Source organism: Silvanigrella paludirubra (assembly GCF_009208775.1).
Classification (GTDB): domain Bacteria; phylum Bdellovibrionota_B; class Oligoflexia; order Silvanigrellales; family Silvanigrellaceae; genus Silvanigrella; species Silvanigrella paludirubra.
The window spans coordinates 519,043-576,713 of record NZ_WFLM01000002.1 but is presented as its reverse complement, the minus strand read 5'-3'; the positions used below and the strand labels follow the sequence as shown (position 1 = coordinate 576,713).

The window sequence follows — 57,671 nt, the reverse complement described above, 5'->3', positions numbered from 1 at the left end:
TTATAAAAAGAGGGAACAAATTCGTTTAAATAAAATAGATATTTTAACAAAGTTATTGGAAAAAATAGATTTAAAAATACATCAAAAAAAAATTCTTAATTAAAAATAGGTTTATTAAATGAAAATAGTTCTTTTTGTTAACGGTCCTAATCTTGGTATATTAGGAAAGAGACAAACTCAAATATATGGTTCTGAGACTTTAGAAGAGATAACAAAAAAAGTTAAAAAAATTGCCGAAAAAGATGGAATATCATTACAGGATTATCAAAGCAATATTGAAGGTGAACTCATAAATTTTTTAAATGAAAAATATATTAAAAATGTATATAATAATGGTGTTAAAAATAAAAATAACAATTCAAAAATAGTTGGAGTTATCATAAATCCAGCAGGCTATTCGCATACAAGTATTGCTCTTCGTGATGCTCTTGAAGTATTTAAACAAGAGAAAATTCCAATAATAGAAGTTCATATTAGCAATATTTTTTCTAGAGAAGAATTCCGACATATGTCATATGTCAGTCCTATTGCAACTGGAGTCATTTCGGGGCTAGGATCGTACGGGTATGAGGTTGCATTAAATAAAATTATAGAAATGGAAAAAAATGCTTGAGCATTTGCTGAAAATGATTTCTTTGGAAAGTTTATTATTTTCTTTTAAAGAACGTGATTTATTTCAAGAATTTAATATACATCAAGAGGCCTTAGCTTTAAGGCAAGCAAAAATCTCAAAAATTTCGGATTCAGATATTTTAAAAAGTATTCTTCCAAAAGATTTATCAAGTAAAATGTTTGGTTCTGGGAACTTAAATTTATTAGCATTTATTTTTGCTTTAAGACATAAAATATTATTGCTGAATTGTTTATTTCATTTATCCGCTTTAAAACAAAAAAATAGTTACCTTTTTCAAGAGACAAAAAATGATTTTTCTTTGCTATTTGGAGATCATTTTTTTGAGTATTATACATTATTTTTTAAAATGCTAATTCCTCAATTTTGGGGTAAATCTAAACAATTGCCTATTTTAGGTTTTTCAGCAGTTGGTTGTCACTTTGGCATGAGAGAGGTTACTTATTGCAGAGCGTTTGATGCTTACAACCTTCCCTATTGCCATAATATTACTCAAGATGTCTTTTGTGAAGAACATTCCATTGAAAATTTTTGGAAACAAAAGATAATTGAAGAGTCTTCTGTACAAGCAAAACTTTCACAGTTTTATTCAAATCCAATTAATTTTTCTGAATTTGATGAAGAGTCATTAAGAAAACTAGTGGAAAACTTTTTTCGCTATTTTGAACGTTCTCAAAATAATTTATTTATTCTACCCATTGATGAAGAGAAATTAAAATTTTTATTAGGATTTTATAGCTTTTCTTCAATTGAAGATTTAAAAAAGGAAGGAGGAATGGAGTTGCGAAGACGTTTTATAGAAATGGCTAAACATTTCCATCCTGATGCTGGTGGTTCTCACGAACTTTTTCGTGAAGCAAGAGAAAATTATGAGTTTTTACGAGAGATTTTAATAAAATGAAAAAAGCTTTTTATAAGATGTCACCTTTTAACTTCGTCCCTTTTAAAAAAACCCCTTGGGGAGGGAAAAAAATTTCTCAACTCAAAAAAAAATATTTTAATGAATCCATTTCAGAAATTCCTAATCAAATTGGAGAAAGCTGGGAAGTTTCAACAGATTTAAATTTCCCATCTTATGTTACGTTAAATTCAAATCAAAAAATTACATTGAATGAACTTTTAAAAGATAAAGCACAGTCTATTTTAGGGACAAAAATTGCCGAAAAATATGGGAATCATAGTCCTCTTTTATTAAAATGGTTGAACGCAGATGATCTTTTATCGGTTCAACTTCATCCCAAAAATGATAATAAACTATTAAAAGAAGATGAATGTGGTAAGCCTGAAAGCTGGCTTGTATTAGATGTAGAAATGAATGGCTTTGTTTATTTAGGCTTTAAAGAAGAGTTAACAAAAGATGAAATCATTCAATGTTTATTAAATGATGAAGCCGAAAAATGTTTGTATAAATATGAACCCAAAAAATTAGATTATATCTCTGTTCCTCCAGGATGTGTCCATGCGGTAGGATTGGGAGTTTTTATAGCTGAGCCTCAATATGTTTTACCAAAAAAATCAGGAAAAACTTGGAGGCTTTCTGATTGGTGCCGCTTATATGATGAAAATGGGATTAAATCTGAAAAAGGAAAACCAAGAGAACTTCATGTGAAAGAATCTCTTGATGCAATTGATTGGAGTTTACCAAGAGGTAAAAAACTTGAAAATTTGCTTATTCGCAATATGAAAAATTCAAAACCATTTTTAGGCGACATTCATAATCCTTTTGCTCTTCAAGTTTTCACAAATAACAATGACGTTAATTACGAACCTTTACAAAAAAATCAGTTTTCTATTGTTACTGTATGGGGGGGTGAATTAATATTAGAGTCAGAAAATGAGAGATTGATAATGTGTGCAGGAGAAAGTGCAATTATTGCTTCTGATACTAAAAAAGTTTCTCTGAAGTTGCAGAATAAAAACGGAGATGAAGCTAATGCTGCTATTTTTGCGCTCAATGACGAGGTTCTTTAATGGCATTTATAAATGAAGCCACTGGCGATATTCATTTTAAAATTTTATATATTGGCAGTCAAAACTCAGGTAAAACTACAAATTTACAATCTATATTCTGTGAGAGTTTTGAAAATGAAAAAAAACGTAACAACACAGAAGTTCTTATAGATTTACCAAGGAATACCTTTTTTGATTTTTTACCTGTAAGTTATGGAGCAGTAGCAGATCGTAATGCGCGAATGCATTTATATACTCTCCCTTCTCACCAAATATGGCCTAGCGTAAATATAAGTCTAATGCTTGGTGTTGACGGAATTGTTAATGTAATTGATAGTCGTGTTCGTTATTTGGATAAATATGATTTACAACTATTACAAGTTAAAAAACTAATGGAATCTTTGCAAATTGATTATAATAGTATTCCATTTGTGTATCAATTTAACCATACAGACTCATATGACGCTCTGCCATTTTCTACTTTGAAAAAAAATTATCAATTTAAAGATGAAGATTGCTTTGAAGCCATTGCCTCTCAAGGAGTAGGAGTTATGCCTACTTTTCTAAAAATAGCAGAAAAAATTATTCAAAAAATTATATAGGTGTAAATAAATATTATTATTTATAATCAGAATAAATTTTTCTATAATAATCATAAATAGAATAAAATGCAAACTTATTAAAAAATTGATTGTCATTGTATTTTTTTACTTTGGATAAATGTTGAGCTTTATAATAATTATCCGCATATACTTTTGCTGCCTTGTTTAAATTAAAGTTTTGATAATAATTTTTGTTAATTTTAAAATTTTTATTTGAAACGTATGCATGATAATTTATCATATCTAATGAAGTAACTAGTTTATTATTATTTGTATCAATTATCTCATAGAGATTATTTTCTTTATTTTTATTAAAGTACCATTTAAAATGATCGTTTATATTTTTTATATTAGAGCAATAATCATTGCCAATTTTGTTTATATTTAATGTATAACTACCATAATTTCCAATGTATGAATAATAACATACTAAAGGAGAAATTGTTCTCATTCCAAAATTTGAAAATAATAAATTCAAATTTGCATTATAATAATTAATATATTCTTTTAAATTAACTAATGAATCTGCTTTTACAGATCCATAAACACTAGGATAAATGGTGTAATTTTCCTTTTTACCTAGCCCTTTTATTGTAGCTTCTATTGAAAACTGAATAATAGGTTTAGAAATTTTTTCTTCAATTTCATGGTAGTTTGAAATAATAACTATAGGATATTGGTCATTATTTTTTTTCTCAAAGAGATATGGGGTTCCAAGATAATAATATAATCCTACTCCTGTTCCTTTATATGTGTATAAGGCAAAGCTTGAATCAGAAAACTTTTTAATTTTCCATATTTGCTCAATTTTGTTTAAATCGCATATTTCCATTTTTAAATAGTCATTTTCATATTCACTTTTACTTAGGCAGAAATATTGGTTATTTTCATCTCCATTTGATCTTGAAATAATTTGCCCAAATTGTGTGTATATAAATTCATTACTAGTAGAATTATCACATGAATCAGTATAAAGATAATGATCATTATGAACTAAGCATTTTTCATTTTTATTCGATTCTTTTATTTTAATTTTTAACTTATTATTTTCAAATATTTTTTTAGGACTATCTATTATTTCTTCTTCTAAAAAATAAGGTTTTTTGCATTCGTATTTTTTGTTTAAATCTCTTTTATATCTCATTGAAAGATGATTTTGCAGAGGCCGAATTTCAATTTCACAATGCATTTCATCAGAGTTTTGTAATGCATTTGAAATTTCACCAATTGGATAATTATTTAAGTGAACTGCAGGAACAAGATTGGTATCATAATGTGGATTTGGAATTGTTATTCCTTCAATGAAATCCATTATTTCTAAATCAAATTCATAACGAGTAGCAGAAACAATATTGCGTGTGCTAATTCTTCCAATCGCAGCAAATTCATTTGTATTTGTATAAAGTGAATAAAGATTATCTAATTGATGAAATCTTATTGGGTCATCAAATGCAGAATTTAATTCACGTTGATAAGTCTCTGTCACACTAACAAAATCTTCATTAGGAATAATTTCATAGACATAAAAATAATTTCTTCTCCAAGGGCTTTCTTCATTAAAAATATCTAATAAAGCTGACCTTCTTGCATTTTCAATAACATAATCTTTATTTGCTGAAGTGCTTATAAATGCACTAGGATTCTGAAGTTGGCTTGTAGCGGTTTCTGTTACGCTTAATTCTGGTCGATTTAAATTTAAAAGAAGATGATTTGTTAAATCTAAACAACGTTCTCTTGAATTAAATTCTCTGTCGCACATTTGTCTTTCAAATCCTAGTAAAAAAATAAAGTCCGCATCTGTAGGTGTTGCTCTATATACTCTTTTGGGAGCCGCAAGTTTTTTTGAAAGAAACAAATTTGAGTTTTTATTTTCTATTTCAAAAGTTTGTGCATACGATATGCAATTTGAAAATACTATTCCGTAAATAGTTAACGATTTAAAAAGATCAATAGGTTTTTTTAATAAAAAAAGATTCATTATAATATCTCTTATTTTTTTGATTTGATTATAATTATATTCAAAATGTGATTAAGGCCGATCAATTATATAGACAATTGAATTTTTAATTTAATGAATTTTGTAATTTTGTCAAATTAGATAAGTTTTAATATTTGAATTTTTTTTATATAAATGGATAAAAAATCTATTTAATTATTTTTGCCATTATATATTCATCAATATAATCTTTTTCATTTTCTCTTTTAAAATACTTTTCTAATCTCCCTTCGATCTTAAATCCCAATTTTAAATAAAAACTTAATGCTATAAAATTATCTGACTCAACAAATAATTCTATTCTTTTTATTCCTTCTTCTTTTAAAGAAAAGATTAATAACTCTATAAAATAATATGAGTAACCTTTACCTTTAAAATCTGAAGATGTAGCTAAATTGCCTAGAATTGCAATATGACTAGTTCTTCTTTTTTTCTTAGTAATGATGCAGGTAGATATTATTTTAGAATTTATTTCGAGAATATATAATATTCCATTTGATAATATTTCATTAAATAAACTTTTAAAATTTGTTTTACTAGTTATTTCAAAATTTAAATATCTATTATTTTTATCATCCATATATATGTCATATAAGATTTCATAATCTATTAAAGATCCTACTCTCAATAAAAGATTACTTTTATTTTCTATCATGGAAATAAATTCCTATTTATTTAATTATTACAAATTAAAATCACAGTAAATTTAAGTTTATTTGATTTATAAAATTATCAAATTAAACTTAAATTTACTGCATCTTTGTTATGAAAAATCCTTCCTAATTATTGTGAAGGATTTTTCATAAAATGAAAATATTTCCCTTTGAACTCTGTTTGACGGATAATAAATGATTTCAAAACAGAGGAAAGATTATTTTTAATTGTAAAAAAAATAGACATTTCGATTTTAAGTTAAACTTATAATTTTATGCAATAAAATATTTAAAAAAAATGGTAGTCAATAATTCGCAATAAATATTTTATATGCTAAATCAAATAGTCTTAATTTTTTAAGACTATTTTTGCAGTCTAGTCTTTTTTTCTTGTTAAATAAGAATGAATTGCAAAACCTCTTTATATATATTTTAAAAAAAAAATTAAGTATAATAAATAAAAAAGGGGCTTCTTAAATGTTATATAAATGGAAAGAAAAGTACTTTCATATATCAAGGTATAATTTTTACTTTGGTTTATTAACCGGTATTGTTGTTTGTCTTTTTTGCATGTTTCATGTTTATACCAAGCAAACAGAGTTATACTTAGTTATAGCGGCTTTTGCTGCTTTTGTGATTGCCCTGCTTTGTTCCAATGTCTTCCATTTTACCATTCAAAAAAAAATAAAATATTCATTTTGGTTATGCATCTTAGCAAGCATCACAACAGGACTAGGGAGTTACCTTCAATTTAACATATTTTTTGTAACTATCGGAATTGTAGTTTTAATGATTCTCCTAGCTTTATCTACTTTAGGAGGAACAGGTTTTTTTACAGTGTTATTATTGTCTTCAAGTCTTTTTATAATTGGCACTGGCTTTTCAGCAGACAATATCATGAGTGCATTTTATAATGCTCTTTCTTTTTTTCTAGGTTCAGGAATCATCTTTAGTTTACTTATTGGTTCTGCTTTTTTAAAGCGGAAAAAATTACATCTAAAAGAAACATTTAAATTGCCTCATTTTCAGCCTATGACATCATCTGTTATTATTTATGCTTTTCAATTAATCAGTGCTGTTTTGATTACATATTATATATCGCAGTACTTAAATTTTCCTGATGGATATTGGCTTCCTATGACAGCTCTTCTCGTTTTAAAAATAGATCAATTTGATTCTTTCCAAAGAATAAAGCATCGGTTTTTAGGAACGGTACTGGGAAGTTTGGTTTCAATACCTATAAGTTTTATTACAGATAAATATATTTTATCACTTTTTATGATACCTATTTTATTATTTGTTGTATTAGGAGCTTCTAAGCATTATGGCTCCTTCACTTTATTTTTAACTGCGATGATTTCTATTATAATGAATATTGCCTCAAATAAAGGGATTTTTATTTTATTTTACCGTAATTTAGATACCTGTTTTGCAGTCCTCTGTGTTGCTATTATACTTCTGTTAACAAAATTTATTAGATTTCTTATAATGGCAAGAAAATCAAAAAGGGTTAAAAAATTATAACTATCTTAAATTAATTAAATAATTCTTTTGTTTTGTTATTGATAACGAATCTCATCTTTAAAAAGAAGAGATTTGTTACTTTTTAAATAATTTAAATTTTTAATAAAATTCATCAAAAATTTTTAACTAAAGTTAACAACTGCTTCTGAATTTATTGTAGATAAGATTTTAATTTTAAAATTATTACAAGTTTTAATAAAAATTCAATATTTTATATTTATTTAATTTTAAAAAAATATAAAATCAGAGTAAAAAAAAGGTTTGGTATAAAAATTGCTTTAGTAAATTTTGTTATTATTTTAAAATAATAATTTAATTTTATATATATTATTATTTTTAATATAACAGATAAATTTAATTTTTTCTCTAATTAAGTTGATGTTTAACTATTTTTTATTAAGGGTTATGATGATGAAAAATAAAATATTATCCTCCTGTTTATTGGGTATTTCTTCTTTCTTTTCATTTTCTGCTCACGCTGATTGGGACTTTACGAGTTTAGATTGGAGGGGCTCTTATTTATTTTGTGTTAATGAAGACAATACTTATAATTGGAAGTGGGCAAAAGAAAACCCAAAATTTTCTATGTTTCATAAGAAAGGAACATTAGAAAGTAGCAGAGGTATATGGGTAAGAGGAAATTTAGCATTTAATAAACATGCGGCACCCGTATTGGATGTAAATCATATTTTTGAAAATGTTAAAGAAGCAGGGGAATTTTGTACAGCTCTTGTAAATGAATGCAAAAGTTTAGATGATTCTAATAAATTTTCACTTGTTGGAGTTGCTTCTTATTCAATTCCATATAGCAGTTGGGGGTTAGTGAGTGTTAAATATAAGTCTGGTGAAAAAGTTGAAGTATCAGGTAAAGAAGAAGATAAGTTGAAAACATCTTCATGTCAAAACTGGAATTATAAAGAGTTTCCAAATGAAGGTGGCGCTTATTTAACATTGGGTAAAATATATAAATAAGTAACAAAAAAAATTTCCAACATTATTTTAAATAATTTTTAATATTATAATTGATTTTTATCAATTATAATATTAAAATAAGTAATGATTTAGGTTCTTTTTTTTTAAAGATTTTGTCTTTAAATAAGGGTTGCTTATTATGGAACAATTTAAAATTTTTGATTCTCACTTTCATATTATAGATAAAAAATTTCCTCTGGTTGAAAATAATGGATTTATGCCGGAAGAATTTAATGTGGAAAACTATAAAACCACAGTTAAAAATTTAAATGTAGTCGGTGGAGCTGTTGTATCTGGTTCCTTTCAAGAATTTGATCAGTCCTATTTAATTAATGCTTTAAAAATATTAGGCGAAAAGTTTGTTGGTGTTACTCAAATTCCAAGCTCTATATCAGATGAAGAAATTATAAAATTACATAATTGTGGAATTAGAGCAATTCGTTTTAATGTGAAACGAGGTGGTTCTGCATCTATTCATGAAATTGAGAGCTTTGGAAACAGAGTTTATGAACTTGTAAAATGGCATACAGAAATTTATATTGATTCAACAAATTTAAAAGATCTTATTCCAAAAATTTCAAAATTAAAAAAATTTTCAATAGATCACTTAGGACTTTCTAAAGAAGGTTTAGAGTTTTTAAAAAAACTTGTAGAAAAAGGAGGAATCGTTAAAGCAACTGGATTTGGTAGAATTAATTTTGATCCTATTAAGGCAATACATGAATTAATTAAAATTAATCCAAATTCTGTTATTTTTGGAACAGATTTACCTTCTACTCGCGCTCCCATTCCGTTTAGCGAAAATGATGTAAAAAAAATAATTAATAATTTTGAAACTAATGATATTCATAATATTTTATTAAATAATGCAAAATATTTTTATAATATTAATATTTAATTTTAATATTGGTGCTTTAAAATATCCAACCAATTTTTAAAATATTCCAATAAGGTAATGGATATTCTTTAAGTTTTGTTGTTATTGAGTCGCTTAATTGATTTGATAAAGCGGTATATTCTGGTGAAGCAAAAACATAAGATGAAAGTGATTGGGCTGTAGGGTCGGTAAATGTTGTTGAGGTTGTTACTGTAGAATCTAAGGTCAATTGAACTCCAATTTCTGTTCCAATGGCAAACCAACCAAAACTTCCGCTCCATGTTGCAAGTAATCCCATTTGAGGAGTCCAGTATATAGAATTTATAGTAATATTTTCATTAAATGGAGTAGATATTTTTGTAGGATAATTTGGAATGGTTACATTAAGTGTTCCTGTTGAATAAAGATTTATGAGTCTTCTTCCATAAGAAGCTCCTATAAAAAAACTACCCCCAAAGGGAAAAATACTTATTTTTCCTTCAAGCTGAGAATAAGATAAGGTTAAGGTATTAAATTGAAAATCTTGTGACTGAGAATTTAAAATTGATTTAATATTAGAAAATCTGAACATATCAAAATTATTATAAAAACCATAACTCACAGATAAACCAATATATCTAAAAATCTTAGATTCAATGCTAATATTTGGACCCATTAATATTCCAAAACCAATCATGGGACCAATTCTAAAAGGACCTAAAAGACCTTCATCTTTATCTTCTGGAGCCTCTTCTTTTTTATTAGAATTTTCTTCTTTTACTTCTTTTTTCTCTTCTTTTTCTTCTTCATTATCCTCTATGGGCTCATTTTCTTTTTTCATTTGATTTTGATTCGTTGTTGAATTTGATGGAACGTTTTTTTGTTTTTTAACACTAGGCAATTTTTGATCTATAAAAGGGTTATCGTTTATAATTGGGTTTGTTAAGTTATTTTGTAAATTTCTTTGTGGCAGTGGTATTGTTGGATCAACTTGAGCATAAGAATTTGATAAAAAGCAAATAAAAAATATAATTATAAATATTTTCAATAAGCCTCTCATAAAATATTCATCCTCAAGAATCTTAATATATTCTCAAATTGATATAAAAAATATAATTGTATCTTTCAGTATTTTATGGAGAGTAAAAATTTAAATCAAGGAGATAAAATCTGCAACCCAGGAATCACCTCTTATTTTTTCTTCAGGGCTTAAGGATATTGAACGCTCAGAAAAAAGAATTTTTCCTTCATGAATTGCTCTATTTATTTTTGAATTATTTAATAAAATATTTAAAATATCATTGTTACCACTATATAATTTAAGCCAATCTAAAGGAATTCCATTTGGTGTTCTTAAAAGTGTAAATATCATTTCAGATATATAATCTTGTTTACTTCTTGGTGTTTCATAATGGATAGAAAAATTTTTCATCCTTTCATTTTTGTCAGAAAAAATAAGTTTATCATTTCCTGGTGCGTAAGACGCTTCAGATTCCTCGCCAATTTTGTAACGAATTCCATATGGATATTCTTTTGTTGAAGGAAGTAAGCCATGCGAACCCGTTCCAATGCCAATATATGGCATACCATACCAATAAATATTATTGTGTTTTGTATCTAAAGATGAAAAATTACTAGTTTCATGTTGTTGAAAACCAATTGATTTACATTTAGATAATATTTCATAATATTCTTGAACCGCAATGTCATCGTTGGCAAAATCGGTTTTTGCAAATAAAGTTCTTTTTTCAATTGTTAAAGCATAAGCGGATATTCCAGATGAACCTGCTTCATATAAAGATTCAATTTCATCTTTAACCGATATTGTTCTAACTCCATTTTTTAAACCATAAATAAGATCTACTTGAATATTTTTAAAACCGGCATTTTTTGCCCATTTTATATTATTTAATATATTTTCTGGAGTATGTTTTCTGCCTAAAATTTTAAGTGCATTTGAACAAAGAGATTGAGCTCCTAATGTAATTCTATTAAATCCAACATTTAAATAATCCTCAAAACGTCGTTCCAAATTAGTAAGAGGATTTGTTTCTAGAGTGGCTTCTTCAATATAGAAAAAAGAATTTAATATATCAAAAAGTTCTTTATAATAAGATGCTTCAAAAAGACCAGGAGTTCCACCACCAAAATATACTGTAATATGTTTATTGTGATATTCAGGGATATTATCTATGAAAAATTTAAGTTGAATTTTTAGTTCATTAAAATATTCAATAATATCTTTTTTGGTGAATTTTGATGTTTTTATAAAGTCACAATAAGGGCAAATATGTGGGCAAAAAGGAATATGAAAATAAAAACCAATTGTTGCTTTTTGCGATAATATATCAATCATTTTTTTTGTATCCATTTTCTTGAAGAAGCATTTCTCCATATCGTAAAAATTGTTTCTAATGAATTATAAGTTTGAACGGGTTCAAGATTAGCAAAATTAATACGCATAAAATTGCAATTTATTTTGTTAGGGAAAAAATAATATCCAGGTGCAATTGCAATTTTTTTCTCGAATGATCTTTCTTCAATAACTTTTAAATCTTCCCCTTGAGGAAATTCAAACCATAAATGCATTCCTGCTTCTGGGTGATTCCATTTTGATCCTTGAGGAGAAGTCTTTTTTAGCATAGAAATAAGAGTATCTCTTTTTGACCTGTAGCTATCCTTTAACTTATGAATATGTTTTTTTAAAATCCCTCTTATACACATTTCATAAACAATTTGCTGGTCAATTAAAGAAGTAGTAATTTCATGATAGGTTTTCATAAGAATTAATCTTTGAATTTTTTCATTATTTGATGCCAAATATCCAATCCGTACTCCTGGGGCAAATATTTTAGAATAGCTTGAAATATATATTGTATGATTGAATCCATCCATTGCTGAAAGATATGGTGGCACAAAATCATCATAATTGAGCCCTTTATAAATATCCATTTCTATTATAATTGCATTAACTTCTTTTGCTAAATTTATAATTTCATGTCTTTCAACAGAACTTAAAATACCTGATGTTGGATTATGGCAATTTGAATATAATATAAATATTTTTGGTTTTTTATTTTTAATTTCAGACTTAATAGCTTCGCATAAATTAATTTTTTCAGGTGTTCTTTCTAAATATATATGTTTATACTTTTTTAATATGAAAGATGAAAAATAAAATTCATAGTTTGGTGCTTCAATGACAATATAATCATTAGGAGATAAATATGTGTTAAGAACAATATTTAGTGCTTGTATTGCGCCATTGCATATTAAAACTTGTTCGGCATTAAATATAGGCATTCCTTTGTTTTCAAGTTCAAAGGCAATAAACTCTCTTAATGGGAGATATCCTTGTCTATTAGGATATTGATAAATTATTGAATTATTAGAAAAAATAGTTCTTGTTATCCCCCTCAGGTCTTCCATTATTCCTAAGTTTTTAGGAATATCATTTCCACCTAAATTCGTAATGCTTTCATTGGAATAATAAAAAAGAGGTTGATACGAAAAGTCTTGAGCTGATATTTGTGGATCTTGGTTTAAAGCAGTAACGGTTTTATCAGAAATGCGTTCATATTTTTTTTGTGGCTTGTAAATAACATAATAACCACTCCCAGCTTTTGCCTTAATGTAGCCACCATCACAAAGTTTATTATAAGCTGTTATGACACCTATTTTATTAATTTTTAATGTCAATGATAAATCACGTATGCTTGGTAATTTGGCGCCAACTAAAAGTGTACCGGTTTGAATAGCTCTAATATATTGTTCTACTATTTGATCTGAATATGTTTTATCACTTGAACTATCAATATAAATTTTTCTAAAACCAGCCATTGATTTCTACCCTTACAAACACTTAAATAAAAAATATAAATTAAATGTATTTAATTTTTGTAGCATTATTGTGTCATAATTACCAGTACAGTTTCAAAAAAAACATAGGTACAGTTTTTTCTATATAGGCAATTCTGTATCTATGAAAGTTGCAAATATAAATATAATTTAAGTCGATGACTTTCCAAATCGATTTTGATTTGAAAGTAACTATTTTAGAAAAGAGGTGTTATATGAAAGAACATAATCATTATGACTTTCATTCTGTTTATTTAAAGTCTCAATCAAGAGGAAGTGAAAACTGGGAACGTATTGAAGGAGTTCAAGACGCAGAAGCACGTTTGTCTCAAACTTCTTTAAAAAATTCTATAAATAAGAAAAAGTCAAACCATAAACTCTTAAAAAGAGTTACTAAAACAACTTCTATTATACCTGGTGCAGTTCGCCAAATCATTCGTTTTTTTAAATAAACTAAAAAATAATTTGGAAAAATTTCATATCAATATTTTGACAAAAATAAAAAATAAAATTTCATCTTAAATATAATTTACACTCTATATAAATTTCCTAAATTTTAAATATGGAGATATAAATGAGCTTAAATTATTTCAAATATTACTTATTATTATTAAATTTTATTTTTTTAGAAAGTATTGCTTTAGCAAATATATTAAATCCAAAAATAAAAATGACACCATATGATGATATTACAGTTGGAGCTATTTGGAATGATTGGCAGAACTATCCAAACGGAAGGCCGTTAGATCTTGTTCCAATAGCAAATGAAACAAGTACAGATGAATTTGTTTTAGCATTCCTCCAATCTATAGAAGGAAAATGTAAAGCTGGGTGGGCTGGAATTTCAGCCATGTCTGTAGATTCTGGGTGGGGAAAATTTCTTACAGATAAATTAACAGAAAATAATAAAAAATATTCTATTTCATTAGGTGGTGCAAATGGATTAAATTTGGCTTTTACATGCGAAATTAATGAATTATTAGATATATATGAAAATATATATCTGGTTTATCACCCTAATGGATTGGATTTTGATATTGAGGGCAGCTTTCAATCTGATTTTAAGTCAATCGCAAAAATGTTAAAAGTTATAAAAAAATTTCAGATAAATCATTCAGAAACAAAAATAACATTTACCTTAGCTACCATGCCTGAAGGTTTAACAGCAGAAGGTGAGTGGTTAATTAAAGCTGCTAAGTCAGAGGGAATTCATTTTATAGTTAATATTATGGCTATGGATTATGGTTATTCTTATAATCAAAATATGGCAGACTATGCAATACAAGCAGCGAATAATTTATTTTCATTTCTAAAAATTCAATATTCAAATTATTCAGATTACGACATTTGGCAAATGATAGCAATAACGCCAATGATTGGTCTAAATGATGTAACGACAGAAAATTTTTCTCTTCATGATGCAGATAAATTAAAAACGTTTGCAAATCAATTTAATATAGGCGGGCTTCATATGTGGTCTGTTAAAAGAGATAATCCTTGTTCATCATCTTTTGTTTTACCAACATGTTCAAGTAATAATAATCAGAAAAAAAATTATGAATACTTAATGCATTTTAATAATTAAATATTTAATTTGTAAAATAATTATTATTCTTCGGCGTTATATTTTTTTAAAATTAGATTATATTCTGGGGTTTTTTTAAAATTATTTAATTCATTGCTAAATGAAATAGCTCTATTTTGAGCTAATTGCTGTTCCTCTTTACTCTTATTTAGTTTTTTAGAAAAAGCGATATAATTTCTTGATACATAGATACTTGGTTTTAAATGAATAAAATATTTTCTCATTTTTTCTTTTTTCAAAAGAATATCAAATGTATAATATTCTCCAAAATAAACAGGCATGCGTTCTTTTAGCATTTTTTGTAATGTAGTACTTTCATTGTTACTATATTCAAGATTAAATGAGCTTTTTGTGATTATATCTTGATAATAAAATCCTTTAATTAATCCTAATGAGGAAATACTTTGCGCAAATTTATTAATATCACCATCGTAAAATATTTTATCTTTATTTTTTGCTAAAATCCAAAAATAGAAATTACTTTGTGATAATAAAGAATTTTCAAACCATAAGTATTTATTACGTTCTGGATTTGGTGCAATATAACTAATGGCATCAACATCCCCTTTTTCTGCCATAAGTTGGGCTCTTGACCAAGGATAACTTTCATATTTATAAGTCCAATTTAATTTTTTTAAGACCGCTTGAATTAAATCTACATGAACTCCAATAACTTTTGAGTTTTCTGTAAATTCATTGGGTGGATATTCTCCATCACCGCGGACGATATATAAGCTTTCATTTTTTGCAAAAGCGATTAATTTAAAGTTAAAAAAAATAAGTATAAATAAAATTTTTTTTAGGTACATTTTTAATGCCTTAATCTTTAAAATGGTTATCAATAAATATATTAATTTCAAAATGTTTAACTTGTCAAAATTGTTTTTATACTTTTGATAGAATTTGACATGATTCCTTTCTTATGACAAATGTTTATTGTTGATGGTTTTGTAAATTTTATAAAGAATCAAATCAAAATAAAATTGTACAAATTAAAAGGGAATTTAGTGAAAGTCTAAAACTGTCCCGCAGCGGTGTTAAAGAACGAAATTTGCATTATGGCACTGGGAAACTGGGAAGCCGCAGAAAGTAGAAAAACTTATTTTTAAGAAAAGCTTTTAAGTCCGAAGACCTGCCATCATACGTCCTTTGTAGACGTTTATAGATAAAGATCCGTGGGGATCTCCTGTAAAAAAAGAATATATTTATGCGCCCAATTTTTGTGTTTGCTTTTGTTTTATTTTCAGTTAATGCATTTGCACAAAAAAGCATACCAATTATTGTTATTCCAGAAAATGAAACAATAAAGAAACAGTCAAACTCAGAAAATAAATTTAATAAATCTGTTGAAATCCTTCATGATCCTTCGTTAGGAAATATAAATCAAGAAACCATTTCCTCTAAAATGACTCCAGGCAGTTCTCCTGCTCCAAAAAGTTTTTCAGATCTTGCTGATAAAATAACATCAGCCCAGGTGGAGCATTTTGGTGGTGAGGCCGGTGCATTAAGAATTCGTTTAAGAGGAGCGAGAGCTTTTGAACCATCTTATTATTTTAACGGAATTCCACTAACAGGTGCAGGAAGTAGTGAACAAAATGTCTCGTTATTGCCATTGTCCAATATTGGTTTATTAAATGTTTACCCGGATTCTCCTCCATTTTGGCTAAGTTCTATGGGAATTAGTGGAGATATAGACATTCAAAGTTGTAGGCGTATTGATTGCTTTACTTATGATCAAGAAAACAATGTAAATGCATTTAAGGTAACAGAAAAAATTGGCTCATATCATTATAATCAAATATCTGGGGTTTATTCCTTAAAACCTCGTAAAAATTTTGAAATATTTATGACTTCTGAATATACAAGTAGCAAAGAAGATTACCCTATATTTAATTCCAGTAATTCTGTTTTAAATCCGAATCAAGGGTACTTTGAATCTCTTCAAAATAATGATTTTAAAAAATTTGCTGCAAGTTTTGGTCTAAGTACCTTTAATCAAAGTTTAGGGAAAATAAAATTTGACACAGTTTTTGGAAATCAGAACAAAGGAAATCCTGGAGAAATTGGAAGTTTTTCAATTTCAAGAACTAAAAAGAATATTTTAATTTCAACATTAAATACTCAAAAACTTTTTAGTGATAGTGGATTACAATGGGGAAATCAATTAGGTATTCTTTATAATACATCAGATACACAAAATATTCAGAGCGGTTTTGCAGCTCAAGCAAATCATTCAGAAAATTATACTTTACAACTAAAATCATGGTTTTTATTACCCTCATTTATTTTAGCACAAGAACAATCTGGTATTTCAATTGAATTATTACAAGCAAATCAAAAAACAAAAACTCTAGTTCCATCTAATTTAAGTGATGATTATAAGAGTAGCGTTAATGCAAATAGAAATGATTTTAGATTGTCTTTATTTGAATCTATAGTCATTGCTGTTACAAATAAATATTCACTTTCTGCAAATATGAATGCTTGGGTTTCATTCTCTCAAGCAAATTCAAATATGGATTGTAATTACCCAGGTGCTTCAAATACCTGTAATAATAAATTTCAGGAACAAGAAAAATCAATATATGGATATACTTTCTCATTGCAAAATAAATATGATTTTTTAATTCATTTTATGCGTTATACTTTAAGTATGAGAAGACCTTATTTAAATGAGTTTTATGGTGCACCTGAAGGATTATTGCCAAATATTAATTTGTTACCTGAGAGTAGTAAAAAATTTGAAACAGGTTTTCGAACTTTATTTGGAGAAATTGGTTACTTTCATGCTAATGATAATAATTTAATTTTCTTGCAACAGACAAGTTCAAATACATTTCAGTATCAAAATATTGAAAATGGTTATAGAGATGGATTTTATTTAAATTCCGACTATTATATTTTTGATTTTTGGAAAGTATATTTTTCTTATCAATATTTAATTTCAAAAATGATTTTAGAAAATGAAGAATCCTTTGTTCCAAGGAGCGCTAAGCACTATATCAATACGGGGACAAATGTTGAAAACATTTTGCTTGGTCATGTTATAGGCTATCAAGCTCTATTTGGGGCTTATTTTAATATGAATTGGCAAAGCCCTTTTTATTTGGATTATGCAAATATAAATGAAATGGATGTCCCTCCACTATATAATGCTGGTATTTCATACACTCTTTCAAATAAATTAAATTCTCAAAATTATACCATTTCATTTGATATTTATAATATTTTAGATGAAACATATTCTTCTGTATCAAATTCTACAGGTTTTATTCAACAAATGCAGACTAACGGTTATATTGGATATCCACCTCCGGGTCGTAGATTTTATATTTCTTTAATAGGCGAATTTTAGGATGAAAATAAAAAAATTGATTATTAGTTTCCCATTATTATTGACAACATTATTTATAGGTTGTGGAAAAAAAAGTAATAAAAATCCTGAATTTAAAATATCAGATTCAAATTCTTATTTAGTAACAAATAAATGGCGAGAATTTAGTAATTTATATAGTTTTGATTTTTCTACAAACAAAACAACTCTTATTTTATCGCGACCTGCTAGCGGTGATTCTATTGTTTTTCAAAAATATGATAGTTTAAATAAAATTCAAGGTATTTATTTTGCTGAACGTTTTTCTGGTAATAAACTGACTCGTGTTACTTATATTTCTTCAATATATAATAATTCAGGTGTTGAGCATACTGAATTTCCAATGAATTTACATAATATTATTTCCGTAAATAATAATATAGTTGGAATTGGATATGATAGAGGTGAAATCATAAAAACAGATATGTCCTTACAAAATACCATCATAAAAAATAGACAAATATTAAATTTAGATAATCAAGATATTGAAAATCCATCAAAATCTGAAACAAATGTTACATCCCTATTATATGCAAATGGAAAAGTCTATCTTGTTTCTGTAGGTAATTATAAATATAAAAATATAAAGCCCATTATTTATCAACTTTCAGATGACTTGCTAACAGCAGAAAAAATAGAAGTTGTTTCTGATTGTTTTAATGCTTCAAAACAAATTAATGTGATTGATAATAGTAAATTGGTTATTTCTTGTAATCCATACCCAAATTCTCAAGTTGCTAAAATGAATTTATTTTTAATAGACGTATCTTCAATTAAAGATAAAGGAAGTCCTTTAATAAAAGAAATCATTTCAAAAAATAGGGGTGAAAATGGAATTCAGCAATATGAAATTGGTGGAATTTCTGAAGATAAAAGTTCCATTTTTGTAACGGAACGAAAAAAAATGGATGATCAAGATTGGAAAAATAGTGTTATTAGTTCTTCTTATTGGATTGATTTATCTTCTCCTGAAAGTATTACTGTAAATGATTTAACAAGACAGACGCCTGTGAACTCAGTAGCGGGGGCTGTTACTTATAACTTTGCAGCTAAATCCTATTTATTTAGTTGTCTTATAGATGCTAAGAATTCAACTTGTATAAAAGGTAAGGGTGCTGTATCTCAAAGCAGGAATGCTAAAAATAGCATTGAAGTTGATTTTGGTATAAAGGGAGTTGATGAAATTAAATTTCCAACCCCTGTTTTTTAACAGAAAGAATAAAAACAAATGAATTTATCCTTGCTATTCTATTGTCGAGCTGGTTTTGAAAACGATTGTGCATCTGAAATAATGGAATACGCAAGTGCTAAAAACATTGAAGGTTTTGTAAAAGCAAAGACAAATACGGCACATGTGCTTTTTCAAGCTCATAATCCACTAGAAATTGTCACGTTATGGAATGATTTACAGCTAAATGATCTTTTATTTGCAAGACAAGTTTTGTTAACATCTCAATTATATTCAGATCTTCCTGAAAAAAATAGAACCATTCCTATATTTAAAGCATTTGAAGAAAATTTTTCATCCATTTTAAATGGAAAAAAATATTTAGATGATCTCTTTATAGAAGCTCTTGATACGGATGAGCATAAAGAAGTTCTCACTTTTTGTAAAAAATTTACGAGTCCAATGCTTTCTGAACTAAGAAAAAATGGATATGTAATTGGAGATAAGAACCAGCGTGCTTTGCGATTACACCTTTTATTTTTAACAGGTCAGTCATGTTATATTGCACTATGTGCCCCTAAAAAAGCTTCTCAATGGTTTATGGGGATTCCTCGTTTAAAATTTCCAAATGAAGCTCCAAGTCGTTCCACATTAAAGCTTGAAGAGGCCTTTTTTGTTTTTTTTAATGAGAGTGAGCGTGAATTACGTTTAAAGCAAGGGATGACCGCAGTTGATCTTGGTTCTTCACCGGGTGGTTGGACATATCAATTTGTTAGACGAGACATTTACGTTATTGCTGTTGATAACGGAGAGATGAATTCAGCTATTATGAAAACAGGATTGGTTGAGCATTTAAAAGAAGATGGATTTAAATATCGTCCTAAAAAACCAGTTGATTGGATGGTCTGTGACATGGTTGAAAAACCAAAGCGCATTGCAGAATTAATCACAGAATGGGCTGTAAGAAAGCTTGCAAAAGACTTTATTTTTAATTTAAAACTTCCAATGAAAAAAAAGCACTTAGAAGTGAAAGAATGTTTAAATTTCATTTCTCAAGAATTGAATTTAGAAGGAATTTCTTATAAATTAAAATGTAAGCATTTATATCATGATCGTGATGAAGTTACTGTTTGGCTATCTTTAGGATAGTTTGTTGTCATTTTATGATTAATTTGACTCCAATATAAAGTAACATACAAAGGGGTTAAATAATGACTTATTTTAATTGTAAAAATAAGATATATAAGTTTATTTTTATGTTGTTACTTAATTTATCCTGTAATTCTATTTATGCCGAAAATAAAATTGTACTTTATGAAGGTGACAGCCTGCCTCCTTATGCTATACCAGAGTCCGATTCTGGAGCTAGTGTAGAAATCATTCGTGAAGCGTTTAAAACTCAAGGTTATCTTGTTAAATTTATTTATGTTCCTATTACTAAATTAGCAGAAGATCTTGATAAAGATCCTCAGATCGATGGAGCATCAAGAAATATCTATAAAAAAGCTGATCAAAATAAGTTTTCGAATAATTATATTATATTTCATGACTGTGTGAATACTTTAGAAGAAAATAATTCAATTAAAAATATGGATGATTTATCAAAATCTTCTATTATTGCATTTCAGGGAGCTAAATTATATTTGGGAAAAAAATATAATGACGCTGTTTCATTAAATAGCAGTTATCGAGAAATTAATAATCCCTTAACTCAAACGAGTCAGCTTTTATTGGGGAGAATTAATGCAATTGTATCTGATATTTATATTTTAAATTATAAAATTAAAGAATTTATTAAAATGTTCCCAGATATTAAAATTAAAAGCGACAAAATTAAATGCTCTATTTATTTAAATAATAAACCATATAGAGCTTATTTTAAATATAAAAAACATAAAGATTTATTTGATTTAGGTTTAGCAAAAATAATAAAAAATGGTCAGTACTCTTTGATACTCAAAAAATATAATATTGAAGATACTTTAAATAAAAATTAATGAGGTAATTCAATAACAAAACAAGTATTTTTACTGTTTTTATCTAAATAAAACTTACCGTTATGTTCTTCAATTATTCCTTTAGAAGTACTTAATCCCAATCCTGAACTAGCTCCTACTTCCTTTGTAGTAAAAAAGGGTTCCATGATTTTATCTTGAATTTCACTTGGAATTCCAGGCCCCGAATCGAGAATAGATATTTTAACATATTTCGCTTCATTTTTAATTTTAATTTCTATAATTTTTTTATCGGATTTTTCTAAAGATTCATAAGCATTCATGATTAAATTTAAAATAGCTTGGCTAAATAACGTTGGTTTGCAATTTATAAACATATCATTCATTCTATATGAATGATCATATTTTATTTCAATACCTTTCTTTTTAATTTTTTCTTCACAGAGTAACAGAGTGTCCTCTAAAATTTTTAAAAAAGAAACTTTTTCTTTTTTTTCATACTCTGAATTTTTTGAAAAATGGCGAAGGCTTTTTACTACTTTTGCAATGCGATTTGAAGCATTTAAAATGATATTGAGATCATTTATGATCTCGGTTTTATTTATTTCTTCATTTTCTGAAAATGATTCTGATAATAATTGTATTTTTCCATTAATAATCATGAGAGGATTATTAATTTCATGAGCAACTCCTGAAGCCATTTCTCCTAATGAAATCATTTTAGAATTATGAATAAAAGCTTTTTGATTATCTATAATTTTCTGGTTTTGTTTGCGAAGCTCAAATAGTTTTATGACTTGATTTGATAATGCTTTTAAAATGAGTTTTTGTTGTTCATCTAATTTACTAGGTTTTGAATCAATAACACATAAAGTTCCTATTTTATGACCAGAGGGAGTAATTAAAGGAGAGCCTGCATAAAAGGTAACATTCGGTTTATTTATAACTAAGGGGTTGTCTTTAAAGCGATCGTCATTTAGTGCATTTTCAATAATAAAGATATCATCTTGGTATATGGCGTGGCCACAAAAAGAAACTTCTCTTGGTGTTTCTTCTGCGCTTAAACCTTGTTTAGATTTAAACCACTGTCTATTTGTGTCAATTAAACTAATTAATGCAATAGGTGTTTTGCATATATAAGACGCGATTAATGTGATTTCATCGAGATCAATATCGGGAGGAGTATCTAGTACATTATAATCTTTTAGTGCTTTGAGACGTTCTTCTTCGTTTTCTTTTATAGGAGCTTTTAGCATGCAGAAATTCCCTAAGATAAGTGTAATATATTATCTTAGGCTAAAAAGAAACTAAAATCAAAATAGATACTTATCTTTTTATGCTAATAAACTGAAATTATACTCTGCAGATTTGAAATCAGAAATGAGTTTTTGAACTTCAATTAAAGAGGTATTAAATGAGGTAACTAAACGAATTGTACAAGTTTGATCTTTTAAATTTTCAGAGAAAGTATAAAAATGGTAACTTTTAAAAATTTCATTTTTTAAAGCAATAGGCAACTGAATAAAAATTTGATTTGTTTGAACTTGATTTATTATTTTTATATATTTGCAGTCTAAAAAACCCGTTTCAATTTCTTTTGCCATTTTATTCGCATTTTGAGCATTTGATAACCATAAATCATTTTGGAAATAGGCGATAAACTGAGCAGGAATCATGCGCATTTTAGAAAATAACTGCATGGATTGTTTTTGAATATATCCAAAATCTTCTACTAATTTTTTATTAAAAATGACAACAGATTCGGCTAGTAAGGCACCATTTTTTGTGGCTCCAAATGATAAGATATCAACACCCGCATCTACCGTCATTTCTTTAAACGATTTTTTTAAATAAGCAGCCGCATTGGCAATACGTGCTCCGTCCATATGAACATACAGTTTATTTTCATGAGCAAAATCACAAATTTCTTTAATTTCTTCGCAAGTATAAACAGTTCCTAGTTCGGTAGATTGGGTTAAAGAGATAGCTTTTGGCTTATTGTAATGCGAGTCTTGAAACGAATAATAAACTTCTTTAATGGAATCTAAGTTCATTTTTCCATTCGTAGATTTAACGGGAAATATTTTCGCTCCCGTAAAGTTTTCAAAGGCTCCACATTCTGCCCCATTAATATGGGCAATATCAGCACATATTACGCATTCGTAACTTTTTAGAATTGTTTTTAAAGCGATTATATTTGAACTTGTCCCTGTCCCTACAAAAAATGTTTCACAATCGGATTGAAATATTTTTTTGAATTCTAAATTGGCTTTTTTAGAGTAGGTATCATTTCCGTATGGTAGCTCTGTTGTTTGCATAGATTCCATAATAATTTTAGCTATTTCTGGATGCGCACCAACATAATTGTCGCTAGCAAATTGAATAATTTTAGGGTCTTGCATATAAAATCCTATTAAATTTAAAAAATACGGCTTGCCAAAATAACGCTATGTTTGGTAGGCTTGCTCATGGTTCAATGTATTTAAACATAGATACCATCTAAAGCAAACTCTTTTAAAGGGTGTAGAAATGGATTATTCATTGCGTTTTTCGTTAACTAACTGTTTTTCTGAAAAAAAAATTAGCTTAAAAACCCAAAAATCCTCCCTATCTCATCATTCCTTCCATCATCATACTCATCATTAAAATTTCTTTTTTTCTGTTTTATTAAAAAAAAATTGTAATTTTACACTAAAAGTCTTATTAATAAATAACTTAATTATATTTATAAGTTATGACTTAGTGTGTGAAATGAATTTTCTTCAATAATTACTTGCTTATTTACTATGTGGAGAGTCTTATTTATGAAAAAATTATTTTCGTTTACTATCATGATCCTTTTGATAAACCTAAATTTACCAATTTATTCACAAAATAAATCAGGTGATAATAGCTTTGAAAGAGTCCAAAAACTAGGAACTTTAAAAGTTTGTTCTCAAGCGGGTTTTATTCCTTTTGAAATGAAAGATAATAAAGGGAACTGGAAGGGTTTTGACGTCGATATTATGACTGAGTTTGCAAAACAAAATTCCATTAAATTACAATTAATAGATACTACATTAGATGGTTTAATTCCTGCTTTAATGACAGGTAAATGTGATATGATTGCATCGGGGCTTACTATCACCGAAGAAAGAAAAAAAGCAGTACTCTTTTCTAAACCTGTTTTTACCGTAATTGTGACGGCTGCTCTTTTAGATACACCTGAAAATCGTTCTAAATATAAAACATTTTCAGACATTGATTCTAAAGGAACAAAAATTGCCACTCACACAGGAAGTGCTGCAACTCTTTATTTGAAATCAATATTAAAAAATGCAAACCATTTACAATTTGATACAGAAAGTGATGAAGTAAATGCTGTTGTACAAAAAAGAACAAATGTATTTGTTGAAGATAATGTTTTTATAGCGCAAGCATCTAAAGAAATGAAAATAGATTTCTATACCCTTCTTTCCAATGAAAAAGGTGATTTAGCTATGGCGGTTCGTAAAAAAGACATACAGCTCATTGAAAAATTTAATGATTTTCTTGATAAATTGAAAAAAAACGGACAATATGACTCTATAAAAAAGAATTATTTTAATTAATCTTTTTTTTCATAAGGAGTTTTTATGAGATTCGAAAGTCTCTTAAATTATTTAAGCATAGATTCTATTTCACCAGAACATGAATTTAGCAAAAAAACAATTTATCGAATTTTTAAAACAAAAATTCCTCAAGAAGCAGAGAAATTTTTAAGCCAGGCAAAATCGCTCGATTTAAGTTCTTTTCCTGAAGCTAAAAAAATTGTGCTTGATTCTTCTTTTTTTAAATTTATTCCTCAGATTGAAAATTTAAACTTAGATTATCAAATGATTTCTGATGGGAACGATTTGTCTTCATTTAATTCATTAAATAAACTTTCTATGAAAGGTCATCAACTTTCAAATTTTCAAAATATTTTACATTTTATTAAATTAAAAGATCTTAATTTAGATGAAAATCAATTCATCTCATTAGAAGGCTTAGATTGTTTTAAAGAGCTTGTTACATTGTCTTTAAAAAAGAATAAAATACGGAAAATACATGAAATTTCAAAATTGTCTTTATTAGAAGAATTAAATATTTCTGAAAATGACATATCAGATATAAATCCTCTAAAAGAAAATATATTGTTAAAAAAATTAACTGCCAATAAAAATTTATTAGACAGTATTGAACCTCTTGCTAAAGCTAAAATGTTATCTGTTTTATCTTTAGCGGATAATCAAATCTCTGAAATTGAGCCTATTCAGTATTTAAATAATTTAACAAAACTTGACCTAAGAAAGAATAGAATTCGGAATGTTAAAAGTTTAAAAGATTTAAGAAATCTCTTTGAACTAGGATTATCAGGAAATCCATTGTATGATGATGATTATGATATTTTTCCTCGATCTTTAAGAATAGATTAATTTTTTTGATTCAGATAAATTTTTCGATATTTTATTTATTGGAAAACGAATGAATAAAATTTTTTTTAATTCTAATAAATTTATTTTTGCAATTATTTTGTTTATGGTGCCTGTTTCTCAGGCTTCCATAGACATCTATTCTCCTTCTATGCCTCATATCGTAAATGGATTAAATACAACGGAAAGTAAGGTTCAACTTACAATTTCATTGTTTTTATTATCATTAGGTGTCGGTCAATATTTATATGGAGCTATTTCTGATAGCATTGGCAGAAAAAAATCACTTTTAATTGGCATGTTCCTTTTTACGATATCCAGTTTAGCTTGTTATTATTCAACAAATATTGAAATCTTAATTTTAGCAAGATTTTTTCAGGGTCTTGGTGCCGCATCCATTGCTGTGCTTTCAAAAGCAGTTTCTGTTGATTTATATGATGGAATCGCTTTAATGAAAGCAAGTGCTTGGGTAGGTCTTATCTGGGGCGTTGCCCCCATTGTCGCACCTGTTATTGGCGGATATTTGGATGAATTTGGAGGCTGGCGTTTATCTTTTTTAGTTTTAGCTATTTATGGTTTTATTTCTTGTTTATTTATAATTTTATTTATGCCTGAAACAAATAAAAAATTTCAAAAATTTAATTTTAATTATATTCTTAAGACTTCATTTATTATTTTAAAAAATAAAGATTTTATGGGAAGTACTTTAATCATAGCAACAACTAATTTGGGTTTATTTGTTTTCACTCTGATGGCCCCGTTTTTAATTCAGAATATTTTAGGAAAAAGTCAAATATTTTTTGGTTATATGGCTTTAGTTATTGGATCGATTTATATATTAGGCGCTTTTTTAAGTAATTATGCAATAAGAAATTTTGAAAGCGATAAGATAATTAATTTAGTTTCTAAAATGCTTTTGCTTATTGGAATTATAATGGTTTTTGTTTCTTTTCTTTTTCCAAAATCAATTTGGGTATTGATGCTTACATCATCTTTATTTGCATTCTCTTCTGGTTTCTTATATCCTTTTTTGGTTGGAAGAATGTTTGCTCCCTTCCAAAATATTGCTGGTATGGTAAGTGCAAATTATGGAATTGTTTCTTACACTTTTTCAGGAATTATTTCTATAGTAATAAGCTGTTTAAAAATTACTTCGCTAATAGAAATTTCTTATGCTTATTGTTTAGTTGGTATTATAACATATTTATCAATGCGATTCATGTTTAAATTTAGCTTTAAATAGATATTATTAGGATTAGAATGAAAACTAAAAATACATGTAAATTTTGTTTGTTTTTTTTTATTATAACGTATTTTATTCATGGTTGTGTTTCTAATAATTTAAATAAAATAGATAATTTAATAAAATTAAACGAATTTAATGAAAATAATTTGAATATTATTCATGAAAAATTTGTGGACAAAAATGATATTGACATATTTTCAGCTGAGTTTTCGACTTCAAAATATTCTATTGAATTAGTAAAGTCATTTGATAAAATTGACTCAAGCGATAGAGTGTCAAATTTAGCAAAACAAAAAAATGCTATTTTAGCAATAAATGGTGGATTTTTTTCAATTCATGAACATAAAAAAGGGATTAAACTTCCTGGTTATAATTTAAATACTTGTTATCCTAATATATATAACCCTTATAGCGCTTTGCCTTCTCGAATTTTAAAAATTAACGAAAAATGGTATGGTTCTTTTTCGGAGTTTAATAGCTCTGTTGGCTGGGATAAAGATGGAAAAAGTTTTATAGTTGGAAAAATTTCTTCTCTACCAATTTTAAAATATAATGGTAAAAATATTCCTTTTTTAGTTTTAAATAAATACATTGAAAATTATAATTTTGTTGTTTTTACTTCTGTTTGGAGTCGACCTGTCCCTTTAAATAAAAAAGGACTGGTAATTACAGTCCAAAAAAATAAAATATTAAAAATTGAAAAAATATCAAATCCAAGGGGAAATTTAATAAATATTCCTAATAACGGATTTGTAATTTATACAAATGATATTGATAATAAGTATAATTTTGAAAAAGGAAAAGAAATAAACTTAGATATAGTAATTCATTCTGAAAATAATGAAGATATTCGGAAATGGAACAGCGTTGATTATATTTTAAGTGGTGTCCCATATTTAGTTAAAAATGGCATTGCGAATAAAGATTTTTCTGACTCATCTTTTTTTATAAATGCACATGCTAGAACGGCAATATGTAAGTTAAAAAATAAAAATATTCTTTTTTTAATTGCCAATGGATCTGACGAAGTAACTGGAAAAAGTATTGGTTTAAGTATTCCCGATCTTACAAAATTAATGATAGATAAAGGATGTATTGATGCTATAAACTTAGATGGCGGTCATTCCTCTGTGTTTTATTATAAAGGAAAAGTTTTGAATAGATCTTTTCCAGTTAATGAAAACGACTGTTTTAAACTTCATGAAAGAGCCGTATCTGATGTTTTAATTGTAAAATAAAATTTTTTTAAATTAGTAATTGAGCATAATATATTGAAAAATAATATTATCTTTATCAATTTTAGAAATTCCTAAATTGAATTTATTTCTAAAATTTTTTGATTTGTTAGATTTATTAAAGCAAATATACAAATCTCTGTTTTTTATATATTTGGTTTCAAATTTAAATTTATCTTTGAACTCTGGAGTAATTGAGATTAAATATTCAAAAATATTTTTTTCTATAATTGAAATATCTATTCTTCCATGCAAAAGCTTTGTTAAATTCACTAAGTCAGTATTTGATTCTTCTAATAAGATAATGTTTTTTTCGCTTAGTTTTTTAAATTCTTCTGTAAAAAATCTATCTCGTACGTTTCCAATAACTTTTCCTTTTAAATCTGTTAATTTTTTCCAATCCCAGTTTTTTTGTTTTAACACAGCAAAACCCATAGTGCTCTTTCCAATTGAAGAAGATTTTTGGAAGCTATTCCTATCACAATCATATGAAGGAAAATAACCGTCATAAGCTTCTTTTTTTGCTTCTAATGGTGCACGGGCTGAAGGTAAAAAAATAATATTAGTTTCAATTTTTTGTGTTTTAAAAGCTGCTTTTATTAATGCTCCAAGTAAACCATTATCTGGAAGTTCTTCTAGAGTATAGGGAGACCATGTAGATGTAGTAAGATTTACTGTTAAATTTTCTCCAAAACATTTGTTATTTAAAATTAACAAATTTAAAAAATAAAATATAATTACAATTTTTTTTTTATTTTGAAAAAATATCATTTATTTTCCTCGCTCTCGTATAAACCAGAGCCAAGCCACCATGTATTGTCAACGGAAACACTATATCCTATTTTTCTTTCTACCTTTTTGGTAGCAGGATTTGTCCAAGTATAGGAAGCCCAATGATTTTGGTTATTTTTTGCTGCTTTTATCATGATTTGTACAGGATAATTTCCTTCAATATCTTTGATGTCAAGCAGGTTAAATCCAGCTAATTTGGGTTTACCACCATGAGCTAATACAATCCCTTTAAAGTCATATGCATATATATATAGAATGCCATTTTTACCTTTTAAAAATTCACCTTTTGGGTTTATAAATTCTTTTAAAGCAGCATCTTTCCCATTTTTTTTTACATAATCAACAGCTTTTTGAACAAATAGTTCAACATCTTTTTTTGTGAATTTTTCCTGAGAATATATTTTTATATTAATTAAACTAAAAGAAAAAATAATCAATAATACCTTTATTGTTTTAAAACTCATATTTAGCCCCAATTTATTATTTATTTGTTTCTTCGGTTACATATAAACCAGAACCAATCCACCATGTTTCATCTACCTTAAGACAGTAACCCATTTTTTTTTCAATTTTTTTATCTGCAGGATTAATCCAAATATATTTGACCCAATGATCTTTAGAATGAACTGCATTTATTAATTTTTGAATAGGATAATTTCCTTCAGGATCTTTTAAATGAAACAGGTTATAACCAACTAATTTTGGCTTATCGCCATGAGCTAAAACATTTCCATTAAAGTCGTAAGCAAAAATATATAATTCACCATGGCTACCTTTTTTAAAATCGCCATTTGGATTTGTAAATTCTTTTAAAGCAGCTACTTTCCCATTTTTATTAATATACTCTAATGCTTTTTGAACAAATAATTCAACATCATTTTTAGTGAATATTTCTTTTGAAAATGAATTCATATTTATAAATAATGAAAAAAATATTAAAATAAATATTTTAATTTTATAAAAAATCATAACAATTCCCTAATTTTAAATCATCTATAAAAATTTTAACTTTATAAGATGATCATAGCAAAGTTAGGGTATAAAGATTTTGACAATATTTAAGGATTTAAATTAATTAGAAAAACTGAGAACTAAATAAGTTGTCCTTCAAGAGCAGTTAAATTAGCACCTATTATTTTAATAGGTAAAATCATACCAATCAAATTTCTTGGAGAATGAATTTTAACAAGTCTACCTTCATAAGTTCTTCCGTACCAACTATTTTCTTCTTTTCTATTTTTGTACAATACAAGAACTTCTCTAACTTTAGAAATTTCAGCAAAATTTTGCCTTTCTGTCTCTTTTCGTTGGAGTTCTAAGAGCTGTTGTAAACGTTGGTCTTTTATATTTTCAGGCACTTGGTCTTTAAAACGAGTTGCAGGTGTTCCTTTACGAATGGAATACTTAAATGCAAAAATAAAAGCATATTGCATTTCTTTTACAAGACTTAAAGTATCTTCAAAATCTTGATTCGTTTCGCCTGGAAAACCAACAATAATATCTGTGCTAAATGCAATGTCAGGGCGAACATCACGTATCCATTTTACTCGTTCAAAATATTCTGCTCTTGTATATTGACGATTCATTCTATCTAAAATGCGGTCACTACCTGATTGAACCGCTAAATGAAACGAATTTGTTACTTTAGGTAAATCAGCAAAAGCCTTAGCTAAGTTTGGAGTAAAATCATGAGGATTTGATGTTGTAAAACGAATTCGTTCTACTCCTGGAATGTTACTTACAGTATATAATAAATCAGCAAATGGAAGTTTTCCATTTGATGAATGGATATCTTGTGCGCCAATAAGATCAAGTCCATATGAGTTTACATTTTGACCTAATAAAATAATTTCTTTTACACCTTTGTCTACAAGATATTTTACTTCATCAATAATTTCTGATTCTGGACGACTTTTTTCACGTCCTCTTGTATAAGGAACGACGCAAAATGTACAAAAATTATTACATCCTTTGATAATATTAACGTAACGAGTGACTTCATTTTTGTTTTCGTCATAATAAGGAGGAATTACATCTATTGGAATTGAGTAACCTTCTTCTTTATTATCAAATTTTGTTAATATAAAAGGAGCTTCTTTATTAGTAGAATAACTTTCTTTTACTTTTTTATCATTTTCAGATTTTTCAATTACTTTTTCAAGTAATGAAGGTAATTCTTCAATTTGATCTGGACCAAATATCATATCTATATAAGGAACTTCTTTAGCAAGTGCCTGTGATTCGGCTTGAGCAACACAACCAGAAACTGCAATAATTAAATTTGGATTTGAATCTTTTAAAGGACGAATTTCACCAAGGCGACTGACAACTTTATGTCTTGCTTTTTCTCGAATATGGCAAGTATTTAATAAAATAAAATCGGCATCATTTGGATTTTCAGTAGGACGGTAATTCAGCCTTCCTAACAAGCCTAACATACGCTCAGAGTCAGCCACATTCATTTGGCAACCCCAAGTTTGTACATAAACTTTTTTTAGATAGGTTTCATTTTTTTCACCCACATTCGGATATTCAACCTGTGGCTTTGGCATGTATTTTGCAAATAGAGCTTCAGGCCCTGCTGCTGAAGATGAGCTTAAAAAAGTTGATTTTTGAATTCCAAACATGGTTTGATTTCCTATCTAAAGTAACAGAAACGGTTTAGCGTTTTTTTTGTTTTTTTAATTTTTCTTCTTTTTTTCTTTTTTTCATACGATTGATTTCAGCCATATCTGCAGCACTTAATCCGCCGCTGCCACCCATACCTGGCATGTTTGGCATTCCACCACCTCCGCCAAATAAGCTATTTAAGCTTCCCATGGCACCTCCAGGCATACTAGGCATTCCGCCGCCAGCACCGCCCATCATTTTTGCCATTTTCGCCATTTTTGCCATTTGATTTAATTGACCAAGTCCAGGGATTTTAGACATAAGTCCTCCTCCGCCACCTAATCCTAATCCGCTCATCATTTGCATCATTTGACGCATTTGCATGAATTGATCAACGAGATCTTTCACATCTTTTTCAGTGTGGGCAGAACCTTTTGCTATTCTCGCAATACGGCTGCGTGCTGTTTGGGATTTTTGAATGAGAAGGAGATCGGGGTTTTCTCTTTCTTTTTTTGTCATGGATTGAACAATAGAACCTTTGCGAACAATATCTTTATCATTCACTTTATCCATGTCTTTTTCAGAAATTTGTGATGCTAAAGGTGTTTTTGCAAGAACATCTTTAATTGGACCCATTTTCCCAATAGTGCCAATCATTTCTAGAAAATCATTAAAATCAAAATGACCTTCCATCATTCTGTTTGCACTTTTCTCGGCGTGTTCCATATCAATGGCTTTTGTAAAGTCATCCATAAGACCAACAACATCACCCATACCCAAAATTCTACCGGCCATACCTTCAGGACGGAATTCTTCAAGTTTGTCTAATGTTTCACCAGTACCAACAAATAAAATATTTTTTCCTGTTACTTTTTTAACGGAAAGAGCAGCTCCCCCGCGTGTATCGCCATCTAATTTAGTTAGAATGACGCCAGATAAATTGAGTCTCATATCAAAAGCAGAAGCTGTGCGTACGGCGTCTTGACCAATCATAGAGTCAATTACAAGAAGAATATTTTGTGGGTTTACAGCTGATTTTACAGCCTCAAGTTCATTCATTAAATTATTATCAATTGCTAAACGACCAGCTGTATCAATAATAACTAGATCAAGCCATTCTGATCGTGCAAATTCAATTCCTTTTTCGGCAATTTCAACCGCATTGTTTGTGTCTAAAGTAAACACAGGAACATTAATTTTATCGCCTAATATTTTTAATTGATCACGAGCAGCTGGACGATAAACATCGGCAGCAACTAGTAAAGGGCGCATTTTATGGCGTTCAGCTAATAGTTTGGCAAGTTTTGCTGCATGAGTTGTTTTACCCGCACCTTGTAAACCAACCAATAAAATAACTGTAGGGCCTTTTGTATTTTTTATAATTTCGGTTTGATTGCCACCTAAAAATTCGACAAGTTCATCGTGACAAGTTTTTACAAAGTGATCGCTGGCTGTTACCTTTTGTCCTGATCCGGATTTTAAAGTGACAACATCATTTAATGCTTTTTGGCGTACATTTTCTACAAATTGTTTTGTGACTTTAAGATCGACGTCGGCATCAAGTAATGATCTTTTAACAGCATCTAGAGCTGGCGCAATATTTTCATCTGTTAGACGAGCTTGCCCTTTTAATTTAAGGGTAGCGTCTTTAAATCCTTGGGTGACTAAGTCAAACATATTGTAACCTTTCCACAAAAAATCAACCACAAATGAGTCTCTATAACCTTCAAAATAGCTAAAGGTCAATGTAAAAGACGAGAATGAAAGAACGTAGCCTTTGACAAATGATCCTTTTTTTTATGCTGGAGACATTTAAAAGACTCTGGTATTCAAAGCAAGTGCTTATCATGCAATGCACTTAATAAGGAGTATTTATATGGCTGACGTTGTTTTTATGTTTCCAGGTCAAGGCAGTCAATTTGTTGGAATGGGTAAGGATATATTTGAGCAGTTTCATGAAGTTAAAGAGACTTTTCAAGAGGCTTCCGATGTTTTAGGAATAAGCATGGAACGTCTTTGCTTTGAAGATCCTGAATCAAAATTAAATTTAACAGAATTTACCCAACCCGCTATTTTGACCGTAAGCACGGCAATCTATCGGACTCTTGAGAAAAGAGCAAACGTAGAATCTTCTTTTGTTGTAGGGCATAGTCTTGGCGAATATTCAGCTCTTGTTTCTTTAGGTGCATTATCCTTTTCAGATGCCTTAAAATCCGTACATTTTAGAGGACAGGCAATGCAAAGAGCAGTTCCTATTGGTGTGGGAGCTATGGCTGCTTATTTAGGTAATTCAGGCAACTTAATTGAAGAGGTTTGTAATGATATTTCTACCCCAAATTCTGTTGTAGAAATTGTCAACTTTAATTCACCAGGGCAATTGGTTTTGAGTGGTCATAAGAGTGCTGTAGATAAAGCTTGTGAAGTTATTTCTGAAAAAAAACTTGGAAAAGCAAAATCCTTAGCAGTTAGTGCGCCTTTTCATTCTTCTTTAATGCAGCCTGCTGCAAAAGAAATGGAGCATTTTTTAACAAATATTGAATTGCATAAATTTTCTGGTAAAATTATTGCAAATGTTGATGCTAATATTTATACAGGTGAAACGTATACTAAAAATATTCTAGTAAAACAAATTGCAAGTGCTGTATTATGGACTCAATCTTTAATAAAAATAAATCAAGAATTAAATGAATCAATTTTAGTTGAAGTTGGACCTGGAAAAGTTTTACAAGGGTTAGCTAAAAAAACAATTGAAACTTCAAATACAATGGGAACATTTGATTTGAATGCAGTAAATTCAGTTCTGAATATTCTATCTAAATAAAATTGGAGTTAACTTAAAAGTGGCAAAATTAAAGTCTCAAGAAGATGTTTTAAAAATGAGAGAAGCAGGAAGACTCGCTGCTCATACATTACGTCATGCAGGTAATTTTATTAAACCTGGAGTTAGCACAGAAGAAGTAAATGTAGCTGTGCATGAATTTATTGTTAAACATGGTGCTTATCCCAGTCCTTTAAATTATAAAGGATACCCTAAATCAGTTTGCACAAGTATTAATGATGTTATTTGTCATGGTATTCCTAGTGAAAAAGAAATATTAAAAGAAGGTGATATTGTTAATGTAGACGTTACAGTTACCTTAGATGGTTACTTTGGTGATTGCTCAAGAACATTTTTTGTAGGAGAACATATATCTGAAGAGAGCAAAAAAGTAACTCAAGTAGCTGAAGAAAGTCTTGCTCGTGCTATTGCCGTAACTAAACATGGCAATCGTTTGGGTGATATTGGATGGGCAATTCAAGGTTATGCTGAAAAAGAAGGTTGCGGAGTTGTTCGTGATTTTGTTGGCCATGGAATTGGTAAAGTATTTCATGAGCCCGACCTTCAAATTCCTCATTATGGCAAAGCGGGAACGGGATTAAAAATAGTACGAGGCATGATTTTCACAATTGAGCCCATGATCAATGGTGGTGACTGGCGCATGAAAATGATGAAAGATGGTTGGACAGCAAAAACAGTAGATGGAAAACCTTCTGCCCAATTCGAACACACCATTGCTATTGTTGGTGATGGAATAGAAATTTTAACAGCACTTGAAGATGATCCTATAGCAATAAGAGCTAAAGAGCTTGGAGCTCATATTCTTTGGCCAGCTCTTAAGGTATAGCGAATGGAGAAGATAAAGAAACAAAAATTTGAAATTATAAATATCATAGCTGCTTCAGTAGATGGAAAAATTGCAAGTCATAGTATGGAATCTTCTTTAGAGAGAAATCAAATTGGAATGATTTGTAATGAAGATTTTCAAAGAATGAGAGCATCAGTTGCTACTTGCGATGCTGTATTTATTGGAGCAAAAAGTATAGAGAGTGAAAAGGGCGCTTTTCGAGTTTCTGATTTAACAAAAAATAATTCTGAACCTGAGTGGATTATTTTTACTCAATCGGGAAATATTTCATTTCAACACCCATTTTGGAAACAAAAAAATATATCTAAAAGTATTTTTTTTGTTTCTTCTTTTGATCTTGACGAAGAGCCTATGTTACGTTTAGACGAAAAAGAAGAAGAGTTTGGTAAAATAAAATATTATTTAGGGAATATTTTAGGATTATTAAATTATTTAAATTCTATAAATAAAAAAAGATTTGCCTTACTTGGAGGCGGGAAATTAAATACTGCTTTTTGGGAGAAAAATTTAGTTACCGATCTTTTATTAACGGTAAGTCCTCTAATTATAGGAAATATGCACTCACCTAATCTAGTTTCTTCTTCACACCTTCTTTCTAAGAAACTAGAATGCAGAAATGTTACTCAATCGGGGAATTTTGTATTTATTGACTATAAGGTGTTTTAAATACTTATTGAAAGATTGGAAATTATTAAATGGAATATTCTGCTGTTCAAAAAGAAAATGAACAAATTCAAAATAAAGAACCAAATTTTAGCAAAATTCATAGAATATTATTTATTTCTTGTATTATCTTTATTTGTGCTATTGGTTTTGTCGCCTCTGATATTTATTTACCTTCCTTACCAGCTATAGCAGATTATTATCATAAAGAAGCATTTTGGGCTCAAAGTACAATGACAGCATTTTTAATTACAATGGCTGTTTTTCAAATTTTTTCAGGATCTTTGTCCGATAAATTTGGAAGAAAAAACGTTCTTTTTTTGTTTATGATTATTTTTATTTTAGCTTCTGTTGGTTGTTATGCTTCTTCAACTATTTATGAGCTCATTTTTTTTAGAGTACTTCAAGCTATTGGTGCTTGTGCAGGAATGTCTATTGGGCAAGCGATTGTTGCCGATCTTTTTAATTCAAAAGAAATGGGAAGAGTTTTATCTATTACGATTCCCTTGGTTGCATTTTCACCTGCTATTGCACCTGTTCTTGGTGGGCATATTGAAATTCATTTTAATTGGCAGACAAATTTTTTGATATTAGCTTTATATGGCTTAATTATTATTTTTATGCTGCTTTCTCCCATTATACCAAAGTTACAAGAAAATAATTATTCACAAAAAAAATCAGCTTTTGATATAAAAGTTTTTATTCAAGTTTTATTAAATAAAAAGTTTTTTGGATTTGCTTTATTTATGATGGTATCCAATGCTTCGTACTTTTCTTTTGTAGCGGCTTGTCCTTTTTTATTAAAGAAATTTGGCTATTCGCCTACTGCTGTTGGATATGCTTTTTGTGCAGCATCTTTTCCATATATGTTTGCATCATTTATGGGGAGAAGATTATCTCTAACAAAATCAAGTTTACAGATTATTTTTTTAGGATTAATTTTAAATGTAATTGGTGGAACTGTTTTGCTTATTATGTATTTTATAAATTGGCCACATATTTTAGCTTTAATGATTCCTGTTTTTATAATAACAATAGGAAATGGATTATTAATGCCATTTTCATCAGCAAATGCAATATCTCTATTTCCTAAAAATGCTGGTATGGTTACCGGAACACTAGGTTCAATGCAGCTTACTGCTGCTGGTATTGGAACCGCTGTAATGGGAATTATTGAAAATGGTACGTTATATCCTCTTGGTGTTTTTGTTTTAGGAATAGCATTTTTATCTATTATTTATTTTATAAGTGTTTTTAAAATCTCTTCTTTGAAAAACTAAAATAATTATGGTATGTTTTTTCAATGAAAAATGAATTAGATTATAATACTTTTCATATTAAAGAATTTTTAATTTATAAAAAATAATATTTATAACAAAAGAATGCAAATATTTTAAGCATGTATTTATAGATAATTATCATTATTTTATAAAAAAAAAATTGACAATATTTATATTTTAAAACAAATTCAAATTCTATTTTATATATTGTAAATTATTAAAAATATATAAAAATAAAGAATTTAAGGCATTAAGTTTATGAAACATTTATATATATTAAGTTTGTTTTTTACGACATTCCAGCTATTTGCAAATGACCCAAATGTTGAATCTAAAAAAATTATATATTTTTGTGGAAATAATTCTGAATTTCCTTGGGAAGAAAATGCGGAACTTGCGTGTAGAGGAAGTTTTTATCCAGCTGTTTTAGGTTTATTATTTTACATTGATCATAATGCTGAAATAAATACTTTATCTCTAGAATCTTTTAGTTGGGACTACTATAACAATTATTATAAACTTCGCTTGAAAAAGGATCTTTATTTTCATAATAATAGAAAAGTAAATTCAAAAGATCTTGAGTTCAGTATTTTACGTCATTTTTTTTCTAAAAATCCTAATATTGGAGATTCCTTTCAAATTAATTTAAAAGGTACAGAAAAAATTAAAAAGGGACAACCCTACCAATCAGGATTGGTTGATGGTTTAAAAATTTTGGATGACAGAACAATTGCGATAACTCCTTCTAAATCGAATCCTTCTTTTTTGTATACGCTAACCCATTTTAGTTTTTCTTTAGTGCCTATTGAAGAGTTAAATTCAGATTTAATTACATGGAAAAAATGGCCAGTTGGAGTCGGAGCTTATAAGGTAACAGAGCATTTCAAAAAAGAAAAGTCTTTTTTATTAGAGTTAGTAGATCCAGCTTCTTATCCTAATGCTCCAAAAGAAATATTGTATGAACAAATTCGTATAAATGAACCTGATATTACCAATAAAGACTATATAACTTCAAGAAATGAAAAATATATAAAAGAAGAATTACTTGCACCTTTATATAGACGATTAATAGAATTTAATTACAGTTCTGATTTGGCTAAATCTAAAGACTTTAGAAAAGCTATAGCATATGCCATTTCTAGAGAAGATCTTTCTAAAGTAACAAATATATTAACTAATCCATTATATGAATTATTGACTTCTTCAAGTATTGGGAGAATTAATATAAAGGAAAACCAAAATATAAATGAAGCCATAAAAATAATAAAAAGTTTAAAATTAAGCAATGAAATTACTATTCCTTTTTCTGAAGATAGTTCTTATTTAGGTGAAAAATATAGAATCGTTTTAAAAGGACAACTTAATAAAATTGGCCTTAAAATTAAGTTTAAAGAAAATACTAAAAATTTATGGGATCCATTTACAAAAGAGTTTAAAAATTCACCTTTTTATCTTCATTCAACTGAGGCAGATTATTATGATCCTATTTTGAATTTTACAAATTACAGAAATGGATCGCCATCTAAAAATGCATATCCTGATGATAAATTAATTCAAAATTTGTTAGATGAGAGTCAGGAAGCACCAAGTCGTGATATATTAAATGAAAGATTAAAAAATATATCAAGATATTTTTATGAACAAAGAGTTTTAATTCCTCTCTTTGAGATTCCTAATATTGTTTATTATAATCCTGAAAAAATTAGTTGTATTGGAACACAATTTGGAGGTGTTACTTTATATTTACAAAATATAAAAGTAAAAAATTAAATAATTATTTTTTAGAAAGAATTCAATTTGAAACTTAGGCCAATTGCAGATGAAATTTTAAAACGTTCGGCAAGAAATGGTTTTTTATTTGCTTCTTTTTCATTTTGCATTATTTCAATTATATTAATTATTTATTCCTATGATATTTATTTTGGCAGAACCCAAAAATTAGTTAAAGGTTATATTCCTGAAATTTCTTCAGCATTAGTAATTGGTGATGTATTATTTGTAAAAAAAATGCTTTCATCAATTGAAAAAAGTTTATATTTTTCTACTCTATTTATAGAAGATGCATTAGAAAATAAAATCATTATATACAATGGAATAAAAATTCCTATAGAAAAGAAAAAAGAACTAATATATAATTATTCATATGTTATTAATAATGGCGAGCTTTATTTTTTAACAAAATTACATATGCATGGTAAAGATTTTTCTCATAATATGAATTTGAATTTTGTTCAAAAAATCAATTATATTTTTATTTTAATAATAACATTATTAATGTTTTCTTTATGGTTTTTTATGTTTTTATTTGTAAAAAATCAAAGCAAAAAGAACTATGAAAAAATGTTTGTTCCTATAATGAGGCTTTCTGAAAATTTGAAAGAAATATCATCTAGCAAAGAAGAGTATGATAAATTTGTCACTTATTTAGAATTAGATTTAATTTATAAAAATTTTAATAATGTCTATATAGAGTTAAATAAAGCCCAAGAACAATTAAAACAATTGGATATGATGCGTGCAATTTCGACAACAATTCAAATGCTAGCTCATGATTTAAGACATCCATTTGCTCATATTAAAAATGCTTTACATGTAATGTTAAGATTATCAAATTATGATGAAATTAGACAATATATAAAAGATACTGGAAGAGCAATTGAGAAAGATATTTTAAGAGTGGAGAATATGCTTTCTGATCTTTTGCATTTTAGAACAGAAGGAAGTCCAAACTTTGTAGATACAAGTTTTTATAAGCTTATTTATTCTGTAATTAAAAATTGTTTTGAAGTTCAAAACAAAACAAATATTTTGCTTTCCTATGATTTTAATCATAAGTATTTTTTATGTGTAGATATTCAAAAAATGGAAAGAGTTTTATCTAATATTATAACAAATGCTATAGAATCCATGAATGGAAAAGGAACTATTAAATTTTTAACGAGAGAATTTTATGAAAATAATATTCTTCATATTGAAATTTGTATTGCAAATACAAATTCATATATAGATGAGGAATTTAAAGATAAAATATTTGATCTTTTTTTCACAAAAGGAAAAAAAAGAGGAACTGGAATTGGTCTTGGAATTGCAAAAGAAATCATAAATCAACATGGAGGTAGAATTTTTTATACCTCATCAATAAATGAAGGAGTTAAATTTTATATACATTTGCCACAATCTATCTCAATGATTGAAGATAAAATTAGCGGTTTGGTTTTTCCAAACGAGGCAAAGTATTTTGAAAATCATTTTGATACACATTATAATACTTCTTTAGTAGAATATGAAAAAAAATCTGATTTAATTGAAAATAAAATATTGTCTTTTTTTGCAGGTAAAAAAATTCAAAATAAATATCAAATTTTAATTTTGGAAGATGATGATGTATATGTAAAAAATTTCTCATCATTAATTTCATCAGAAGATTTAAATGAATATTTTAATATTGTTTCATATAGTGATTATGATCTTGCTTTAAAAGCCTATTATGAAGTTAAACCTGAATACATTATTTGTGATATTGACTTAGGACTTGAAAAATTAAATGGGTTTGATTTTGTTCAAGATTTAAGAAATAATGGTTGTGTCTCAAAAATTTGTATACATACAAATAGATTTTTTAAATGTGATTTAGAAAGGTCAATAAATGTAAAATCAGATTTTTTTATTGCTAAACCAATGTCAAGATTTCAATTTTTAAGATTTTTATGTTCTTATATTTTACCTGGTTATTCAGAAGAATCTTTTTTATCAATTACTTCTAATAATTTTCAAGAAGATAAAATTATACTATTAATAGATGATGAAGATATATATCATAAATTTTGGGAAGTTTCTGTTACAGATGCAAAAGTGATTAGTTTTTCACATCCTGATTTTGCTTATGAATACATATTAGAAAAACCAGAAAATTTAAAAGCTATAGAATGTGTTATTGTCGACTATTACTTTGATAATAGCGCACAAAATATTTCCCAGATGAATTTCATAGATAAAATAAGAAGTTTAAATTATAAAAAACCAATATTTGTTTCTACCAATGCCATTTTATTAAATAATGAGTTAGAAGATTTTGATGGTGTTATAAAAAAAGAACCTTATTCTTTATCAAAATTAAAAGAAACATATAGCAATAAGTTTTAAAAAAAATTCGGCAAAAAATATCTATCAATAAAGACACAAATGAGAAATTATTACAGTATAATTTTAAATTTAATGGTGTAATATTTATCTTGAACGCTAAAACGAATAGGAAATATTTATGCTAAAAAACGTTTATTCACCTTTATCTGGTGGTGTTTTGCAAGAAAGACTCATGGAAATCATTTCAAATAATCTAGCTAATACAAATACGACGGCTTTTAAAGAAGATGAAATCTCATTTCAAGCTCAAGAAGCAAATCCTTGGCCAAGTTATGCTACTCCACATCCGCCAGCTCCATTTAAAACAAATATGCAGGAATTATGGCCATTAAAAGGGAATGAAATGGCTTATGTTACCTTAAGTGAAATAAGAACAGCACATACTCAAGGTCCTATGATCAAAACAGGAAATCCTTTAGATGTTGCTGTTCAGGGTGATGCCTTTTTTGAGGTCATGACTCCTTTTGGAGAAAGATTAACGAGGGATGGTGGCTTTAGTATAAGTAATGATGGAATTTTAATAAATAAAAATGGCGCTGTTGTTCAAGGCGAAAATGGCGCAATAACAGGATTAAATGGAAAAGAATTTAGTATTTTGCCTACAGGAGAAATTTATGTAGGAAAAAAATTTGTAGATAAACTTAAGGTGATTTCATTTAAAGATAATACATTATTAGAAAGACTAGGTGAAAGTTTATGGATTCATAATGGTCCACCTGAAAATGTAAAAGCACCTGTTGGAGAAATTACACAAGGTTATTTAGAAGGAAGTAATGTAAATCCTATGAGAAATTTAACAAATATGATTATTGCTCATAGAAGTTATGAAGCTCTTCAAAAAACAGTAAAATCTCAAGATGAAACAATGCAAAATGCAAATAAAATATCTGAAGTTCAGTAATTTTTTATAATACTTAATATAAATTAATATACTAAATATTTATTTTTATATTAAGTATTATAAATGTTCGTTCTTGTTTAGAATATAAAATAAATATATGGATTTAAAATGCTAGCATAAATGGTGTTAGTATTTTAAATTTTTTATTTTTATTAATATATTTGTTAATTTACATCTATTTTTTAGAGGTATCAATCATTAAATTTTTATAGCATAAAATGTTAAAAAGTTATTTTTTAGATTAAAGTATCTATTAATATTCATTATTGCTATTATTATCTCTTGGAAAAAACTTAGGAAGGTTCTTTCTTAATTTAATGAAATTTGGTTATTATAAAATAAAAATCAAAAAAAAAATAAACAATAAAAATTTATTTTAAGGAAGGAAATAATGATAAAGCCCAAAAAAAATATTGAAATAGAGGGAGCATCAGTTGAATGTGCTTTGGATGCTATTTGTGGAAAGTGGAAGGGTGTGATTATCTATAATCTATTGAAATTTGAGGTGTTAAGATTTGGTGAGCTCCAAAAAAATTTAAAAAATAAAATTACCCAAAGAATGTTAACAATTCAACTCAGAGATTTAGAAGAACAAGGAATTTTATCTAGAAATATTTATCCAACCATCCCGCCAAAAGTTGAATATTTTTTGACTGAAAAAGGGAAAACTTTAGCAGTTATTATTCAAAACTTGAATGATTGGGGCTCAACATATTATTAGAGCTATGTTTTTCATTACTTCCAATTTTTAAATCGCTAAAATTTTATTTCAATCCTCAATTTTAAAAATTCCATACTTTCTATTTTTTTTAAATGCAAATAACAAATTTGATAAATTTAAAATTGATGACATTAAAATGATAATTTATTTTCGTTGCTTGAAATATATTTAGATTTAAGTTAAAAAGTGATTATTTAATTGATTTTGGAAGGTGCTAATGAAACTACAAACGTTAAAATTGATGACCTACCCTGTTACTTCTTTGCTTAGTTCTTTTCTTTTTATAAATTCATCATACGGGCAGCAGGATATTGCACAAGTGCAAAAGAGTAATACGAATCAGGTCAATTCCCCTACAAATTCGCAACCTATCCTTACGCTTGAAGCAGCGATGAATATGGCTGAAACTTATTCTTTTACAGCAAAAATGTCTTTACAAGACTATTATTCTACGGAAGCAAAAGAAGATGCCGCTTTCCGAGGAATGTTACCTACAATTTCAGCATCCGCAAATTATATGATGAATAGTAGTGATGTAAATCCGCTTGTTGGTACTACAACTGGAAAAACATATGGTTTTCCAGATACAACAACTTCGACGGCAACATTAACATTATCTCAGCCACTGATTGGCCTTTTTTCCATGTACAACTCTGTACAACAATCTTCCGCATTAACAAGAGCCGCTTTGCAAAATCGAGTTCAAAGTAGAATTGATGCTCGATTTTATGGTGCACAAGCATATATAAATTTACAAAAAGCAGATCAATTATTAAAAGCTGCGAAATCTTCTATGGAAGTTTCTGAAAAGCAATTAAATGATGGTAATGCGCAATTTAATGCCGGTAAATTAACAAATGCGGATCTCTTGAAATTTAAATTAGATTTTGAAAACTCAAAAACGAGTGTAATTCAAGCTCAAACAACTTATAAAGTTGCCTTAATTACTCTTTCTGAAGCCATTGGTGTTAAAAATAGTTCTGCTATTTCTGTTGCAAGTAGTGAAAAATCTGTTTGGGAAATGAAGTCTCAAAAACTTCCAAGTCTTGAAAATATTTTAGCTCCAAGTCTATCTCAGCGAAGAGATATATTAGCAGGGAAAGAAAATGTTGATGCTGCTTATTATGGAAAAGTTCAAAAATATAGCAATTATTTACCAACGTTAAATTTTGTTGCCACTTATACTCGAAATTTTAATGCAAGTGATATTAACACAACAGACAAAACATATTATTCATCTGACATTCAAGATCAAATGTCTTATGGGTTACAATTTTCTTGGGTTCTTTTAGATTGGGGAGTTCGTCAAGCTCAAATTAGTGATGCCGTTGCGTCTGAGCAAAAAGCTAAATATAATTTAGAAAATTTAAACTTAAACGCTCGCATTGATATCACAAATAGCTATTTACAACTTCAAAATGCGATTCAAGTATTAGACTCAGCTAAAGTATCTGTTCAATACGCTCAAGATGCTTATTCACAAATGAAAGCTCGGTTTGATAATGGTCAAGTAACAGCAACCGATCTGATTTCATCTGCGAATGATCAAACAACAGCTAGAGCTAATTTAGCAAATGCCAAAGGTTCTCTAGATCTTGCTTGGATAACGTTCCAAAAGAGCACGGGTGTTAAATTAACAACTTTAAATTAATCAATCATCTAGATCATGCGGCATAAAATCTCTTACGGCTCTGAAATTTTTATGAGGCCCATAGTGAATTAAATTTGTTAACTTACTCGTATACAAACAGGCATAAGTTTCAACTTGAGCAGCAAATCGAGAATTTTGTCTACCTGTTTTCATTAATTCACCCCAAATGGGGTGAAGACCTAAGTGATACGTTCTGATTTCTTTTTTTTCTAATTCTTTAATCTTTAATAAATCATACCCCACTTTTTTAATTTTTTTATCGAGAGTTTCATCTTTATCAATGCCTTTTTTAATTTTATTTTCATGTTCTGCAATTTGAAGTCTTTCAAACTCATTTTCCAAATGAACTCTTTTTTTATTTAAAGAGTCGCATAATGTATATTGATCTTTTGAATTTTGAATTGCCGATATTTCTTTTTCAAGCTCTTCAATGACAAGCATTGTTCGCCAGCCTATCTCTTTTTTACTTCTTAAAATATCACCATAAATATGGTCACCAATATAAAGAATTTCAGAACCCACTTTTATTCCAAGAATATCATAAAGAAGTTTAAAATGCCCTCCTTGAAATACTTTTGGTTCATTGTTTTCATTTTTGGATAAATTAATTAAATCTATATTTTTTAAATAACATGTCTTTAAATCAACTGAATATATTTGATTTTTAGAATTAAAAAAAGAAGGTTTTTGAGACCCTGTAATTACTAAATCAAAATAAGAAATCCACTCAAAATTAAGTTCTTTTTTGGAGTTGCCACATATATAGTTCATAACAACATTTGTGTAATCCCAAAGACTATTTGTTACGATAAATATTTTTCTACCAGAGGCTTTTAAATCTTTTAAAATAGAAACTAAATTTTTATCTTTAGTAATATATTTTCCTGGATTTTCAGAAACTTTATATTTAATGCTTCCATCTCTATGACATAAATCAATACATTTTCTTACATCATTATAAATTTCAAGATATGTTTTATTTAATAATTTTTCTGTTTTATCTTTATAGTCAACTAATTGAATGAATAAAAAAGCTTCCGCTAAAGAAAAAAGAGTATCAATTAAGGCAAAGTTTGGTTCTTCATAGATAATTACGTTTTCAACATCATATAATTTACGACGTTCTTCCCGATTTAATTCTTTAAAACCATGGAAAGCAACCTTAACGTAACGGTGGCGATCCATTTTTAGGACGTTACCTCTTATTTTATCAATGACAAGTCCTCGAATCATATATTTATGATCGAACTCCCAATTTAATATTTCTTTTGAATATCCTATGTCTACTAGTTTTTTGAGGGTTTCTTCGTATGCTAATTTTTCGAAGGTTTCAGGTTTATAAAGTGCGAGAGTATAATCCATATCAAAGCCAACTGCTTTAATAGATTTCATATTTAGAGTTCTATTACAGAATATTCTTTCGCAAAATGGAATGTCAACTTTATCATCAGGGAACATAGATGGGGAATCTCCTACAATGGAAATAAAAAACCCTAATGAAAATTATCCATATTAGGAATAATGTTTTCCAAAACGGTTCTTTATAAATTTATCATAAGAAATGTCTTCTTGACGAATAAATCCTGTGTTAGGTAATTGCTTATTCGCATGTAAATCTAACACAGCACAAATTCCCGCAGCTGTTGTTATTTGAATTGCGCCCCAATGTTCTTCTGCTATTTCAGAATGGTAGATTTTTTTTGCATAACTTTTTTGTGTTAATTTATTATCTTTTTGACCATCTACCGTAACAAAAATGATAACAACATCTTGAGAAGTGTGAGGCAAAGAACGTTCAAAAACTTTTTTTAGACCTTCTCTGTCATCAATAAATTTTAAATCATGTAGAAGCGTTAAAAGAATATCTCTGTGTCCAGGATAACGTATAGATTTATAATCCATATGTCTTACTTTGTTTGTTAATGACTCTGCTAAGGTGCCTAATCCTCCAGAAGTATTAAATGCTTCGTATTCTTCACCGTCTAAACAAAGTCTCTCTTCTCCTTCGAGAGCAGGAACTAATTCTAGTTTTCCGTCGTGAATAACTTCACATGGATTGCAATATTCATTTATTAATCCTTCTGTACTCCAGGTAAGATTATATTTTAAGCGGTTGTGTGGAAACAAAGGCAATGCACCTACACGCATTTTTACTGAGTGTATGGAGTCAAATTGTTTTGCAAGATCATTTGCTACGATTGTAATAAATCCAGGAGCTAAGCCACATTGAGGAATAAAAGCGCATCCCGCATTTTTAGCAAGTTCTTTTATAGCTGCTGTTGTTTTTACATCTTCCGTTAAATCGAGATAGTTTACTTTTAAATTTCGGGCAACTTCAGCAATTCCTTTGTTACAATAAAAAGGAGCACAACTTAAAACATAGTCTTTTCCTTGAAGAACTCTTTCTATGTCCTTTTGAGACATAAAATCGGCTTGATCGTAATCCACATTTTTTAGAATCTGACCTGTTGAAGAATAAGAAGCGGCTGTTTTTGCAGCATCTTTTCTGGAATCTAGAACTGTAATATGGTAGTCATCCGATTGTGAAAGCATATTTACAACAAGCTTACCAATTTTTCCTGCACCAAAAACCGCGACACTTTTTTTTAAAGACATGGCTATACTCCTCTAAATTATTGATTGTCACTTGATCAGACCCATGTGACCTATGCTAACGGTAAGAGTGTATTTTTGTCATTACGAATGGAATTGGTCAAGGAGTTTAAAGATGAAAGAAGAACAGAATGAATTTAGAGGAAGCAATTTTCGTTTTTGGGATTCTTTGTCTGAGAATGAAAAAGCAGAACAAATTATGAAATCAAAAAGTAAAATTGGAGTACATTCTGAAATTGGTAAATTAAGGAAAGTATTTTTGCATTCTCCAGGTCAAGAAGTAGAATTGATGACCCCAAGAAATGCTTCGGAGTTACTTTATAATGATATCATTTATTATAAAAATATTGTTGCAGGCCATGCTCAACTTAAATCTGTTTTATCATTAGTAAGCACAGTTTTAGAAGTTTCTGAGTGTCTTGAGGAAGTTTTAGAAATTAGTCAAGCTCGTGAACAATTGTTAGATCAAATTTTAGCCTTTCAAGGATGTCCTGAATTAAAAACAGAATTACAGTCATTTTCATCAAGTGATCTCGTTCAAACCTTGTTAACCGGTGTTACCTTAAAAAGAAATTCTTTAGAATCTTGGTTATCTTCAAAGACTTTTTCACTTGTTCCTCTTCCTAATATGTATTTCATGCGAGATACCAGTATGGTTGTTGGAAATAGGGTTATCGCTTCAAGAATGGCAAGCTCTGTTCGATATGCTGAATCCTTAATCATGCGCACAATTTATGAGTATCACCCTGAGTTAAAAGGGCATGGTCTTCTATTAGATGCGGCCTATGGTGAAGTTGATCCAAAATTTACAATTGAAGGCGGTGATATTTTGGTAATAAGTGAAGACTTATTACTTGTTGGAATTAGTGAAAGAACAACCCCAAAAGCAGTTGATGCCTTGGTAAACGCTTTAATTCGGGCAAGAGCGGAAGATGGAAATCAAGAACCATTTAATGTTTTATGTGTTATATTACCAAGGGAAAGAAGCACAATTCATCTTGATATGATTTTTACTGTCGCAAATAAAGAACAGGCTGTTGTTTACTCACCTTATGTTTTGGGTAGAGAAAGAGCAAGGGTGGTTCGTATTCGCGTAAAACCTGATGGTGATAAAAAATTTAAAGAAGTAGAAGATCTTATCTTAGGACTTAGAAGTGTTGGTGTTCGAATGGATCCAATACCTTGTGGAGGCGATGAACCTCTTCATCAACAAAGGGAACAATGGAACAGTGGAGCAAACCTATTTTCCTTTGCGCCAGGTAAAGTCATAAGTTACATTCATGAACATACTTTAAGAGCATGTGAATCAGCTGGATTTAAAATAATGTCAGCAAAAGATGTGATCAAACATCCTACATTATTGCAAAGTAACTATCCTTTGATTGTTACGGTAGAAGGGAGTGAATTATCGAGAGGAGGAGGAGGTCCTCGTTGTATGACTTGCCCTGTTTTGAGAGATTCTGTTTAATCTACATGTTCCCTTTGCAATGAACTCTATCTCAAGTCATAATTATTCGTGACGATATGATATTTGGATCAGAAAGGGTATAAAATAAATGCATGTTATGATTAAAAAAAAGAATATCCTAATATTTGGTATTTTAATATTAGTTCCTGTTACCCTTCTCCAAGTTTCTTGCTCTAGTAATACAATTTTAACAGAAAATCTTGAATTAACATTGCCTGAGCAAAAACAGATGCTTTCTAGTATTAAACGGAAAAATGATAACTTTTATGTTTCTAATTTAAAAAATTATTCACCCCCCAAAGAAAATCAATTAATAGATGAAGCTCAATTTCGTAATCTTAAATTATATAATGAAAGTGCAAGAGTTTTATCTGATTGGGTTTTAAGAAATCTTTCTCAAAAAGAAAGAATTCAAATGTCCCGAAATTGCGATGCTTTAGTAGGAAGTTTTAAAAACCAATTTCCTTTAAATGAACAAACTTTAGCCTGTGCTGCTTGGTGGTTAGAAAAAAAGAATAATGATGAATCTGCTGCAGCAAGTCGAGCAGCTTCTCCACAATCAACATATGTTAGAAATTTATCAAGTAAACAAAAGCAAGATTTACAAAATTACAAAGGAATGTCTTTTTCAGAAGCTTTTTCTCAAATGGATCCTCCAACTCTTTCTCAAGCGCAACGTTTAGCGAATTCCGCATTAGATTACGCTTCGGATTGTTCTTATTCAGGAGTTTCTTCAGCATTAATTTTAAGATTGGAATCCTTTTTACCAAACAAATTTGTTTATCCTGCAATTGAAAAAATATATACAAAAATGCAAAAATGTTTGTTACCTGATGCGGATCCAAGCGAAAAAATTCATTTACGTGTAGGTCTATTAAGATTAATTTCTGGTTATCCAATATTAGCAAAAGATGCTTTAGAAAAAACGCTTTTAGAAAAAGATCCTGGTGAGAGTTCTCGAAGCTTATTTTGGCTGGGAGCTATTTATCAAAAAAGTAAACCAAATTCGAAAGAAAACCCTTATTGGCAAAGATTATTAAAAGAGAATTCTATCTCTTTACATGCAATTTTAGCTTCTCAACAATTGGGTGTTGATCCTATTAATAACTTAGTTCCCGATGAAGATATTTCTATTCAAGCTCGTGATTCAAATGGATGGAGCGATGATAATCTAGAAGCATTTATTTTTGATTTATTTAGAGCAAGAAATGATATGTCTGCCGCTACAGAGTGGTCAAATTATGTAGGTAGAACTTCAAGTGTTACAAATCCAAATATGATTTTATATTGGGCATTAGGTCATAACGCTGTTCGAAATTATAGATACTCTATATTTATGCTAGGTCGCTATGGAAAATATATAAAAAATTATCCTGTCAGCAAGACTATGTTAGGTCTGCATTTTCCAAAACCTTATTTAAAAGAAATATCAGATTACTCTGAAGATGTTGATCCCATATTTGTTCTATCTTTAGTTCGTCAAGAAAGTGCTTTTGATCCCTATGCAAGATCTGGTGCAAATGCTCGTGGTTTAATGCAAGTTTTACCAAGTACAGCAAAGTCGATCAAACGTAAAATAACTTCGAACCAACTTTATGATCCTGAAATGAATTTAGAAGTTGGAGTTTCCTATTTAAGTCGTTTATTAAAAAGATATGATGGTAGAGTTGAATATGTCTTAGCAGCATATAATGCAGGTGCTTCTAATTTAGATAAATGGCGAGATCGTGTTTTAGATAATAATATGATGCTTTTTTGTGACTTTATGCCTTTTAAAGAAACAAGAAGTTATGTGTCGCTCATTTTAAGAAATTATTATTGGTATAGTAGAATTATATCTGAGAGAGAAGACTTATTTGCTAAAAGAATTCAGCAACAGAGTGCTAAAGCACGCTGGAAATCAGATAGAGTTGCTGCTTTATTATCTTTTTCTTGGAAATCAGATTTAGAAGTTAAAAATAAATCCATTTTAGATAAGATTTATATATTTGGAAATAGTAATTCAAATATAACGTCTAATAATTCTGATCCAAGCTGGTTGAATGAAGATACAAAAAATAAAAATAAAACATATAAAAACATAAATGATGAAATAGAAAGCGATGAAAAAACTGCATTTTCAAATTCAAATAAATTAAAATAATGAATCATTAAAATTAAATAATATTTTTCATATCTATGATTTCATCTGCAAAAGCAAGTATTCCGTATCGGTGAGAAACTATGATTGTGGTGCAAGATAATTTAATATTTTTTAACGCTTCTGCAATTAAAGATTCATTTTTTTCATCTAAATTGGCTGTTGCTTCATCAAGAATGAGAAGAGAAGGCTTATTTAAAATGGCTCTTGCCAAACAAACTCTTTGTTTTTGACCTGCAGAAAGTCCAGTATGATTTTCGCCAATTTTATAAGAAAGACCTTTTTCAAGAACAAAGTCTTGTAAAGAAACTAGTTTTAAAGTTTCCATGATTTCTTCTTCGTTTACTTGTCTTGATAATCCGTAGCATAAATTTTCTTTTAAATCACCTTTAATTAAATAAGGCTCGGGTCCAACATAACCAATACGTGCTTCCTTTTTTGAGATATATTCCCAAGCAGGAACGCCATCAATTTGAATTTTTCCAGAATTAGGTTGAAGTATTCCTGTCATAAGCATAAGAATAGTCGATTTACCAGTTCCACTAGATCCTATTAATCCAACTTGAGAACCTTTATTTATTGTAATATTAATATTTTTAAATAATGGAGTAGACTTTGGATAAGAAAAAGTAACGTTTTCCAATACAATTTCTGGTGATTCTATTTTGGATAATGTAATGGAATCGATCTTTTTCTCCTTATTGGTATCTGATGGGTCTTTATAAGGACCAAAAAAAGTGATCTTTAAATGGGACTCCTTATTTATTTTCTTAAAATCACTATTAGAAATAGATTCTAATGAGAGTTTATATTGGGGGAAAAATATATTTGAATTTCCAAAATAGCCAGTTAATATTGATAAACCTTGGACAAAGCGCGCTAAAAGATAAATAAAAGATAATAAAACCACAGAGCTTGTGTGCCAAATGTTATTACTAATAATTATAATAATCACTAATAAAAATATTCCTAAAAAAGGTCCAGTTTGGGCACTTAAATTGCTGTAAAAATTAGCGCTCACGGATTTTGAAGAGTATTCTTTTAAAGAATCACAAAATGAATTGTACTCATCTTCTCTTTTTTTCATAAGTTTTATAAAGAGGTAGTTTCTTGCTATTTTTTCAATGCCTTCATTTAATTTTTTTTGCTGAAGTGGCACTTGTTTTGCAAAACGAGAAACATTTTTATTTATGTAAATGATTGCAAGGCCAATTATAGCAATTCCGGTTGTAGCAACAATAGCCTCTTTCCAGGCAATTATAAAAAGCATTAAAAATAAAAAAGCGCTTTGGACAAACATAAAAATAAAATGAGTAAAATTTAAAACAAACTCAGACGATTTTGAAAATACTTCAGATAGTTTAAAATTGATGTTTGAGGAGCTTTTTTCATGAACATCATCTTCATAAAGTATACGATAAAGTGAGTTTTTCTTTAAACGAAGTAATACGTAATCTCTTAAAAAGGCTGCTGTTTGAGTTGTAGTCAATTGCACTGAAAAACGGATAATTGCTACAATGACAAGTGCACTAGAAACAAAATAAATAGAAAGCTTTGGTAGTTCATAACCAAAAAATTTAAATTTATTGTCAAAAAAACCAAAGCTTGTCAAAAGAAGCTGGATTATAAATGATATACAAAGTTCAACGAGGGCAATACCCATCGCTGCTAAGATGGCAAAGCACAGATATTTTACACCTCTTCTTCCAAGAAGATTTAAGGAGTTTTTAAGAATTGCTTTCGTATCCAAAACTATCTCCAAGCATTCTGTCCATTAATGTATTTATATTCAAAGTAAAATCCAACATTTGTTATAAAGGATGCTTTCCATGGTGGATTCACATGAATCTTATAATAACATAACGAATAAATAGTAACATTTTTTGAACATGAATTAAATTCTTTAAGTTCGGGAATCGAGAAATAAACCCATGAAGCATTCGTTATAATATAATTCTTTTGATTAGAAAAACCATTTTGATTATAAAAAGTAATATTAACGTTAACTGGATAAGTCCTATTCTCTGGTCCTATAAAAATCCTATAATTTAAACCTGTTAAGATAAATTGAGTACTAGGTTTAAACCATTGGCCATCAAGAGAGTCTTTGGGTCTAAAAAATACATTTTTTCCTTGAAGAAGCGCTGAAAAATAAACCTTGTCTTTTTCAAAGTGTCCTTCAGGCTGTGGGAGTGTGCCTACAGGGGATGGTATTTGAATAATCCCCGTTTTTTCATATTGAAACAATGGTACAATTGGAGCTGTTAAAGTTAAGTATATACATACTGAAAATAAATAAATACTCATAAAACAAAAAACCAAAGAAACATATGTTTCATTTTTTTTGCTTTGTCTCATAAAAATAATGAGATAGCTAGCAAATAAGCAACTGCCAATAAAAGCGAGAGAAGGCATATAAAATAAATAAGAGACTAGGCCTAAAATAAAATAGGATACTCCAGCCCAAATTGGGGTGATTTTTAATATATTTAAACTGTTAAGCTCATTTTTATCATTATTTATTTTATTATAATTTATGATGTAATAAATGAATAGGTAAGAAAATAAAATAATTAAAATTAAACCAACAAATCCAAGTTCTGATACTAAGGAAAAATAGGTATTTGTTGGAATGTCTGAAATAATATTTTTTAAATTTAGCTTATTAACTTGATATTGAAAATTAGCAGAAAAAGAACCAAGCCCTGTTCCTGTAAAAAAATTTTCTTTAATTGTTTCCCACATAATTCTTAAGTGACTTGAACGTTGTACATCAATAATAGCATATTTCTGAAATAAATTGCCACTTGAAATAATTGCATTGAAAAAATTTTTTAATCTAATTAATGAAGAAATTTGATAATAATTTGAAAATAAATTTATTAAAAAACAAAATGAAATTATAATAAAAGATGTTGAAAATAGATATAAATAATTTTTCTGGAGAGTTTTTTTAATAAATTTATAAATTAAAAAAATTATTATTGTTAATATAAAACCGGTATAATAAGATCTTGAGCCATTTATAAATCCAGAAATAATGCTTAAAATTAAAAGCGAAAATAAAATTATTTTATATTTTATTTTTGTTTCATAATTAAATATTATAATAAATAAAATTGAACTTATTATGGAAAAGAAAAAGCTTGCAACTCCTGAGTCGTCTAAAAGACCAGGAGCTCTGTTTGCATCTACAGCAGTTAGGCTTCCTTTTGAAAGGAAATTGATATTAATTAAACCTTGATAAATTAATGTAAATGCATTTAAAATAAAACAAATTAAAAAAGTAGATAAAAAATATTTTCTTAATTTTATACATTGATCGTTAAATATTGAATTAAAAAATGTTAAAGCTGGAAATATAAAACAAACTAAGAAAATCATGTATAAACGAGTTTGTGCAATAGCAAAGTCAGAGGTTATATTTGGTTGTAATACATAGTTTTGTATTGATATTCCAAAACTTAATGAAGGTTGATAAAAATTTGAAAACGCATGCACAGTTATAGCAAAAATAAAAAGAAGAATAGAAAGGACAACTTTTTTATAAATTTTATAACTTGTCACGACTCCTATAGCAAAACCAAATAGAAATAATAAATAAATTCCAAATCTTAATAATGGTAATTGAAGTATATTTGGAGATCTTATAAAAACTAGCGTTACAAATGCGTTAAATAGAAAAAAGTAATTTGAAATTCGATTTAATACCATCATTTAAAATTTATACCTTAAGCTTATTATTTGTCTTTAAATATATTTAGAATTTTTATTGCATTGCTTTCCCATGTTTTTTCCTCTTTAATTTTATTACTTTTAATTTGAATATTATTTTTATCAAATTTATTTTCCCAAATTTCAATCAATTTTTGAGTAAACTCGAGGGCGCTAAGGCTTAATCCACCATAGTTTTTAATAAGTTCGTCAATAGGTTCGCATCCTTTCAGGGCTAAAACAAGACAATTATTATATATGGATTCAGCTGTAATGATAGAGTAAGCTTCGAGTCTAGAAGCTATGACAAGAGCCAAAGCTTTTTGTAAAAGAAACTTTTTTTCAAATTCAGTAATTCTTCCAATATATTTAAATCTAGGATCTTTAGGAAATTCAATCTGTAAATCACCAGCAAATACAATAAAACAATTCTCAGGAGCATGATTAAAGATAAATTCAATATTTTTATTTTTGTCAATACGTCCTATGTAAATAAAGAATTTTTTATTAATAATTTCATTTATTTCATCACTTATTTGAATTTCACTAACTTCCTTTGTATCAAAGCCTGGTGGAAGTTGAAGAGAAGGTTTTTTATTTGAATTAGACCATATTTTATGACATAATTTTTTTTCCGCCTCAGAAACAAAACCTAATATATCTGATTTTTCTAAAGACTTGTTTACAAAATTTAATTTAAATTCTGGTTCATCATGAGCTGTAACAATAAATAGCTTTTTGATAGAACTTGAAGTTTTTAATAAAGAATAGTAATTAGGTGAATACAAGTAAGACTTAACTATAATTAAAGAATATTCATTTTCGTTTTCTTTTAAGTATTTCCAAAGACTAGGACACCATGGGCCTTGAGATTTTAGAAATATAAAATCTAACAAAGAGCTAAAAAGTAAATAAAATTTATTTAAATATTTATTAAGTTTAAAGTTAACTCTTCTTACTATACCAAAGAGAATTCTTTTTCTGGTATGTTCAACAGGATATCTTTTTATTAAAAGTGGTTTTCCAGATGTTGAAATCCATTCTTCCTGATTAAGATGATTATTCCAATTAATATAGTCGTCACTCATACTTGTATGAATTTCAACATTTGCATTTTTTTCTGCGAGAGCGATTGCAAGTTTTAAGGCATAAAGTTCCGCTCCAGCTAAAATATTTAGACCGCATCTTTGTACAACAATTGCTATTTTTTTATTATGTTCGACCAATTTTAAAAAGCCTTCCCTGAAAAAAGAAAATTAACAAGTCATATTGTTAATCGTTTCCAGATTATAATTCATTTTTTTAAATGTGTGAAGTTTAATAATAGAAGAGTTTTAAACTAAAGATCGGGGATCAGTTCATTGTTTTTTTATTTTGAATTTTATAATTATTATAAAAAGCAATAGGAATTTCCGAAATGCTATAATGAGGAATAATATTTGTTAGTATTTTTTTTCCATCAGAGAATTGTTCTATATTTTGCGCAATTTGAACAGATTTAAACTCTAAACAATCACTAAAATAGTAATTACATTTTACTGTTTTTAAATTAGGATGAGTAAATTTTGCCATAACAGATAATAAAAGTGATTGTCCTTTATTTAATGGATAGCAATTAAAAAATTCATATTTATTTGTATTAACAAATCCATATTTTAATAACTCTGCAAAAAGTTTTTTTGTATTATTTGATCCTAATGCGGATGAATTTACCATCATATAAAAAATGGAAGTTTGATTTTTTAAAGATTGAATTGCACAAGACATAAACGTATTTAGATCTTCATAGTTTTGTGGAGGGTCAAAACAAACAACATCAAATATATGATTTAAAAATTTTGGAAAACCTTCATACAGATCAACATGAAAATAATTGACAGGGTATTTGGCTTCTTGTGTTAAAATCCTTAATTTATTAAGGAGTTTTATATCGCAATCTAAAACAGTAATATGTCTAAAGTTCCTTGCAACTAATTCAACGGAAAGTAGATCATCGTCACCAATTAATAAGATTTCTTTATCTCTAAACCCATTTTTCTCTAATAGATCCGCTCTTTTTTTTCTGGTTTCAATCGTACAAGGAAGTTGATTATAACTTTCAATAAATTTAAAGGAGTTATAATTTACAAAAGATACTTCTTGTTTTTCGTTATTTTTATATTTTATATTTTCATTGATGATTTTAGTTAAAAATTCTTTTTTTTCAGATCCGTTTAATTTTAATATATGTTTTATTGTTCTGCTTCTGAAAAAAATACTCAAAAATGAACAAAAAATAACTTGAATTTTATTAGGAATTTTCATTTGGGTTTTCCCATATATTAAGAAAAGAATATTTTAATGAATAAAATAGAAGCGACAAAAAATAAAATATAACCTGCCCAGATTTCAATTTTGGCAATTTTAATTTTAAAAATTTTTTCATGAAAGTGACCTGCAAAAAATCGATAAGTTTTAAATATAAGCAGGTCTCCAAAATAAACTCCTAAGGCAATAGGAACAATAAGAATGTAAAAAGGTTGCTTGTTGGTAAAATTTTGACCCATCCACCAAAGATACCAGAATGGAAACAAAGTAGGAATCGTCAATGTTCCAACTATTCCCTCAAAAAAATGCCAAATAAGTTTTGTATTACTGACTTTTTCGAACTCAATTACATCAATAGGACTTTCGTTCTCGTATAATTTTTTTTTTGCTCGATAAATAAAACTAAATCCAAGAATTATTATCATTAAAATAAATGAAAGTTCAATAAACATTAAATATTTTTTATGAAGATTTAGAAATATATCTGCTTCAAATGTTTTTTGTGCTAATGAAAAAGCAAAAATGCTGCAGCATAAATCGGTTAGAATAATGCCAGTTTGAAAAGCAATTAATGGCTTTTGTTCTTTTTTTAGAAAAAAAAGAACAAGTCTCATATTAAGAGGTCCGGGGGGGGATGTAGAAATTAATGCACCAATAAATGCTGTAATGAAAAAAATAACAGATACCTCAAGTATCATTGTTGGCTTTCACAAATAAAAAGAAAAAGAGTGTCATTTAAGAATAACACTCTTTTAATCAAAACCCAAACAAGAAAATATGTACTAAGAATTATTTATCTATTGCACTTTTGGTTGTGTACTTAACATAACTTGTTTTCCATATATTTGAATGAATATTATCATGGATTTCTTGTTCTGTTGTAACAGGGGCAACTCCTGTTTGTTGCGCTGCTTTTGAGGTAGCATAAGCAATTTTGTATGACAC

The 57,671-nt window shown here is 28.1% G+C and carries 50 protein-coding genes and 1 riboswitch (2 of these 51 only partly in view); of the genes, 29 read left to right on the top strand and 21 right to left on the bottom strand.

Features of this window, described 5'->3' with window-relative positions; translation table 11 throughout:
- The 5 genes in view from GCL60_RS06625 to GCL60_RS06605 are tightly spaced (at most 15 nt apart) and all read left to right on the top strand, a layout consistent with a single transcriptional unit that may run on beyond the window.
- A protein-coding gene (locus GCL60_RS06625; RefSeq protein WP_153419458.1) for a hypothetical protein crosses the window boundary here: on the top strand, positions 1-103 show its 3' portion. It extends 146 nt beyond the left edge of the window; the window shows 103 of its 249 coding nt (coding positions 147-249); the start codon falls outside the window, past its left edge; the stop codon is at positions 101-103.
- A 15-nt stretch (positions 104-118) separates the two neighbouring features.
- Positions 119-613 carry a type II 3-dehydroquinate dehydratase gene (locus GCL60_RS06620; RefSeq protein WP_153419456.1) on the top strand — a complete coding sequence of 165 codons (495 nt, stop codon included), beginning with the start codon at positions 119-121 and terminating at the stop codon, positions 611-613.
- Positions 606-1,532, top strand: coding sequence for a hypothetical protein (locus GCL60_RS06615; RefSeq protein ID WP_153419454.1), 927 nt, complete (start codon positions 606-608; stop codon positions 1,530-1,532). Before GCL60_RS06620 ends, GCL60_RS06615 begins: the two co-directional genes overlap by 8 nt.
- Positions 1,529-2,602, top strand: coding sequence for a type I phosphomannose isomerase catalytic subunit (locus GCL60_RS06610; protein ID WP_153419452.1), 1,074 nt, complete (start codon positions 1,529-1,531; stop codon positions 2,600-2,602). The genes GCL60_RS06615 and GCL60_RS06610 overlap by 4 nt, the downstream gene beginning before the upstream one ends.
- Positions 2,602-3,183 (top strand): hypothetical protein, encoded by a 582-nt coding sequence (locus GCL60_RS06605; RefSeq protein WP_153419450.1) that lies wholly within the window; start codon positions 2,602-2,604, stop codon positions 3,181-3,183. The genes GCL60_RS06610 and GCL60_RS06605 overlap by 1 nt, the downstream gene beginning before the upstream one ends.
- Before the next feature lie 16 nt (positions 3,184-3,199).
- On the opposite strand, the gene GCL60_RS06600 is transcribed toward GCL60_RS06605, so the two are convergent.
- Both GCL60_RS06600 and GCL60_RS06595 read right to left on the bottom strand, forming a co-directional pair.
- Positions 3,200-5,161 (bottom strand): hypothetical protein, encoded by a 1,962-nt coding sequence (locus tag GCL60_RS06600; RefSeq protein ID WP_153419448.1) that lies wholly within the window; start codon positions 5,159-5,161, stop codon positions 3,200-3,202.
- A 166-nt stretch (positions 5,162-5,327) separates the two neighbouring features.
- On the bottom strand, positions 5,328-5,834 hold the full coding sequence (locus GCL60_RS06595) for a GNAT family N-acetyltransferase (RefSeq protein ID WP_153419446.1): 507 nt from the start codon (positions 5,832-5,834) through the stop codon (positions 5,328-5,330).
- 475 nt (positions 5,835-6,309) lie between these two features.
- On the opposite strand from GCL60_RS06595, the gene GCL60_RS06590 reads away from it, so the two are divergent.
- From GCL60_RS06590 to GCL60_RS06580, 3 genes are all read left to right on the top strand, one after another.
- Positions 6,310-7,356: an FUSC family protein gene (locus GCL60_RS06590; RefSeq protein ID WP_153419444.1), complete on the top strand. Its 1,047-nt coding sequence runs from the start codon at positions 6,310-6,312 to the stop codon at positions 7,354-7,356.
- Between the two features lie 411 nt (positions 7,357-7,767).
- Entirely contained in the window at positions 7,768-8,328 is a 561-nt protein-coding gene (locus tag GCL60_RS06585) for a hypothetical protein (protein WP_153419442.1), read from the top strand.
- Between the two features lie 139 nt (positions 8,329-8,467).
- Entirely contained in the window at positions 8,468-9,226 is a 759-nt protein-coding gene (locus tag GCL60_RS06580; protein WP_153419441.1) for an amidohydrolase family protein, read from the top strand.
- Positions 9,227-9,242: 16 nt separating this feature from the next.
- On the opposite strand, the gene GCL60_RS06575 is transcribed toward GCL60_RS06580, so the two are convergent.
- From GCL60_RS06575 to GCL60_RS06565, 3 genes are all read right to left on the bottom strand, one after another.
- A complete protein-coding gene (locus GCL60_RS06575; RefSeq protein ID WP_153419439.1) occupies positions 9,243-10,244 on the bottom strand; it encodes a hypothetical protein in 1,002 nt (333 codons plus the stop codon).
- 90 nt (positions 10,245-10,334) lie between these two features.
- Complete coding sequence (locus GCL60_RS06570; RefSeq protein WP_161998107.1) at positions 10,335-11,540, bottom strand: coproporphyrinogen-III oxidase family protein; 1,206 nt, start codon at positions 11,538-11,540, stop codon at positions 10,335-10,337.
- A complete protein-coding gene (locus GCL60_RS06565; RefSeq protein WP_153419435.1) occupies positions 11,537-13,024 on the bottom strand; it encodes an aminotransferase-like domain-containing protein in 1,488 nt (495 codons plus the stop codon). The genes GCL60_RS06570 and GCL60_RS06565 overlap by 4 nt, the downstream gene beginning before the upstream one ends.
- A gap of 233 nt (positions 13,025-13,257) precedes the next feature.
- On the opposite strand from GCL60_RS06565, the gene GCL60_RS06560 reads away from it, so the two are divergent.
- Positions 13,258-13,494 (top strand): hypothetical protein, encoded by a 237-nt coding sequence (locus GCL60_RS06560; protein ID WP_153419433.1) that lies wholly within the window; start codon positions 13,258-13,260, stop codon positions 13,492-13,494.
- 122 nt (positions 13,495-13,616) lie between these two features.
- Positions 13,617-14,627, top strand: coding sequence for a chitinase (locus tag GCL60_RS06555; protein ID WP_153419431.1), 1,011 nt, complete (start codon positions 13,617-13,619; stop codon positions 14,625-14,627).
- A 23-nt stretch (positions 14,628-14,650) separates the two neighbouring features.
- Here the strand turns inward: GCL60_RS06555 and GCL60_RS06550 are convergent, their stop codons facing one another.
- Positions 14,651-15,436 carry a substrate-binding periplasmic protein gene (locus tag GCL60_RS06550; protein WP_153419429.1) on the bottom strand — a complete coding sequence of 262 codons (786 nt, stop codon included), beginning with the start codon at positions 15,434-15,436 and terminating at the stop codon, positions 14,651-14,653.
- Positions 15,437-15,553: 117 nt separating this feature from the next.
- A riboswitch (cobalamin riboswitch) is annotated at positions 15,554-15,781 on the top strand.
- 53 nt (positions 15,782-15,834) lie between these two features.
- Here GCL60_RS06550 and GCL60_RS06545 point away from each other — a divergent pair.
- The 4 genes from GCL60_RS06545 to GCL60_RS06530 all read left to right on the top strand — a co-directional run bounded on the left by GCL60_RS06545 (position 15,835) and on the right by GCL60_RS06530 (position 21,165).
- Positions 15,835-17,982, top strand: coding sequence for a TonB-dependent receptor plug domain-containing protein (locus GCL60_RS06545; RefSeq protein WP_153419426.1), 2,148 nt, complete (start codon positions 15,835-15,837; stop codon positions 17,980-17,982).
- A gap of 1 nt (position 17,983) precedes the next feature.
- Positions 17,984-19,210: a hypothetical protein gene (locus GCL60_RS06540; RefSeq protein WP_153419424.1), complete on the top strand. Its 1,227-nt coding sequence runs from the start codon at positions 17,984-17,986 to the stop codon at positions 19,208-19,210.
- 18 nt (positions 19,211-19,228) lie between these two features.
- Positions 19,229-20,317, top strand: a complete 1,089-nt coding sequence (gene rlmM, locus GCL60_RS06535; RefSeq protein ID WP_153419422.1) for a 23S rRNA (cytidine(2498)-2'-O)-methyltransferase RlmM — start codon at positions 19,229-19,231, stop codon at positions 20,315-20,317.
- Between the two features lie 62 nt (positions 20,318-20,379).
- A complete protein-coding gene (locus tag GCL60_RS06530) occupies positions 20,380-21,165 on the top strand; it encodes a substrate-binding periplasmic protein (protein ID WP_153419419.1) in 786 nt (261 codons plus the stop codon).
- Here the strand turns inward: GCL60_RS06530 and GCL60_RS06525 are convergent.
- Both GCL60_RS06525 and GCL60_RS06520 read right to left on the bottom strand, forming a co-directional pair.
- Positions 21,162-22,379, bottom strand: a complete 1,218-nt coding sequence (locus tag GCL60_RS06525; protein WP_153419417.1) for a GAF domain-containing sensor histidine kinase — start codon at positions 22,377-22,379, stop codon at positions 21,162-21,164. The two genes, GCL60_RS06530 and GCL60_RS06525, sit on opposite strands and share 4 nt — an antisense overlap.
- Positions 22,380-22,457: 78 nt before the next feature.
- Positions 22,458-23,525, bottom strand: coding sequence for a threonine aldolase family protein (locus tag GCL60_RS06520; RefSeq protein WP_153419415.1), 1,068 nt, complete (start codon positions 23,523-23,525; stop codon positions 22,458-22,460).
- A 402-nt stretch (positions 23,526-23,927) separates the two neighbouring features.
- Between GCL60_RS06520 and GCL60_RS06515 the strand changes: the two genes are divergently transcribed.
- Genes GCL60_RS06515 through GCL60_RS06500 form a run of 4 tightly spaced genes read left to right on the top strand, consistent with a single transcriptional unit; the run spans position 23,928 to position 28,040 of the window.
- Positions 23,928-24,713 (top strand): substrate-binding periplasmic protein, encoded by a 786-nt coding sequence (locus GCL60_RS06515; protein ID WP_161998106.1) that lies wholly within the window; start codon positions 23,928-23,930, stop codon positions 24,711-24,713.
- Positions 24,714-24,737: 24 nt separating this feature from the next.
- The gene (locus tag GCL60_RS06510) at positions 24,738-25,559 is read left to right on the top strand and encodes a leucine-rich repeat domain-containing protein (RefSeq protein WP_153419411.1); all 822 of its coding nucleotides are present in this window, start codon (positions 24,738-24,740) and stop codon (positions 25,557-25,559) included.
- Positions 25,560-25,608: 49 nt separating this feature from the next.
- Positions 25,609-26,799: a multidrug effflux MFS transporter gene (locus GCL60_RS06505; RefSeq protein WP_153419410.1), complete on the top strand. Its 1,191-nt coding sequence runs from the start codon at positions 25,609-25,611 to the stop codon at positions 26,797-26,799.
- Positions 26,800-26,816: 17 nt separating this feature from the next.
- Complete coding sequence (locus GCL60_RS06500) at positions 26,817-28,040, top strand: phosphodiester glycosidase family protein (protein WP_153419408.1); 1,224 nt, start codon at positions 26,817-26,819, stop codon at positions 28,038-28,040.
- Positions 28,041-28,052: 12 nt separating this feature from the next.
- Here the strand turns inward: GCL60_RS06500 and GCL60_RS06495 are convergent, their stop codons facing one another.
- The 5 genes from GCL60_RS06495 to ffh all read right to left on the bottom strand — a co-directional run bounded on the left by GCL60_RS06495 (position 28,053) and on the right by ffh (position 33,116).
- Positions 28,053-28,808 carry a substrate-binding periplasmic protein gene (locus tag GCL60_RS06495; protein WP_153419406.1) on the bottom strand — a complete coding sequence of 252 codons (756 nt, stop codon included), beginning with the start codon at positions 28,806-28,808 and terminating at the stop codon, positions 28,053-28,055.
- The gene (locus GCL60_RS06490) at positions 28,805-29,293 is read right to left on the bottom strand and encodes a cache domain-containing protein (RefSeq protein WP_153419404.1); all 489 of its coding nucleotides are present in this window, start codon (positions 29,291-29,293) and stop codon (positions 28,805-28,807) included. The genes GCL60_RS06495 and GCL60_RS06490 overlap by 4 nt, the downstream gene beginning before the upstream one ends.
- A 16-nt stretch (positions 29,294-29,309) precedes the next feature.
- Complete coding sequence (locus GCL60_RS06485; RefSeq protein WP_153419402.1) at positions 29,310-29,798, bottom strand: cache domain-containing protein; 489 nt, start codon at positions 29,796-29,798, stop codon at positions 29,310-29,312.
- A gap of 122 nt (positions 29,799-29,920) precedes the next feature.
- On the bottom strand, positions 29,921-31,456 hold the full coding sequence (miaB, locus tag GCL60_RS06480) for a tRNA (N6-isopentenyl adenosine(37)-C2)-methylthiotransferase MiaB (protein ID WP_153419400.1): 1,536 nt from the start codon (positions 31,454-31,456) through the stop codon (positions 29,921-29,923).
- 34 nt (positions 31,457-31,490) lie between these two features.
- The gene (gene ffh / locus GCL60_RS06475) at positions 31,491-33,116 is read right to left on the bottom strand and encodes a signal recognition particle protein (RefSeq protein ID WP_153419398.1); all 1,626 of its coding nucleotides are present in this window, start codon (positions 33,114-33,116) and stop codon (positions 31,491-31,493) included.
- Between the two features lie 199 nt (positions 33,117-33,315).
- On the opposite strand from ffh, the gene fabD reads away from it, so the two are divergent.
- The 9 genes from fabD to GCL60_RS06430 all read left to right on the top strand — a co-directional run bounded on the left by fabD (position 33,316) and on the right by GCL60_RS06430 (position 44,484).
- Positions 33,316-34,260, top strand: a complete 945-nt coding sequence (gene fabD, locus GCL60_RS06470; protein WP_161998105.1) for an ACP S-malonyltransferase — start codon at positions 33,316-33,318, stop codon at positions 34,258-34,260.
- A gap of 19 nt (positions 34,261-34,279) precedes the next feature.
- Positions 34,280-35,104: a type I methionyl aminopeptidase gene (gene map, locus GCL60_RS06465; protein WP_237639047.1), complete on the top strand. Its 825-nt coding sequence runs from the start codon at positions 34,280-34,282 to the stop codon at positions 35,102-35,104.
- A gap of 3 nt (positions 35,105-35,107) precedes the next feature.
- Positions 35,108-35,791, top strand: a complete 684-nt coding sequence (locus GCL60_RS06460; RefSeq protein ID WP_153419394.1) for a dihydrofolate reductase family protein — start codon at positions 35,108-35,110, stop codon at positions 35,789-35,791.
- Between the two features lie 29 nt (positions 35,792-35,820).
- Positions 35,821-37,068, top strand: coding sequence for a multidrug effflux MFS transporter (locus GCL60_RS06455; RefSeq protein ID WP_153419392.1), 1,248 nt, complete (start codon positions 35,821-35,823; stop codon positions 37,066-37,068).
- 258 nt (positions 37,069-37,326) lie between these two features.
- Positions 37,327-38,838: an ABC transporter substrate-binding protein gene (locus tag GCL60_RS06450; RefSeq protein WP_153419390.1), complete on the top strand. Its 1,512-nt coding sequence runs from the start codon at positions 37,327-37,329 to the stop codon at positions 38,836-38,838.
- A gap of 27 nt (positions 38,839-38,865) precedes the next feature.
- Positions 38,866-41,211 (top strand): hybrid sensor histidine kinase/response regulator, encoded by a 2,346-nt coding sequence (locus tag GCL60_RS06445; RefSeq protein ID WP_153419388.1) that lies wholly within the window; start codon positions 38,866-38,868, stop codon positions 41,209-41,211.
- 118 nt (positions 41,212-41,329) lie between these two features.
- Positions 41,330-42,112 (top strand): flagellar hook-basal body protein, encoded by a 783-nt coding sequence (locus GCL60_RS06440; protein WP_153419386.1) that lies wholly within the window; start codon positions 41,330-41,332, stop codon positions 42,110-42,112.
- Between the two features lie 391 nt (positions 42,113-42,503).
- A complete protein-coding gene (locus tag GCL60_RS06435) occupies positions 42,504-42,833 on the top strand; it encodes a winged helix-turn-helix transcriptional regulator (RefSeq protein WP_153419384.1) in 330 nt (109 codons plus the stop codon).
- Between the two features lie 217 nt (positions 42,834-43,050).
- Positions 43,051-44,484 carry a TolC family protein gene (locus GCL60_RS06430; protein WP_153419382.1) on the top strand — a complete coding sequence of 478 codons (1,434 nt, stop codon included), beginning with the start codon at positions 43,051-43,053 and terminating at the stop codon, positions 44,482-44,484.
- Here the strand turns inward: GCL60_RS06430 and GCL60_RS06425 are convergent, their stop codons facing one another.
- Positions 44,485-45,942 (bottom strand): HAD-IG family 5'-nucleotidase, encoded by a 1,458-nt coding sequence (locus GCL60_RS06425; RefSeq protein WP_153419380.1) that lies wholly within the window; start codon positions 45,940-45,942, stop codon positions 44,485-44,487.
- Between the two features lie 54 nt (positions 45,943-45,996).
- The gene (locus GCL60_RS06420) at positions 45,997-47,100 is read right to left on the bottom strand and encodes a saccharopine dehydrogenase family protein (protein WP_153419378.1); all 1,104 of its coding nucleotides are present in this window, start codon (positions 47,098-47,100) and stop codon (positions 45,997-45,999) included.
- A gap of 112 nt (positions 47,101-47,212) precedes the next feature.
- Between GCL60_RS06420 and GCL60_RS06415 the strand changes: the two genes are divergently transcribed.
- Positions 47,213-48,565 (top strand): arginine deiminase, encoded by a 1,353-nt coding sequence (locus tag GCL60_RS06415; RefSeq protein ID WP_161998104.1) that lies wholly within the window; start codon positions 47,213-47,215, stop codon positions 48,563-48,565.
- Between the two features lie 88 nt (positions 48,566-48,653).
- Complete coding sequence (locus GCL60_RS06410) at positions 48,654-50,708, top strand: lytic transglycosylase domain-containing protein (RefSeq protein WP_153419375.1); 2,055 nt, start codon at positions 48,654-48,656, stop codon at positions 50,706-50,708.
- A gap of 13 nt (positions 50,709-50,721) precedes the next feature.
- Here the strand turns inward: GCL60_RS06410 and GCL60_RS06405 are convergent, their stop codons facing one another.
- The 6 genes from GCL60_RS06405 to GCL60_RS06380 all read right to left on the bottom strand — a co-directional run.
- Entirely contained in the window at positions 50,722-52,455 is a 1,734-nt protein-coding gene (locus GCL60_RS06405) for an ATP-binding cassette domain-containing protein (RefSeq protein WP_153419373.1), read from the bottom strand.
- A gap of 2 nt (positions 52,456-52,457) precedes the next feature.
- Entirely contained in the window at positions 52,458-54,422 is a 1,965-nt protein-coding gene (locus GCL60_RS06400; protein ID WP_153419372.1) for an O-antigen ligase family protein, read from the bottom strand.
- Positions 54,423-54,445: 23 nt separating this feature from the next.
- Positions 54,446-55,645, bottom strand: coding sequence for a glycosyltransferase (locus tag GCL60_RS06395; protein ID WP_153419370.1), 1,200 nt, complete (start codon positions 55,643-55,645; stop codon positions 54,446-54,448).
- Between the two features lie 127 nt (positions 55,646-55,772).
- Positions 55,773-56,723, bottom strand: a complete 951-nt coding sequence (locus tag GCL60_RS06390; RefSeq protein ID WP_153419367.1) for a bis-aminopropyl spermidine synthase family protein — start codon at positions 56,721-56,723, stop codon at positions 55,773-55,775.
- A gap of 17 nt (positions 56,724-56,740) precedes the next feature.
- The gene (locus GCL60_RS06385) at positions 56,741-57,424 is read right to left on the bottom strand and encodes a hypothetical protein (RefSeq protein ID WP_153419365.1); all 684 of its coding nucleotides are present in this window, start codon (positions 57,422-57,424) and stop codon (positions 56,741-56,743) included.
- Between the two features lie 91 nt (positions 57,425-57,515).
- Positions 57,516-57,671, bottom strand: the final stretch of a protein-coding gene (locus GCL60_RS06380) for an NAD-dependent malic enzyme (protein ID WP_153419363.1). 1,569 nt of this gene lie beyond the right edge of the window; 156 of the gene's 1,725 nt are visible here — the last part of the coding sequence; its start codon lies beyond the right edge, outside the window; its stop codon occupies positions 57,516-57,518.

Coding starts and splice junctions, on each gene's coding strand:
- GCL60_RS06620 (WP_153419456.1), top strand. CDS start 119: ATGAAAATAGTTCTTTTTGTTAACGGTCCTAATCTTGGTATATTAGGA.
- GCL60_RS06615 (WP_153419454.1), top strand. CDS start 606: ATGCTTGAGCATTTGCTGAAAATGATTTCTTTGGAAAGTTTATTATTT.
- GCL60_RS06610 (WP_153419452.1), top strand. CDS start 1,529: ATGAAAAAAGCTTTTTATAAGATGTCACCTTTTAACTTCGTCCCTTTT.
- GCL60_RS06605 (WP_153419450.1), top strand. CDS start 2,602: ATGGCATTTATAAATGAAGCCACTGGCGATATTCATTTTAAAATTTTA.
- GCL60_RS06600 (WP_153419448.1), bottom strand. CDS start 5,161: ATGAATCTTTTTTTATTAAAAAAACCTATTGATCTTTTTAAATCGTTA.
- GCL60_RS06595 (WP_153419446.1), bottom strand. CDS start 5,834: ATGATAGAAAATAAAAGTAATCTTTTATTGAGAGTAGGATCTTTAATA.
- GCL60_RS06590 (WP_153419444.1), top strand. CDS start 6,310: ATGTTATATAAATGGAAAGAAAAGTACTTTCATATATCAAGGTATAAT.
- GCL60_RS06585 (WP_153419442.1), top strand. CDS start 7,768: ATGAAAAATAAAATATTATCCTCCTGTTTATTGGGTATTTCTTCTTTC.
- GCL60_RS06580 (WP_153419441.1), top strand. CDS start 8,468: ATGGAACAATTTAAAATTTTTGATTCTCACTTTCATATTATAGATAAA.
- GCL60_RS06575 (WP_153419439.1), bottom strand. CDS start 10,244: ATGAGAGGCTTATTGAAAATATTTATAATTATATTTTTTATTTGCTTT.
- GCL60_RS06570 (WP_161998107.1), bottom strand. CDS start 11,540: ATGATTGATATATTATCGCAAAAAGCAACAATTGGTTTTTATTTTCAT.
- GCL60_RS06565 (WP_153419435.1), bottom strand. CDS start 13,024: ATGGCTGGTTTTAGAAAAATTTATATTGATAGTTCAAGTGATAAAACA.
- GCL60_RS06560 (WP_153419433.1), top strand. CDS start 13,258: ATGAAAGAACATAATCATTATGACTTTCATTCTGTTTATTTAAAGTCT.
- GCL60_RS06555 (WP_153419431.1), top strand. CDS start 13,617: ATGAGCTTAAATTATTTCAAATATTACTTATTATTATTAAATTTTATT.
- GCL60_RS06550 (WP_153419429.1), bottom strand. CDS start 15,436: ATGTACCTAAAAAAAATTTTATTTATACTTATTTTTTTTAACTTTAAA.
- GCL60_RS06545 (WP_153419426.1), top strand. CDS start 15,835: ATGCGCCCAATTTTTGTGTTTGCTTTTGTTTTATTTTCAGTTAATGCA.
- GCL60_RS06540 (WP_153419424.1), top strand. CDS start 17,984: ATGAAAATAAAAAAATTGATTATTAGTTTCCCATTATTATTGACAACA.
- rlmM (WP_153419422.1), top strand. CDS start 19,229: ATGAATTTATCCTTGCTATTCTATTGTCGAGCTGGTTTTGAAAACGAT.
- GCL60_RS06530 (WP_153419419.1), top strand. CDS start 20,380: ATGACTTATTTTAATTGTAAAAATAAGATATATAAGTTTATTTTTATG.
- GCL60_RS06525 (WP_153419417.1), bottom strand. CDS start 22,379: ATGCTAAAAGCTCCTATAAAAGAAAACGAAGAAGAACGTCTCAAAGCA.
- GCL60_RS06520 (WP_153419415.1), bottom strand. CDS start 23,525: ATGCAAGACCCTAAAATTATTCAATTTGCTAGCGACAATTATGTTGGT.
- GCL60_RS06515 (WP_161998106.1), top strand. CDS start 23,928: ATGAAAAAATTATTTTCGTTTACTATCATGATCCTTTTGATAAACCTA.
- GCL60_RS06510 (WP_153419411.1), top strand. CDS start 24,738: ATGAGATTCGAAAGTCTCTTAAATTATTTAAGCATAGATTCTATTTCA.
- GCL60_RS06505 (WP_153419410.1), top strand. CDS start 25,609: ATGAATAAAATTTTTTTTAATTCTAATAAATTTATTTTTGCAATTATT.
- GCL60_RS06500 (WP_153419408.1), top strand. CDS start 26,817: ATGAAAACTAAAAATACATGTAAATTTTGTTTGTTTTTTTTTATTATA.
- GCL60_RS06495 (WP_153419406.1), bottom strand. CDS start 28,808: ATGATATTTTTTCAAAATAAAAAAAAAATTGTAATTATATTTTATTTT.
- GCL60_RS06490 (WP_153419404.1), bottom strand. CDS start 29,293: ATGAGTTTTAAAACAATAAAGGTATTATTGATTATTTTTTCTTTTAGT.
- GCL60_RS06485 (WP_153419402.1), bottom strand. CDS start 29,798: ATGATTTTTTATAAAATTAAAATATTTATTTTAATATTTTTTTCATTA.
- miaB (WP_153419400.1), bottom strand. CDS start 31,456: ATGTTTGGAATTCAAAAATCAACTTTTTTAAGCTCATCTTCAGCAGCA.
- ffh (WP_153419398.1), bottom strand. CDS start 33,116: ATGTTTGACTTAGTCACCCAAGGATTTAAAGACGCTACCCTTAAATTA.
- fabD (WP_161998105.1), top strand. CDS start 33,316: ATGGCTGACGTTGTTTTTATGTTTCCAGGTCAAGGCAGTCAATTTGTT.
- GCL60_RS06460 (WP_153419394.1), top strand. CDS start 35,108: ATGGAGAAGATAAAGAAACAAAAATTTGAAATTATAAATATCATAGCT.
- GCL60_RS06455 (WP_153419392.1), top strand. CDS start 35,821: ATGGAATATTCTGCTGTTCAAAAAGAAAATGAACAAATTCAAAATAAA.
- GCL60_RS06450 (WP_153419390.1), top strand. CDS start 37,327: ATGAAACATTTATATATATTAAGTTTGTTTTTTACGACATTCCAGCTA.
- GCL60_RS06440 (WP_153419386.1), top strand. CDS start 41,330: ATGCTAAAAAACGTTTATTCACCTTTATCTGGTGGTGTTTTGCAAGAA.
- GCL60_RS06435 (WP_153419384.1), top strand. CDS start 42,504: ATGATAAAGCCCAAAAAAAATATTGAAATAGAGGGAGCATCAGTTGAA.
- GCL60_RS06430 (WP_153419382.1), top strand. CDS start 43,051: ATGAAACTACAAACGTTAAAATTGATGACCTACCCTGTTACTTCTTTG.
- GCL60_RS06425 (WP_153419380.1), bottom strand. CDS start 45,942: ATGTTCCCTGATGATAAAGTTGACATTCCATTTTGCGAAAGAATATTC.
- GCL60_RS06420 (WP_153419378.1), bottom strand. CDS start 47,100: ATGTCTTTAAAAAAAAGTGTCGCGGTTTTTGGTGCAGGAAAAATTGGT.
- GCL60_RS06415 (WP_161998104.1), top strand. CDS start 47,213: ATGAAAGAAGAACAGAATGAATTTAGAGGAAGCAATTTTCGTTTTTGG.
- GCL60_RS06410 (WP_153419375.1), top strand. CDS start 48,654: ATGCATGTTATGATTAAAAAAAAGAATATCCTAATATTTGGTATTTTA.
- GCL60_RS06400 (WP_153419372.1), bottom strand. CDS start 54,422: ATGATGGTATTAAATCGAATTTCAAATTACTTTTTTCTATTTAACGCA.
- GCL60_RS06390 (WP_153419367.1), bottom strand. CDS start 56,723: ATGAAAATTCCTAATAAAATTCAAGTTATTTTTTGTTCATTTTTGAGT.
- GCL60_RS06385 (WP_153419365.1), bottom strand. CDS start 57,424: ATGATACTTGAGGTATCTGTTATTTTTTTCATTACAGCATTTATTGGT.